At 61.9% G+C, this 54,895-nt stretch carries 57 protein-coding genes and 1 tRNA gene; 27 read left to right on the top strand and 31 right to left on the bottom strand.

Annotated elements, in window-relative coordinates; all coding sequences use genetic code 11:
* Positions 1-4: 4 nt before the first annotated feature.
* From ldtR to AC0L3H_RS26550, 3 genes are all read right to left on the bottom strand, one after another.
* Positions 5-520 (bottom strand): transcriptional regulator LdtR, encoded by a 516-nt coding sequence (gene ldtR / locus AC0L3H_RS26560; RefSeq protein ID WP_027154640.1) that lies wholly within the window; start codon positions 518-520, stop codon positions 5-7.
* 255 nt (positions 521-775) lie between these two features.
* On the bottom strand, positions 776-1,198 hold the full coding sequence (locus AC0L3H_RS26555) for a DUF6163 family protein (RefSeq protein ID WP_128175993.1): 423 nt from the start codon (positions 1,196-1,198) through the stop codon (positions 776-778).
* Positions 1,195-2,238 carry an enoyl-CoA hydratase/isomerase family protein gene (locus tag AC0L3H_RS26550; protein ID WP_473587428.1) on the bottom strand — a complete coding sequence of 348 codons (1,044 nt, stop codon included), beginning with the start codon at positions 2,236-2,238 and terminating at the stop codon, positions 1,195-1,197. The genes AC0L3H_RS26555 and AC0L3H_RS26550 overlap by 4 nt, the downstream gene beginning before the upstream one ends.
* A gap of 205 nt (positions 2,239-2,443) precedes the next feature.
* Between AC0L3H_RS26550 and hemB the strand changes: the two genes are divergently transcribed.
* The 4 genes from hemB to AC0L3H_RS26530 all read left to right on the top strand — a co-directional run bounded on the left by hemB (position 2,444) and on the right by AC0L3H_RS26530 (position 4,944).
* On the top strand, positions 2,444-3,475 hold the full coding sequence (gene hemB / locus AC0L3H_RS26545) for a porphobilinogen synthase (protein ID WP_473587427.1): 1,032 nt from the start codon (positions 2,444-2,446) through the stop codon (positions 3,473-3,475).
* 42 nt (positions 3,476-3,517) lie between these two features.
* Positions 3,518-3,814, top strand: a complete 297-nt coding sequence (locus AC0L3H_RS26540) for a nucleotidyltransferase family protein (protein ID WP_091591582.1) — start codon at positions 3,518-3,520, stop codon at positions 3,812-3,814.
* Positions 3,814-4,164, top strand: coding sequence for a HepT-like ribonuclease domain-containing protein (locus AC0L3H_RS26535; protein ID WP_091591583.1), 351 nt, complete (start codon positions 3,814-3,816; stop codon positions 4,162-4,164). The genes AC0L3H_RS26540 and AC0L3H_RS26535 overlap by 1 nt, the downstream gene beginning before the upstream one ends.
* 135 nt (positions 4,165-4,299) lie before the next feature.
* Positions 4,300-4,944, top strand: a complete 645-nt coding sequence (locus AC0L3H_RS26530) for a dihydrofolate reductase family protein (RefSeq protein WP_473493551.1) — start codon at positions 4,300-4,302, stop codon at positions 4,942-4,944.
* Between the two features lie 216 nt (positions 4,945-5,160).
* Here AC0L3H_RS26530 and ppk2 read toward each other — a convergent pair whose 3' ends face one another.
* Positions 5,161-6,081, bottom strand: a complete 921-nt coding sequence (ppk2, locus tag AC0L3H_RS26525) for a polyphosphate kinase 2 (protein ID WP_473587426.1) — start codon at positions 6,079-6,081, stop codon at positions 5,161-5,163.
* A gap of 256 nt (positions 6,082-6,337) precedes the next feature.
* On the opposite strand from ppk2, the gene AC0L3H_RS26520 reads away from it, so the two are divergent.
* A complete protein-coding gene (locus AC0L3H_RS26520) occupies positions 6,338-7,381 on the top strand; it encodes an aldo/keto reductase (RefSeq protein ID WP_473587425.1) in 1,044 nt (347 codons plus the stop codon).
* A 34-nt stretch (positions 7,382-7,415) separates the two neighbouring features.
* Here AC0L3H_RS26520 and AC0L3H_RS26515 read toward each other — a convergent pair whose 3' ends face one another.
* Entirely contained in the window at positions 7,416-8,387 is a 972-nt protein-coding gene (locus AC0L3H_RS26515; RefSeq protein WP_473493547.1) for a glycosyl transferase family 90, read from the bottom strand.
* Between the two features lie 202 nt (positions 8,388-8,589).
* Here AC0L3H_RS26515 and AC0L3H_RS26510 point away from each other — a divergent pair, with 202 nt between their 5' ends.
* Positions 8,590-8,748: a hypothetical protein gene (locus AC0L3H_RS26510; RefSeq protein ID WP_023798419.1), complete on the top strand. Its 159-nt coding sequence runs from the start codon at positions 8,590-8,592 to the stop codon at positions 8,746-8,748.
* A gap of 258 nt (positions 8,749-9,006) precedes the next feature.
* Here the strand turns inward: AC0L3H_RS26510 and AC0L3H_RS26505 are convergent, their stop codons facing one another.
* Positions 9,007-9,264 (bottom strand): DUF982 domain-containing protein, encoded by a 258-nt coding sequence (locus AC0L3H_RS26505; protein ID WP_023798420.1) that lies wholly within the window; start codon positions 9,262-9,264, stop codon positions 9,007-9,009.
* A gap of 148 nt (positions 9,265-9,412) precedes the next feature.
* On the opposite strand from AC0L3H_RS26505, the gene AC0L3H_RS26500 reads away from it, so the two are divergent.
* Complete coding sequence (locus AC0L3H_RS26500; protein WP_473493546.1) at positions 9,413-10,666, top strand: multidrug efflux MFS transporter; 1,254 nt, start codon at positions 9,413-9,415, stop codon at positions 10,664-10,666.
* A gap of 34 nt (positions 10,667-10,700) precedes the next feature.
* Positions 10,701-11,075, top strand: a complete 375-nt coding sequence (locus AC0L3H_RS26495; protein ID WP_473493545.1) for a DUF423 domain-containing protein — start codon at positions 10,701-10,703, stop codon at positions 11,073-11,075.
* 32 nt (positions 11,076-11,107) lie between these two features.
* Here AC0L3H_RS26495 and AC0L3H_RS26490 read toward each other — a convergent pair whose 3' ends face one another.
* On the bottom strand, positions 11,108-11,272 hold the full coding sequence (locus AC0L3H_RS26490) for a hypothetical protein (protein WP_473493544.1): 165 nt from the start codon (positions 11,270-11,272) through the stop codon (positions 11,108-11,110).
* Positions 11,273-11,340: 68 nt separating this feature from the next.
* Positions 11,341-11,484: a hypothetical protein gene (locus AC0L3H_RS26485; protein WP_473493543.1), complete on the bottom strand. Its 144-nt coding sequence runs from the start codon at positions 11,482-11,484 to the stop codon at positions 11,341-11,343.
* A 137-nt stretch (positions 11,485-11,621) separates the two neighbouring features.
* On the opposite strand from AC0L3H_RS26485, the gene AC0L3H_RS26480 reads away from it, so the two are divergent.
* A complete protein-coding gene (locus tag AC0L3H_RS26480) occupies positions 11,622-12,704 on the top strand; it encodes a LacI family DNA-binding transcriptional regulator (protein WP_473587424.1) in 1,083 nt (360 codons plus the stop codon).
* A gap of 319 nt (positions 12,705-13,023) precedes the next feature.
* Here AC0L3H_RS26480 and AC0L3H_RS26475 read toward each other — a convergent pair whose 3' ends face one another.
* Positions 13,024-14,238, bottom strand: a complete 1,215-nt coding sequence (locus tag AC0L3H_RS26475; RefSeq protein ID WP_473587423.1) for an OpgC family protein — start codon at positions 14,236-14,238, stop codon at positions 13,024-13,026.
* A gap of 203 nt (positions 14,239-14,441) precedes the next feature.
* On the opposite strand from AC0L3H_RS26475, the gene AC0L3H_RS26470 reads away from it, so the two are divergent.
* Positions 14,442-15,113 carry an alpha/beta hydrolase gene (locus AC0L3H_RS26470; protein WP_473493540.1) on the top strand — a complete coding sequence of 224 codons (672 nt, stop codon included), beginning with the start codon at positions 14,442-14,444 and terminating at the stop codon, positions 15,111-15,113.
* A gap of 13 nt (positions 15,114-15,126) precedes the next feature.
* Here the strand turns inward: AC0L3H_RS26470 and sthA are convergent, their stop codons facing one another.
* Positions 15,127-16,515: a Si-specific NAD(P)(+) transhydrogenase gene (sthA, locus tag AC0L3H_RS26465; protein WP_473493602.1), complete on the bottom strand. Its 1,389-nt coding sequence runs from the start codon at positions 16,513-16,515 to the stop codon at positions 15,127-15,129.
* Positions 16,516-16,737: 222 nt separating this feature from the next.
* Here sthA and AC0L3H_RS26460 point away from each other — a divergent pair, with 222 nt between their 5' ends.
* From AC0L3H_RS26460 to AC0L3H_RS26450, 3 genes are all read left to right on the top strand, one after another.
* Entirely contained in the window at positions 16,738-17,202 is a 465-nt protein-coding gene (locus AC0L3H_RS26460) for an RDD family protein (protein WP_023798430.1), read from the top strand.
* 137 nt (positions 17,203-17,339) lie between these two features.
* Positions 17,340-18,104 carry an arginyltransferase gene (locus AC0L3H_RS26455; RefSeq protein ID WP_027154654.1) on the top strand — a complete coding sequence of 255 codons (765 nt, stop codon included), beginning with the start codon at positions 17,340-17,342 and terminating at the stop codon, positions 18,102-18,104.
* Positions 18,105-18,231: 127 nt separating this feature from the next.
* Positions 18,232-19,128, top strand: a complete 897-nt coding sequence (locus tag AC0L3H_RS26450; RefSeq protein WP_473587422.1) for a DMT family transporter — start codon at positions 18,232-18,234, stop codon at positions 19,126-19,128.
* On the opposite strand, the gene AC0L3H_RS26445 is transcribed toward AC0L3H_RS26450, so the two are convergent.
* The gene (locus tag AC0L3H_RS26445) at positions 19,116-20,327 is read right to left on the bottom strand and encodes an AI-2E family transporter (protein WP_473587421.1); all 1,212 of its coding nucleotides are present in this window, start codon (positions 20,325-20,327) and stop codon (positions 19,116-19,118) included. The two genes, AC0L3H_RS26450 and AC0L3H_RS26445, sit on opposite strands and share 13 nt — an antisense overlap.
* A gap of 252 nt (positions 20,328-20,579) precedes the next feature.
* On the bottom strand, positions 20,580-22,832 hold the full coding sequence (gene parC / locus AC0L3H_RS26440) for a DNA topoisomerase IV subunit A (RefSeq protein WP_419696782.1): 2,253 nt from the start codon (positions 22,830-22,832) through the stop codon (positions 20,580-20,582).
* 251 nt (positions 22,833-23,083) lie between these two features.
* Between parC and AC0L3H_RS26435 the strand changes: the two genes are divergently transcribed.
* The gene (locus tag AC0L3H_RS26435) at positions 23,084-24,274 is read left to right on the top strand and encodes a hypothetical protein (protein WP_128170676.1); all 1,191 of its coding nucleotides are present in this window, start codon (positions 23,084-23,086) and stop codon (positions 24,272-24,274) included.
* Positions 24,275-24,507: 233 nt separating this feature from the next.
* Here the strand turns inward: AC0L3H_RS26435 and aspS are convergent, their stop codons facing one another.
* The gene (aspS, locus tag AC0L3H_RS26430) at positions 24,508-26,298 is read right to left on the bottom strand and encodes an aspartate--tRNA ligase (protein WP_167366367.1); all 1,791 of its coding nucleotides are present in this window, start codon (positions 26,296-26,298) and stop codon (positions 24,508-24,510) included.
* Between the two features lie 258 nt (positions 26,299-26,556).
* Here aspS and AC0L3H_RS26425 point away from each other — a divergent pair, with 258 nt between their 5' ends.
* The 3 genes from AC0L3H_RS26425 (at position 26,557) to rnd (ending at position 29,715) form a co-directional block, all read left to right on the top strand.
* The gene (locus AC0L3H_RS26425; RefSeq protein WP_419696780.1) at positions 26,557-27,060 is read left to right on the top strand and encodes a DUF3280 domain-containing protein; all 504 of its coding nucleotides are present in this window, start codon (positions 26,557-26,559) and stop codon (positions 27,058-27,060) included.
* A 161-nt stretch (positions 27,061-27,221) separates the two neighbouring features.
* Positions 27,222-28,466: an MFS transporter gene (locus AC0L3H_RS26420; RefSeq protein ID WP_023798438.1), complete on the top strand. Its 1,245-nt coding sequence runs from the start codon at positions 27,222-27,224 to the stop codon at positions 28,464-28,466.
* Positions 28,467-28,563: 97 nt separating this feature from the next.
* On the top strand, positions 28,564-29,715 hold the full coding sequence (gene rnd, locus AC0L3H_RS26415; protein ID WP_473587420.1) for a ribonuclease D: 1,152 nt from the start codon (positions 28,564-28,566) through the stop codon (positions 29,713-29,715).
* A gap of 38 nt (positions 29,716-29,753) precedes the next feature.
* Here rnd and AC0L3H_RS26410 read toward each other — a convergent pair whose 3' ends face one another.
* Both AC0L3H_RS26410 and guaB read right to left on the bottom strand, forming a co-directional pair.
* On the bottom strand, positions 29,754-30,293 hold the full coding sequence (locus AC0L3H_RS26410) for a hypothetical protein (RefSeq protein ID WP_473587419.1): 540 nt from the start codon (positions 30,291-30,293) through the stop codon (positions 29,754-29,756).
* A 25-nt stretch (positions 30,294-30,318) separates the two neighbouring features.
* Positions 30,319-31,821 (bottom strand): IMP dehydrogenase, encoded by a 1,503-nt coding sequence (gene guaB, locus AC0L3H_RS26405; protein WP_091591620.1) that lies wholly within the window; start codon positions 31,819-31,821, stop codon positions 30,319-30,321.
* A 633-nt stretch (positions 31,822-32,454) separates the two neighbouring features.
* On the opposite strand from guaB, the gene AC0L3H_RS26400 reads away from it, so the two are divergent.
* Entirely contained in the window at positions 32,455-33,876 is a 1,422-nt protein-coding gene (locus AC0L3H_RS26400) for an MFS transporter (protein ID WP_473587418.1), read from the top strand.
* Positions 33,877-34,097: 221 nt separating this feature from the next.
* On the opposite strand, the gene AC0L3H_RS26395 is transcribed toward AC0L3H_RS26400, so the two are convergent.
* Both AC0L3H_RS26395 and AC0L3H_RS26390 read right to left on the bottom strand, forming a co-directional pair.
* Positions 34,098-34,808, bottom strand: coding sequence for an RlmE family RNA methyltransferase (locus tag AC0L3H_RS26395; RefSeq protein WP_023798443.1), 711 nt, complete (start codon positions 34,806-34,808; stop codon positions 34,098-34,100).
* Positions 34,809-34,944: 136 nt separating this feature from the next.
* Positions 34,945-36,318 carry a Ppx/GppA phosphatase family protein gene (locus tag AC0L3H_RS26390; protein ID WP_473587417.1) on the bottom strand — a complete coding sequence of 458 codons (1,374 nt, stop codon included), beginning with the start codon at positions 36,316-36,318 and terminating at the stop codon, positions 34,945-34,947.
* Positions 36,319-36,668: 350 nt separating this feature from the next.
* On the opposite strand from AC0L3H_RS26390, the gene AC0L3H_RS26385 reads away from it, so the two are divergent.
* Entirely contained in the window at positions 36,669-37,601 is a 933-nt protein-coding gene (locus AC0L3H_RS26385; protein ID WP_473587416.1) for a lysylphosphatidylglycerol synthase domain-containing protein, read from the top strand.
* A gap of 141 nt (positions 37,602-37,742) precedes the next feature.
* Positions 37,743-37,816, top strand: a tRNA-Gln gene (locus AC0L3H_RS26380).
* Between the two features lie 590 nt (positions 37,817-38,406).
* Here the strand turns inward: AC0L3H_RS26380 and AC0L3H_RS26375 are convergent.
* Positions 38,407-38,640: a hypothetical protein gene (locus AC0L3H_RS26375; protein WP_473587415.1), complete on the bottom strand. Its 234-nt coding sequence runs from the start codon at positions 38,638-38,640 to the stop codon at positions 38,407-38,409.
* Positions 38,641-39,640: 1,000 nt separating this feature from the next.
* Here AC0L3H_RS26375 and AC0L3H_RS26370 point away from each other — a divergent pair.
* Entirely contained in the window at positions 39,641-40,015 is a 375-nt protein-coding gene (locus tag AC0L3H_RS26370; protein ID WP_473493527.1) for a hypothetical protein, read from the top strand.
* 146 nt (positions 40,016-40,161) lie between these two features.
* Here the strand turns inward: AC0L3H_RS26370 and AC0L3H_RS26365 are convergent, their stop codons facing one another.
* The 5 genes from AC0L3H_RS26365 to AC0L3H_RS26345 form a co-directional block, all read right to left on the bottom strand.
* Positions 40,162-40,356 (bottom strand): hypothetical protein, encoded by a 195-nt coding sequence (locus AC0L3H_RS26365; RefSeq protein WP_473587414.1) that lies wholly within the window; start codon positions 40,354-40,356, stop codon positions 40,162-40,164.
* Between the two features lie 457 nt (positions 40,357-40,813).
* Positions 40,814-40,993: a KTSC domain-containing protein gene (locus AC0L3H_RS26360; protein ID WP_473587413.1), complete on the bottom strand. Its 180-nt coding sequence runs from the start codon at positions 40,991-40,993 to the stop codon at positions 40,814-40,816.
* 231 nt (positions 40,994-41,224) lie between these two features.
* Positions 41,225-41,524 (bottom strand): DUF1236 domain-containing protein, encoded by a 300-nt coding sequence (locus AC0L3H_RS26355; RefSeq protein WP_473493525.1) that lies wholly within the window; start codon positions 41,522-41,524, stop codon positions 41,225-41,227.
* A 498-nt stretch (positions 41,525-42,022) separates the two neighbouring features.
* A complete protein-coding gene (locus tag AC0L3H_RS26350; RefSeq protein WP_473587412.1) occupies positions 42,023-42,307 on the bottom strand; it encodes a DUF982 domain-containing protein in 285 nt (94 codons plus the stop codon).
* A gap of 9 nt (positions 42,308-42,316) precedes the next feature.
* A complete protein-coding gene (locus tag AC0L3H_RS26345) occupies positions 42,317-43,207 on the bottom strand; it encodes a head morphogenesis protein (protein ID WP_473587411.1) in 891 nt (296 codons plus the stop codon).
* 162 nt (positions 43,208-43,369) lie between these two features.
* Between AC0L3H_RS26345 and AC0L3H_RS26340 the strand changes: the two genes are divergently transcribed.
* Positions 43,370-43,621, top strand: a complete 252-nt coding sequence (locus AC0L3H_RS26340; protein ID WP_091591642.1) for a hypothetical protein — start codon at positions 43,370-43,372, stop codon at positions 43,619-43,621.
* A 100-nt stretch (positions 43,622-43,721) separates the two neighbouring features.
* On the opposite strand, the gene AC0L3H_RS26335 is transcribed toward AC0L3H_RS26340, so the two are convergent.
* From AC0L3H_RS26335 to AC0L3H_RS26320, 4 genes are all read right to left on the bottom strand, one after another.
* Complete coding sequence (locus AC0L3H_RS26335) at positions 43,722-43,964, bottom strand: hypothetical protein (RefSeq protein ID WP_473587410.1); 243 nt, start codon at positions 43,962-43,964, stop codon at positions 43,722-43,724.
* A gap of 319 nt (positions 43,965-44,283) precedes the next feature.
* On the bottom strand, positions 44,284-44,649 hold the full coding sequence (locus tag AC0L3H_RS26330; RefSeq protein ID WP_473586184.1) for a low affinity iron permease family protein: 366 nt from the start codon (positions 44,647-44,649) through the stop codon (positions 44,284-44,286).
* Positions 44,646-45,029, bottom strand: coding sequence for a hypothetical protein (locus AC0L3H_RS26325; protein WP_473587409.1), 384 nt, complete (start codon positions 45,027-45,029; stop codon positions 44,646-44,648). Before AC0L3H_RS26325 ends, AC0L3H_RS26330 begins: the two co-directional genes overlap by 4 nt.
* A gap of 344 nt (positions 45,030-45,373) precedes the next feature.
* Positions 45,374-45,613 carry a hypothetical protein gene (locus AC0L3H_RS26320; RefSeq protein ID WP_023803165.1) on the bottom strand — a complete coding sequence of 80 codons (240 nt, stop codon included), beginning with the start codon at positions 45,611-45,613 and terminating at the stop codon, positions 45,374-45,376.
* Between the two features lie 875 nt (positions 45,614-46,488).
* Between AC0L3H_RS26320 and katE the strand changes: the two genes are divergently transcribed.
* From katE to AC0L3H_RS26295, 5 genes are all read left to right on the top strand, one after another.
* Positions 46,489-48,600 (top strand): catalase, encoded by a 2,112-nt coding sequence (gene katE / locus AC0L3H_RS26315; protein ID WP_473587408.1) that lies wholly within the window; start codon positions 46,489-46,491, stop codon positions 48,598-48,600.
* A gap of 20 nt (positions 48,601-48,620) precedes the next feature.
* Positions 48,621-48,851, top strand: a complete 231-nt coding sequence (locus AC0L3H_RS26310; protein ID WP_473587407.1) for a hypothetical protein — start codon at positions 48,621-48,623, stop codon at positions 48,849-48,851.
* The gene (locus AC0L3H_RS26305) at positions 48,838-49,131 is read left to right on the top strand and encodes a DUF6894 family protein (protein ID WP_473587406.1); all 294 of its coding nucleotides are present in this window, start codon (positions 48,838-48,840) and stop codon (positions 49,129-49,131) included. Before AC0L3H_RS26310 ends, AC0L3H_RS26305 begins: the two co-directional genes overlap by 14 nt.
* A 115-nt stretch (positions 49,132-49,246) precedes the next feature.
* Positions 49,247-49,855, top strand: coding sequence for a cysteine hydrolase family protein (locus tag AC0L3H_RS26300; RefSeq protein WP_473587405.1), 609 nt, complete (start codon positions 49,247-49,249; stop codon positions 49,853-49,855).
* Between the two features lie 26 nt (positions 49,856-49,881).
* Positions 49,882-50,520 carry a DUF6766 family protein gene (locus tag AC0L3H_RS26295; protein ID WP_095521282.1) on the top strand — a complete coding sequence of 213 codons (639 nt, stop codon included), beginning with the start codon at positions 49,882-49,884 and terminating at the stop codon, positions 50,518-50,520.
* 211 nt (positions 50,521-50,731) lie between these two features.
* On the opposite strand, the gene AC0L3H_RS26290 is transcribed toward AC0L3H_RS26295, so the two are convergent.
* The 4 genes from AC0L3H_RS26290 to AC0L3H_RS26275 all read right to left on the bottom strand — a co-directional run bounded on the left by AC0L3H_RS26290 (position 50,732) and on the right by AC0L3H_RS26275 (position 54,039).
* Positions 50,732-51,037, bottom strand: a complete 306-nt coding sequence (locus AC0L3H_RS26290; protein ID WP_473587404.1) for a hypothetical protein — start codon at positions 51,035-51,037, stop codon at positions 50,732-50,734.
* Between the two features lie 120 nt (positions 51,038-51,157).
* Entirely contained in the window at positions 51,158-52,303 is a 1,146-nt protein-coding gene (locus AC0L3H_RS26285; protein ID WP_473587403.1) for an extracellular catalytic domain type 1 short-chain-length polyhydroxyalkanoate depolymerase, read from the bottom strand.
* Between the two features lie 149 nt (positions 52,304-52,452).
* Entirely contained in the window at positions 52,453-53,379 is a 927-nt protein-coding gene (locus tag AC0L3H_RS26280; RefSeq protein WP_473587402.1) for a hypothetical protein, read from the bottom strand.
* Positions 53,380-53,541: 162 nt separating this feature from the next.
* Positions 53,542-54,039 carry a YciE/YciF ferroxidase family protein gene (locus AC0L3H_RS26275; RefSeq protein WP_473493506.1) on the bottom strand — a complete coding sequence of 166 codons (498 nt, stop codon included), beginning with the start codon at positions 54,037-54,039 and terminating at the stop codon, positions 53,542-53,544.
* Positions 54,040-54,895 lie beyond the last annotated feature (856 nt).

Raw genomic sequence — 54,895 nt, 5'->3', positions numbered from 1 at the left:
TGGTTTACATGCGATAGGCGATGGTGTCGTTCCAGAAACGGTCGAGGCGCTGCAGGGCGCGGTTCATTTGCTTGAATTCTTCCGTGTTGATGCCGCCGACCTGCTCGATCGAGCCGACATGGCGCTCGTAGAGGCCGGCGACGACTTCCGCCACCTCACTGCCCTTCGGCGTCAGCGAGACCCGCACCGAACGGCGGTCGATGCGCGAGCGCTGGTGGTTGATGAAGCCGAGATCGACCAGCTTCTTCAGATTGTAGGAGACGTTCGAGCCGAGATAATAGCCGCGCGAGCGCAGCTCGCCGGCGGTCAGTTCCGAATTGCCGATATTGAAGAGCAGCAGCGCCTGGATGGCGTTGATATCGGAACGGCCGTTGCGGTCGAATTCATCCTTGATCACGTCAAGCAGGCGGCGGTGCAGCCGTTCCACCAGCTGCAGCGATTCCATGTACAGTGAACGGATCGCCTCGCGGCGGTCATCGGATACGTTGGCGGTCTTCGCCGCCGGACGAGAATTGATCATTGTCTTTGCCTCTCGTTTGTCGCCTGGTGATTTTTTGTTTTTCACCTTGATCGCGACACTATCGAATACTCATAAAATTCGACTTAAACGCTAGGGCTAACAAGAGCTTACCGGTAATAGGTTTCGAAAGAGGCTTAACGAAGAGTCACCCCAACAAGGACGATTAACCTAAAGATTTAGCCAATGAATCCGGGCGGTAATTTGCCCGTCCAACCGGACGCGTGGGTTATTCTTGTTGAGCATCGATCCGATGCTCTATTGCCGGCTCCGGCGCTTCTGCATCCAGATCACCACGCGAAAGACGATGTAGAGCAGCGCCACCGCCGCATGCGAGGCGAGGATCAGCGGCCGGTGGCCGAAGAGCTCGGGAAAGCCGGCATGCATGACGGTCTCGGTCGCCGCGCAGATGAACCAGATCACCGGCCCCCAGGAGGCCAGCATCCACAGACCGGCTGCGGCGAAGGGAAAGAACACGGCGAGCGTCACCGCCGCCACCTGCCAATGCACCGGCATCAAGTCGAAGCGCCACAACGAGCCGGGATAGAAGCCGATCAGCCGGATCCAGTACAAAATCCCGAACAACAGACAGTAGGCTGAGATGACGCGCTGAAACCAGGCGAAGATGACCTCGACCGTCGAGGGCTGGAGCACGACGCGTCTCGACGTGACCTCGCTCACAGCTTGAGTTCCCGTTCGCCGATCGGAGCGAAATAGGCATCGACGTCGGCAGCACCGACGTCGTCGATGCCTGCCGGCCGCCATTGCGGCGACGAGCCCTTGTCGATGATGGCGGCGCGGATGCCTTCGTAGAAATCGTGGCCGGCAAGCATGCGGTTGAGGATGCGGAACTCCATCCGCATGCACTCGTCCATCGACAGCGTCAGCCCGGCGCTGATCTCGCGCCAGGCAACATGCAGGCTGGTCGGCGAGCGGGTGCGGATCGTCGCCAGCGTCCTTGCCGCGAACGCGTCTGCGGGTGCGGCGCGCTCCAGGCTGCCGATGATGTCGCTCAGCGACGGCTGCGCGAAATGGCGAGCGATGGCTTCCAGTGTCGGACTGTCCGTTTCGCGCCGGGCCGGGACGGAAAAGCCGCGCAGCGCCGCTTCCGTGTCGCCTGTCGCAACCAGCCGGTCGAGAAAGCCGGCCTGGTCCTGCGCCTTGATCGCGTGCGTCGCCAGGCCCGACCACAAAGCGTCGCCATAGCGGATGCGGTTTCCGGTCAGGGCCAGATACATGCCGAAGCTGCCGCCGAGGCCCGGCAGCAGATGACTGGCGCCGACATCCGGGAAGAAGCCGATGCCGACTTCCGGCATGGCGAACTGGGCGTTCTCGGTCAGCAGCCGATACGAGCCATGGAAGGAGATGCCGACACCGCCGCCCATGACGATGCCATCGATCAGCGCGACATAGGGTTTTTCGAACCGCGCGATGCGGGCGTTCAGCCGGTATTCGTCGGCGAAGAAATCGACCGGCGGCTTTCCCGCCCGGCCGGCCTCGTAGATGTGGAGGATGTCGCCGCCGGCCGAAAACGCCCTGCCCTCGGCCTTGACGACGACAACATCGACGCCGTCGTCGCGCTCCCAGGCGCGCAGCGCCTTGTCGAGCGCCTTGACCATGCGATGGGTGACGGCATTGAGCGCCTGCGGCCGCGTCAGCGTGACGACGCCGGCGCTGCCCAGTCGTTCGAAGCGGATCTCGTTGCCGCCGCCAAAATCCATCGCCTGAAGAATCCCTCGCCCAATGCCGCCGGGACTGAAGTGCTAAAGCGTGGCGCATGGCTGCGTCAATGCCAAGGCGCAATCCTGTCGGGCAACAACGGTCGGGAACTCGTATACCGGTATCCAGCTTGTGCCTGGCACTATCGTGCCGCATTGGTCAGCGGCGGAGGCTCGTGTTAAAAGCCGCCAATCCGGAGTTTTGGCGATGAACAAATTCACCCCAGCAAAGCCTGCCGGCGCGCGCAGCGTCGACGAGATCACCGGCAGTCGCCGTTTGCGCCGCATGCGCAAGGCCGACTGGTCGCGCCGCCTCGTGCAGGAGAACCGGCTCTCCGTCGACGATCTGATCTGGCCGATCTTCGTCGTCGATGGGAACAATATCCGCGAACCGATCGCCGCCATGCCTGGTGTCTTCCGCCTGTCGCTCGACCTTGCCGTCAAGGAGGCCGAGCGCGCGGCAAAGCTCGGCATTCCGGCGATCGCCACCTTCCCCAATGTCGAGCTCGGCCTGCGCGACCAGACCGGCTCGCACATCCTCGATCCGGAAAACGTCATCAACCGCGCCACGCGCGCCATCAAGCGCGCAGTGCCCGAGATCGGCATCATCACCGATGCGGCGCTCGATCCCTTCACCTCGCACGGCCACGACGGCATCTTGCGTGACGGCATCATCGTCAACGACCAGACCGTGGAGCAGGTGACGGCGGCTGCCGTCATCCAGGCTTCTGCCGGCGCCGATATCATTGCCCCTTCCGACATGATGGACGGCCGCATCGGCGCGATCCGCGATGCGCTCGACGCCAATGGTTTTCAGGATGTGGCGATCATGTCCTACGCGACGAAATTCGCCTCCGCCTTCTACGGACCCTATCGCGAGGCGGTCGGCACCGCCGGCCTGCTCAAGGGCGATAAGAAGACCTACTATCTCGACCATGCCAATTCCGACGAGGCCGTGCGCGAGGCCGAGCAGGACCTCGCCGAGGGCGCCGACATGCTGATGGTCAAGCCCGGCCTGCCCTATCTCGACATCATCCGCAGGCTGAAGGACGAATTCCGGATGCCGACCTTCGCCTATCAGGTGTCGGGCGAATATTCGATGATCAAGGCGGCCGCCGCCAATGGCTGGATGGACGGCGACAAGGCGATGCTGGAATCGCTGCTCGCCTTCAAGCGCGCCGGCTGCGACGGCATTCTCACCTATTTCGCGCCTGAAGTGGCGGCGATGCTGAAGGGGTAAGCATCGTTTTGGGATTCTGCTGCAATCCGCTAGAATGGACCCATGAGCAGGAACGAGGTCATCGAACGGTTGCAGAGAAACGCAGATGCCATCAAAGGCATGGGCGCGACTTCGCTGTATCTGTTCGGGTCGGCAGCGCGGGACGATGCCCAGCCGGACAGCGATCTTGATCTGTTCATCGACTATGACCCGGCGCGGCGCTTTTCTCTGATCGACCTGGTCGGGATCAAGCAATTTCTGGAAGAGAAGATGTCAACGGAAATCGACATCACCACGCGTGACAGCCTTCATCCCATGTTGAAGGCCGAGATCGAACGATCGGCCGTGCGCGTATTCTGATGGCCGTCCGCCGGATCGAGCCTATCCTGGCCGAGATCATGGCGGCTTTGGATGGCATCAGCACTGCCACCGCCGGCAAGACTCTGGACGACTTTCGTGACGACTGGCTGCTTCGTCATGGCGTGGAGCGCGGCATCGAGATTATCTCCGAAGCCACCCGACACATCCCGGACGACTTGCTCGCTCTTGCTCCAGAAATTCCCTGGAAACAGATTCGTGGAATTGGCAACGTTTTGCGTCACGAATACCACAAGACTTCCGACGCCATCGTCTGGACCGTAGTGACAGACAGTCTGTCGCCGCTCCGCCTAGCTGTTGAGCGCATACTCGAGGCGTCGCGGCGCAAGTAGCTGCTGCAACTACCCCTTCTTTGCGAGCCAAACGAGCCGCTTTCTGCTCGGCAGCGAAATACTGCTTGCAAAACGCAATCGGTCTAGATAGAAACAACTGCTTGCATTTCACAACTGGATTAGAGGGAGGTCCTCATGTCAAAGCTTCGCGTCAACGCTTTCACCGTATCTATCGACGGCTTCGGCGCCGGTCCCGACCAGGACCTGAAAGAGCCGCTGGGCGTCGGCGGGGAAGCCCTGCACACATGGATGTTCGGCACCCGAAGCTTCCGCAACATGTCCGGCGAAGATGGCGGGACCACGGATACCGACGACGCGTTCGTAACGCGCAGCTTCGAAAACACCGGCGCGTGGATCATGGGCCGCAACATGTTCGGACCGATCCGCGGCGCTTGGCCCGATGACACCTGGAAGGGCTGGTGGGGAGACAATCCGCCCTACCATGTGCCGGTTTTCGTACTCACCCACCATCCGCAGGAACCTATCGTCATGGAGGGCGGCACGACTTTCCATTTCGTGACCAACGGCATTCACTCGGCGCTGGAAAAGGCAAAAGCCGCGGCTGACGGCAAGGATGTCCGGCTCGGCGGCGGCGTCGCCACGATCCGGCAATATCTGAGGGAAAAGCTCATCGACGACATGCATCTGGCGATATCGCCGATGCTGCTCGGCTCAGGCGAGAACCTTTTTGCCGGCATCGACATGGTCAAACTCGGCTACCGCTGCAGCGAGCAGGTGGGCACGCCGAATGCCATGCATGTCACCATCGAGCGGGCGTGAGCCTGGTTAAGTTCCCCCTTCTCCCCTTGTGGGAGAAGGGGGCCGAGCGAAGCTCGGTCGGATGAGGGTGTTCCAGCTTGGCGCACACCTACGTTCAAATCGGGCGCACAGCGCCAGGATCACCAGCGCCTCATTTCTTCCAACACCCCTCTTCCGTCTCGGCGCTGCGCGCCGATCCACCTTCTCCCACAAGGGGAGAAGGAAGAGGCGCGCTCCTCAATACTTCTCCGGAACATACAGCTCGCGCGGTAGCACCTGGCGCTCGTATTCTGGATTGAAGACGCGATCGGGCAGCGTGATCTCTTCGTGCGGCACTTCCTCATAAGGCATTTGCTTGAGGAGATGATCGATGCAGTTCAGCCGCGCCCGCTTCTTGTCGTTGCCCTCGACGATGAACCAGGGGGCTTCGGGAATGTTGGTGCGGGCGAAGGTCTCTTCCTTGGCCTTGGTATACTGTTCCCAGCGCACGCGCGACTGCAGGTCCATCGGCGACAGCTTCCACTGCTTCATCGGATCATGGATGCGCATCTGAAAGCGCATCTGCTGCTCCTCGTCGGTGATGGAGAACCAGTATTTGACCAGGGTGATGCCGGAGCGGACCAGCATGCGCTCGAACTCCGGCACGTCGCGAAAAAACTCCTCGACCTGGTCCGGCTCGGCGAAGCCCATCACACGTTCGACGCCGGAGCGGTTATACCAGGAGCGGTCGAACAGCACGATCTCGCCGCCTGCCGGCAGATGCGGCACGTAGCGCTGAAAATACCATTGCGATTTCTCGCGCTCGGTCGGCGCAGGAAGTGCGACGACGCGGCAGATGCGCGGATTGAGCCGCTGGGTGATGCGCTTGATGACGCCCCCCTTGCCGGCCGAATCGCGGCCCTCGAAAACCACCACCAGCTTCTTCCTGGTGTAAGCCACCCAGGACTGCAGCTTGATCAATTCGGATTGCAGCGTGATCAGGTCGCGAAAATATTGCGGGCGATCCATCGAGGGCGGATGCGCGTTCTTGTAGATCCTGGCGATTTCCAGCGACAGCGACGGTTCCGACATCTCCAGCTCGTAGTCCTCGTCGAGCGTGTCGGCGAGTTCCGCTTCCAGCCAGTCCCTGGCGGGAGAATTCTGTTTTGCTTCGGTCATTTATGCTGCTCCGCGTGCACGCCCGCGTCGGCCTCGGCCTGCCGGCCGAGATCGGACACCTTGAGCCGACTTGCATATAGGCCGGCAATGACGGTTTTATTGCAGCCGGCCCGCACGCCGGTCGCCCAACTCCGCGAGATGTGATCGATCAGCCTGCCTGGCACGCACGACAAGCGGCTCGAATTGTCCTACAAATGCCAGGTTTCCCCGAGCAACCTTCAAAGCACCCTTTTCAACGCAATCGCGAGGATCTGACATGGAATACCGCACACTCGGCCGTTCCGGGCTGAAGGTTTCGACGCTGACCATGGGCACCATGACTTTTGGCGGCGCTGGCGCATTTTCGGCGGTCGGCAAGACCGATCTCGACGAGGCACGCCGGATGATCGACCTCTGCATCGATGCCGGCATCAATCTCATCGACACCGCCAATGTCTATTCGAACGGGCTTTCGGAAGAGATCATCGGCGAAGCGCTCGGCGGCAAACGCAAGGGCGATGTGCTGATCGCCTCCAAGGCGCGCATGCGGATCGGCGACGGTCCCAACGATGAGGGCCTGTCGCGCTATCATCTGATCCGCGAGTGCGAGAAGAGCCTGAAGCGCCTCAGGACCCACGTCATCGACATCTATTTCCTGCACGAATGGGACGGCACGACGCCGCTCGAAGAGACCATCGCCGCGCTCGACACGCTCGTCAGCCAGGGCAAGATCCGCTATGTCGGCTGCTCCAACTATTCCGGCTGGCAAGTGATGAAGGCGCTGGGGATCAGCGACCGCCAGCACCAGCCGCGCTTCGTCACCCAGCAAATCCACTACACGCTGGAAGCGCGCGAAGCCGAATATGAACTGCTGCCGATCTCGGTCGACCAGGGGCTTGGCGTGCTGGTATGGAGCCCGCTCGCCGGTGGACTGCTGTCCGGCAAATACCACCGCGACCAGGCCACCGCCCGCCAGATCAGCGGCTGGACCGAACCGCCGATCCGCGACGAGGACCGGCTGTGGCGGATCGTAGACGTGCTTTCCCATATTGGCGAGAACCATGGCGTTTCGGCGGCGCAGGTGGCGCTTGCCTGGCTGCTCGGCCGGCCCGCGGTCAGTTCGCTGGTGATCGGCGGACGGACCGAAGTGCAGTTCAAGGACAATATCGCCGCAGCCGGCCTGGTGCTGAACAGCGATGAGCGCGCACGCCTCGACGCTGTGAGCCGCCCGCCCGTTCTCTACCCCTATTGGCACCAGCAATTCACGGCAAAAGACCGGTTTGGTCCGGCCGATCTGGTTCTTGACCGGGAGGACATCTGACAACGATCCGGATCAGCTCGAAGTCGCCGCGGGCTTAGCCTGAAATAAAACGCCAGACCTCGGGATCAGGCTCGATCTGGCCGCTGAGCACGAAATATTTGTAGAGCACGAGCAAGCAGATCGCCTGCTCGGCCCGCTCGTCGGCGAACTTGCGGCAATAGGCGTTGGCGGCGGCAACGATGCGTTCGGCCTCAGTCGGATGCCGTTCGAGATATTGCACCCGCTCGGCAAGATCCGTGAAATCGGGTTCGAGCGGCACATAGTGAACACCAGCCACGAGTTCGCTTTCGGCGAACCATGTCTCATATGTCGGCGGTGGCATCAGGCACAGCGAATTCGAACTCATGACCCATTTCAAGTTGGTCGCCACGTCGTTGCCTTCGAGCGAAATGATGTAGCGACAGCGCCGCTGCTGGTCGATGCTCAGATAAGACTTGCGATATTCCGGCGCTGCCGTCGGTTTGGGCGTTCCGACATCGCAAAAGGGCAGATCGCGCGCAACCTCCAGAAGCAAGGTCCTTATCGGGTTGTTGAGCTCGCCGCGCCACACCGCAACCGGAAGCTTGTCCGCGAAGGCTACATCGTCGGCGGGCATGTGAAAGTGGCGGAACTTGTTGAGCTTGAACAGCACCCCGTTGCTGTTGTCGCCGGCGATCGGCCGATCCTTGACGATCGACGGTATCGCAGGCACGTCGACGACGTCGCCGAATTCGAGATCGATGCGCAAATCGGGATCGAAGTAGCGGGTAAATTCCTTCAGATCGTAGTAATACATGCTCCGGCCTCTCGGTAGCCGGCTGACCGGCACGGCCCCGCCGCTCGGCGCGAAAGCGTCCTGCAATCTGTTGTAGCAGTTGAGACGCGCCCGGACCGATCCGTCCGAAAGCCTGGCCTGATCGAGCAACCCGGCGAGCCTGCGGCGGAACAGCGCCTGCGGTGCGATATCGCGCACGGCATTGCGCGCATAGTAGAATAGCTTCTGTGCGTTTCTTTGAAGGGTGGCCATCGGTCACTTGGTGAAAAATCGGCTTGTGATTTGCCCCCGGTCCCTCCTACACCATTGTGCCGGCTATCTTGCAAGCCACGGAACCGTGTTCAGCCGGCCTGCCTGGCTGTCCATGGAGCCGATCGCTCTTTGCGGTGTTGTGTTTGTAGCCCAATGCTCCTAGGCAGGGCTAAGAACCTTTGGGATTGTGAAAGGAAGAGATATGGCGCGAGCACCGAATTACGGCCAGGAACGCAAGGAACGCGACCGGCAGAAGGCTGCCAAGAAGGCGGAAAAGCAAGCGGCCAAGGTTGCAGCCAAGGAACGTTCGAAGCCGGAAGACGAGACCACGTCCGAGACCGAAACGGAAACCGCAGAGTAAACTGCAGGGCAATCGCTTCATAGTGACGGCGAGAAGGGAACTGGCCGCAACTTTGGCGCGCTTTCTGCAACGCCGGAGATTGGCGAAACCCTTGGTGCAGGCCGCTTTCTCCCGTCCGGTGAGAAATGCCCGGTCCACCCTCCGCAGCTGCTGCGGAGGACGGGCAGGGCAAGAGGGGCAGCGCAAGCTGAAGCGATTGCCCCTTAGTAAAAGCGCACCCGGCCCGCGAGGCGGATCAGATCAGATTTCGCTGCGTCTTCAGACCGGCGCCTTGTCGCTGACGAAAACGTTCACTTCGCGGGCGGCGGCGATGAAGGCACGCCTTGCGATCATTGCCGGTTTGTCGCCGGCCAGCGCATCATGGCAGGCCTGCAGCGCTTCGCGATGCTTTGGACTGCGCTTGCCGGGCCAGTTGTTGAGGAGGTAGTCGGAAGCCTCGCGGGCTGTGCGCAAGAGCTGAGTGGTTCCCGCCGCGCCCTTGACGGTCACGGGTGTTTCAAATCGGTTGTTTTCCATCGCCGCTCTTACGCCATCGCCGCTCGCGAAGCGAGCGCGAAAGTGGTTGCCACCGCAATCACGCCGCGAAGCTGCTAATCCCCTGGCAGGCAGGCCGCGCCAGTTCTTGTGCAATGATGCCGTCGAGAGGCTGCCGGACAGGACAGACATGCCGCAAGACCCTGCCACCCAAGGCGCCCACAATATCCATTGGCGCCGCAATCTCGCCGTGTGCTTTGCCGGCTCGTTCAGCACGCTTGTCGCCATGACTCTGCTGTTGCCCTTCCTGCCGCTTTACGTCGAGCAGCTGGGCGCCGAGGGCCACGCGGCTGTTGTGCAGTGGTCCGGCATCGCCTATGGCGCGACCTTCTTCGCCGCCGCGCTGGTCGCGCCGCTGTGGGGACGGCTTGGCGACCGCTACGGCCGCAAGCTGATGCTGGTGCGCGCCAGTTTCGGCATGGCCGTCTGCATGTCGCTGACCGGCATGGTGGAAACCGTCTGGCAATTGGTGCTGCTACGCCTGCTGATTGGTTTCGCCGGTGGCTATTCCTCGGGCTCGACCATTCTCGTCGCCATGCATACGCCGAAGGAACGGTCGGGCTGGGCGCTCGGCGTGCTGTCGGCCGGCATCACCGGCGGCGCTCTCGTCGGTCCCTTGCTCGGCGGCGCGCTGCCGCCCTTGATCGGCATCCGCGCCACCTTCCTGCTCGCCGGCGGCGTCATTTTCCTGGCGTTCCTGGCAACTACTTTTCTCATCAAGGAGGACCCTCGCCCGGCAGCCGACAAATCGGCATCGACTGAGAATCTGAAAGGCGGATGGTCGCAAATCCCGGACAAGCGCCCGGTCGTCGCGATGCTGGTGACCGGCATGCTGCTGAGCTTCGCCACCATGTCGATCGAGCCGATCATCGCGGTCTATGTGCAGCAGATCATCGAGGACCAAAGCCGGGTCACGCTGATGTCCGGCGTGGTCATGTCGGCGGCGGCACTTGGGGCCATCCTGTCGGCCTCGCGTCTCGGCAAGCTCGCCGACCGCGTTGGCCACTGGAACGTCATCGTTGCGGCGCTGGCCGTTTCGGCGCTGCTGCTGATCCCGCAGGCTTTCGTCACCCAGGGCTGGCAGCTCGTCGGCCTGCGTTTCCTGATGGGACTGGCGCTTGGCGGCCTCCTGCCATGCATCACCAGCGTCATCCGCCATAATGTTCCGGACGGCGTCGGCGGCAATGTGCTCGGTCTGTCGATCTCGGCGCAGTATGTCGGACAGGTTGCCGGGCCGCTGCTCGGCGGCTTCGTCGGCGGTCATTTCGGCATGCGCGCGGTGTTTCTCGGCACATCCGCGCTGATGGCGGGTGGAGCGGCGTATAATTGGCTGGTCCAGTCGCGCCGCGCACGCGACATGCTGGTGCAGGCGGGCAAATCCTGACACCGTTTGCGGGCCACTTCACGGAGTCCAAGAAATGAGCACAACCGACCACCCAGCAAGCGGCATCGGCCGCATCCTCGTTTTCGCCGGCGGCCTGTGCGGCGCGGCCGGTGTGGCGCTTTCTGCCGCGGCGGCACATCTGGGCGGCGCTTTCGTCGGCACGGTCGCGTCCTTCCTGCTCATGCATGCACCGGTCTTCCTTGCCGTCGGCCTCGTCGGCGCAAACCGGATCATGCGAACCGCAAGCCTTATTCTTCTCGTCGGGCTCGTCTTGTTCTGCGGCGATCTGCTTGCCCGCGACTTCCTCGGCTCGCGGCTTTTTTCGATGTCGGCGCCGATCGGCGGCACCTTGCTCATCGCCGGCTGGCTGGCGGTTGCGGCCTCGGCGCTGAAGCGCCCGCGCTCCTGAGGCGGCCGGATTCGGCTTCCGCCAAACGACGGTCAGTCAGACGATGGCCACTTTTGCCGGCGCTTTGGCCGGACCGGCAGGTCGCGATTGCGTGCCGCCGGCTTGGCCAGTCGCCGCCGCTCCGGCCTGTCGATGGCCGGCGAGATGCCCCAATAGTTGCGATAGATCTCTTCGAACAGATGATTGATCGGGTGCATGGCTTGGTTTCCTTTTCGATTTGAGATTTGAATCGATCCAATCGACTGGCATGAAAAAGTGCTGCCGATCAGTTCCGCCTGCGCTCCACAAGAAAGCGAAGATCGCGGATCCACGGGCCGGCGCTGCCGCGGCCTGTCCGGGTCGCCGGCTTCGAATTTATGCTCCAGTCGTTGCGATAGACGTCTTCGAACAGATAATTGACGGGGTGCATGGCTCGCTCCTTGCTGAATCGATCCAATGACGACACTCAATTGGATCGATTCAAAACTAGGCTTGGACCGCGCCGATGTCAAGCAAAATTTGAATCGATCCAACAAAGGTGCTAGATAGCAGGCTGGAGGCAGAAAAATGGCATCATCCAGCGAAAGCAATACCAGACCCATCCGGCTGGCCGACATCGCCAAGGCCGCCAGGGTGTCGCACGGCACCGCCTCCAACGTCTTCAGCCGTCCCGAGATCGTGCGCGAGGAAGTCCGCGAACGGGTCAAGGCGGCGGCCGAGGCGATGGGCTATGCCGGTCCCGACCCCAAGGGCCGGCTGCTGCGCGCCGGCAAGGTCAACGCGATCGGCGTCGCCACGACCGAGCCGCTGTCCTATTTCTTCGATGATCCCTTTGCCCGCGCGATGATGGCCGGCATTTCCGACGCCTGTGACGCCACCGGCGCGGGAATAGCGCTGGTATCGGCCGGCAACCAGGAAAAACTTGCCTGGAACATCCAGAGCGCGCTGGTCGACGGCTTCATCCTGTTCTGCATCGAGGGCGGCTCACGGCTTGTCGAACTGACGCGCGAACGCAAACTCCCCTTTGTCGCGCTTGAGCTCGGCTTCGACGACGACACCGTTTCGGCAATCGGCGTCGACAATGTCGCCGGCGCCCGCCTGGCGGCGCAGCATCTCGCCGAGCTTGGCCATCGGCGCTTTGCCGTGCTGGCGCTGCCCTTCGCCGACGGCAGCACCGGCCTTGTCTCGCCGGAGAAGGTCCGGACGGCCCTTTACACCGGCACGCGCGATCGCCTCGTCGGCTATTTCGAGGCGTTTTCCCGATATGGTGTCGATACCGCCGGGATACCGGTATACGAGACCGAAAACGACGAAGCCAGCACAAGGGCCGGCCTCGAAACGATCTTCGCCTCGGCAGCGCAGCCGACCGCCATCCTGGCGATGTCGGACCGGATCGCCATGGTCGCGATCGAATGGTTGGCCGCGCGTGGCATTGCGGTTCCCGGCGACGTCTCCGTAGTCGGCTTCGACGGCGTGCCTGACGCCGCACTTTGCGATCCTCCGCTGACCACGGTCGCGCAGCCAATCGCCGAGATCGGCCGCCGGGCAGCGCGAACGATCCTCGATTTCGACGGCACGGTGCGGCGCGAGACGCTTGGCGTCGAGCTTGTCGTCAGGGCATCTTCGGGACCGCCGCCCAAGGCAGCCTGAGCCCGGTCGTCAAATTAATTTAATACGTGGCGCGGTTTCCTGCGCCTGGCCAGTGTTCTTGCCCCGCCCGCAGGGAGCGCGAGGTGACCCCCCGCGTGTACAAGCCTCGGTCAGGGCCCGGACCTTTGGGCTCGTCACCCACAGCCAGCGCGACCGTAGCGCGACCGATCCGGCACCGCTGCCTCCCCGCCCTTTTTGTCCCGATTACTATCCGGACTAGGGCGGGATGCATTCGAATTGAACTTGGGATCCCGCTCTATCTATTTGTTTTAGCCGCATTTCTGAGACGCCAAGTGATTCCACTCGGCTGCAAAAATCTCTAGGGGTTGCTAGTTGCCATGCCGCCCACGCCGAAGGACGCATGGATCGGCGGCGCCTGGCTGCGGACCGGCTTGCTGTTGCCGCCAATAGAAGACAGCCATTCGAGATAATAGGCGAGCGCGAACTGCATGGCGATGCCGGCGGCGATCAGCAGGCTGTCATAGGCAAATCCGCCCGGGTTGATCAGCTTCATCACCTGCGCCGCCATGGCGATCAGCGTGCCGGCGATGAAAATCGGCAGCGATCGCTTGCCCAATATGGCGAGCGGATGATCGCGGCTGGTGCGGAAGAGGTTGGAGACAGAAGGAAACGCCACGATCAGATAGCTCACCGCCAGGATGTGCAGCAGCCTCGGCAGCGACAAGAAGGTCTTGTCGAAGCCGGTCAGCACTACGGGCAGGTTCAGCCCCGACACGTGCCCCCATAGCGGGCTGTGCACCCAGACCAACGCCGTCGCGACATAGGCCGCCGACGCGCCGACCAGCCAGCGATTGACCGGAATGACGCCGCCGCGCCTGATGTGCAGCATGCTCGCCAGGCCGATGTTGAAGAGGAACTGCCACGACAGCGGATTGAGGAACCAGAAGCCGGGCTCCGGATAATTTGGCGGGGCGATTTGGTAAATCCCGGCAACCAGCCACAGAGTTCCGGACAGGGCGAGCGCCGTGAAAGGCCGGTAGCTGATGAACAGCAGGAAGGTTGGCGCCATCAGCAGCAGCACCGCATAGACCGGCAGGATATTGTTGTAGCCAAGCTGATGGCCAAGCATGACGATGCCGACCAGCACATGTTGCGGGTCCCTGATCAATGGCTCGATGTTGATCAGGGTCAGCATGTCCGGCCGCTTCGCGAACATCGCCGCCGCGCAGAAGATGGCCAGCACCGCCATCGTCGTGACGATGTGGGCGACATAGAGCACTCCGGCGCGGCGCCACAATTTCAGTGTCGCCAGGAGCCGGTCTCCGGACTGGAATTTTGCGCCGTAGGCGAGCGCGACGGACATGCCGGAGATCAGCACGAAGGCCTCGGCGGCATCCGAAAAACCGAAATTCTTGTAGGTCAGGGTTTCGAAAACCGTGCCCGGGACATGATCGACGAATATGATCAGCAGAGCGAGAGCGCGGAACACATCGATGCGCGTATCGCGCTCCGGGATACGCGGCCCGCGATCCGGGATACGCGGCCCGCGATCCGGTGAAATTGGCATGGTCATCGATAAAAGGCCTCAAAGCTGGTTGTTCATGCCGCGATCGATGCGACCGCCGGACGCACCGCTTCGATTCCTCCCGCAGGAGCGTATCGGCAAACAAACGGACTGAAATGCGCCCGGTTCAATCAACTTTGAAGGAGCTCGAAAATATTCCGTTTTGAAGCCGGCAAATGAATAAAAACCACACGAAATCAAAAGGATGCAATATGGCCGAAAAACCTCCGGAAGACGGCTTTTTGCGGCGCGAGCTGCCGTTTTTCTACCGACTTTACCGGCCCGTGGATGCAAGCGGCGAATGCCTTTTCCTGCTGCACGGATCCGGCGTCGACGAGACGACGCTGGTGGCGCTGGCGCGGCAAACCGCACCGCGCGCCGTGCTGGTGACGGTGCGTGGCCGTATCGCCCAGGAGGACGGTTTCCGCTGGTTCGCGCGGATCACGCCGACGCGCTTCGAACAGGACAGTATCCGCACCGAGGCCGACGCTTTCGCCGGCTTCATCACCGCGGCCGCGAAGCGCCATGGTCTCGATCTCGCTCGGACGAGTTTCCTCGGCTATTCAAACGGCGCCAATCTGGTTTCGAGCGTGATGCTTTTGCATTCCGGCCGCATCGAACGGGCAGCGTTGCTGCGCCCGATGGCGGTGCTCGACGACGTGCCCCCGGCCGATCTGTCCAAAGCGCGCGTGCTGATCATCGCCGGCGCAGATGACCTGACCTACGCGCCCTTCGCGCCGGCGTTGGTCGCATTGTTCGAATCGCATGGCGCCGCGGTCGAGGCCCACACCATCGGCTCCGGCCATGAAATCGGCGACCGGGATGCTGAAATCGTCAGGCAGTGGCTGGCGGGCCCGGCAGCCGCCATCGCGCAGGCGAATTGATGAGTCCGTCGCCCTATGCCCGCCCCATCCGGTTCCAGGCATCCAGCCCGGCGATCTTGTAGGCTTCGGCCAGCGTCGGATAGTTGAAGGTGTTGTTGACGAAGAAATCGACGGTGCCACCGAGATTGATCACCGCCTGGCCGATATGGATCAGTTCGGTTGCGCCCTCGCCGACGATATGCGCGCCGAGCAACCGGCGTGTTTCGATCGAGAACAGAAGCTTCAGGAAGCCGGTGTTGACGCCCATAATATGGCCGCGCGAGGTTTCGCGGAAGCGCGCCACGCCGACCTCATAGGCGCCGCCGCCCTCGCGCACCTGCTCCTCGGACTTGCCGACGGTCGAGATTTCCGGCACGGCGTAGATGCCGTAGGGAAAGGTTTCCGGCGGCGGTGGCAACGGCACGCCGAAGGCATGGCAGGCGGCCACCCTGCCCTGCTCCATCGAGGTCGAGGCGAGGCTCGGAAAGCCGATGACGTCACCGGCGGCATAGATGTTCGGCGCACTGGTCCGGAAGCTCTGCGGGTCGACCTTGATGCGGCCCCGGGAGTCGGCCTCGATGCCGACCACATCGAGGCCGAGCGCGCCGACATTGCCGGTGCGCCCCGCCGCATAAAGCACCATCTCCGAGCGTATGCTGCGGCCGTCGGCAAGCGTCACCTCGGCATAGTCGGGTTTCGAGGCGATCTCCTTGATCGCACTGCCGAGCCGGATCGTCATGCCGCGGTCGCGCATCTGATGGATGAAATCGTCGACGATCTCACGGTCGACGAAATCGAGGATGCTGTCGCGCGGCTCGACCAGCGTCACCGGCACGTCGAGCGCCGAAAAGATCGTCGCGTATTCGACGCCGATGACGCCGGCGCCGATCACCGTCAGCGTCCGCGGCAGGCGCTCGAGTTCCAGCATTTCGTCGCTGTCGAAGACACGGATCTTGTCGAAGGGCACGTCGCGCGGCCGGTGCGGGCGGGTGCCGACCGCGATCAGCGCATGCGCAAAACCGACCTCGCTGTAGTCGCCGGTATCCGTCGTCAGGCTGGCTCTGTTGGGACCGAGAAACTTGACTGTGGCGCGCGCGCTCTTGACCGTGTTGCGCATGAACTGGTGTTGCAGCACCTCGACCTCGTGATCGAGCGTCTTGTGCAGGCGTTCGATCAGGTCGCCGACCGATATATCCTGCTTGACCCGGTAGCCGCGCCCGTAGAAGCCGCGCTCGCGCCAGCCCGAGAGGTTGAGCACGGTTTCCCGCAGGGTCTTCGACGGGATGGTGCCGGTATGCACGGACACGCCGCCAAGGCGCCGGCCCCTGTCGGCCACCAGCACGGATTTGCCGAGCTTGGCCGACTGCACCGCGGCGCGGCGCCCTGAGGGCCCGCTGCCGATGACCAGCATGTCGTAGTCCATATTGGCCCTGTCCCTCGCCCCTTGGCGCATTTTGCCGTATTTGTTGCGCTGCAGCAAACTAACGTCATCCGTGCTGTGAATTCAACCGACCCAGGCTACATTCGGCGTTGCCTCAGGTAGCAGGGCCGAAAAAAGGCTCGATCTTGATTCCGCCGCCGGACTTCACCATTTCAACACCAGGCGGTCCGCACCCTATGCCGGGCCTGATTGCGAGGAAATGACATGAACGCGCGCGTTCTCGACGGCGAAATCAGCAGGCTCGATGATGTCAGGGCCTATGATGGCGTGCGCACGCGGCGTGTCCTCGCCTTCATCATCGATTATTGCATCGTCGCGCTGCTCACCATTCCGTTCGCGATCCTGGTGTTCTTCCTCGGAATTTTGACGCTTGGCCTTGGCTGGATGCTGTTTTCCATCCTCGTGCCGGCCGTCGCCATCCTCTACATCTGGAACACGCTCGGCAGCGCCGACCAGGCCACGACAGGCATGAAGATGATGGGGATCCGGCTCGACCGTCTGGACGGCACCCGCATCGACGGGCTGACGGCGGTGGTGCATTCGGTTCTGTTCTGGGCCGGCAACGTCATCCTGACGCCGCTGGTCCTTCTGGTGTCGCTGTTTGCCGACCGCAAGCGCACGCTGCACGACCTGCTGCTCGGCACGGTGGTCAGCCGCAGTGACCGCTGAAACAGCTTTTCACCAGTCCCAGCGAGCATTTATGTGCAAAGTGAAGGCGTCCGGTAGCCACGCTTTCACAATCCTGTTGAATTTTTCGCCGTGCGCGCCAAAGGTATGATGATTCGCAGGAGTGTTTCCAAGGGTCGATGACGCAGCATCCAACCCAGTCGCCGCAGTTCTTCCTGACAGCGCCGTCGCCATGCCCGTATCTTGAGGGCCAGTTCGAGCGCAAGGTGTTCACGCATCTGGTCGGCGACAAGGCATCGGAGATGAACGACCTGTTGACGCAAGGCGGCTTCCGGCGATCGCAGAACATCGCTTACCGGCCGGCCTGCGAGACCTGCCGCGCCTGCGTTTCGGTGCGCATCCTGGCGCAGGAATTCACTGCCAGCCGCAATATGAAGCGGGTGATACAGCACAATTCAGACCTCATCGGCGCGATGCACGACGCGCAACCGTCGACCGAGCAGTATTCGCTGTTCCGCAGCTATCTCGATGCCCGCCATCGCCGCGGCGGCATGTCCGACATGACGGTGCTCGACTACGCCATGATGGTCGAGGACACGCATGTCGACACCAAGGTCATCGAATACCGGCGCCGCGGCCCCGACAGCTTTATCACCGGCAAGGGCCAGGGCGAGCTGATCGCAGTCGCCCTCACCGACAAGATGGCCGATGGCCTGTCGATGGTCTATTCCTACTTCAACCCGGACTTCGAGGACCGCTCGCTCGGCACCTTCATGATCCTCGACCACATCGCTCGCGCCAGGGCGATGGGCTTGCCCCATGTCTATCTTGGCTACTGGGTCAACGGCTCGCGCAAGATGAACTATAAGATGCGCTTCATGCCGCAGGAGCATCTCGGCCCGAAAGGCTGGGAACGCTACGACCACGAAGCGGTTTCGCGCTGATCCGCTCTTTCGCCAACCATCCTTAAACTGCTTCAAGGAGGATGCTTCTGGTTTTCGGCTGCCTGGCTGAAACGCCAGACGCTGGGCCAATTTTGCGCCTGCCTCCAAATTCATTGCGGGAACTGCCATGTCGTCCCACAACGATCATCAAAAAGGCCTTCTCATCACCGCCATCGGCGGGCTGACGCTGACCATCGACATTCCATTGATCCGGCTCGCCGACGGCGGCGCATGGACGATCCTCCTGCTGCGCACCGGCACCACCCTGGTCGCGGCGCTGATCATCTGGGCTGTGTGGCGCTCGCTGAGCCGTAACGCGCCCCAGCTCATCCCCGGCTGGTCAGGGCTCGTCGTCGCCCTGTGCTACGGCCTGACCTCGGTTACCTTCGTCATCAGTATCTATCACACCACGACCGCCAATCTGGTCTTCATCCTGGCCTTCAACGCCGTGTTCGCGGCGCTGCTGTCCTGGCTGTTCCTGAAGGAGCAGCCGCGACTGGTCACCGTGATCGCGATGCTGGTGATGATCGTCGGCGTCGCGATCATCGTCGGCGATTCGATCGGCACCGGCCACCTGTTCGGTGATCTCATGGCGTTGTGCTCGGCTTTCTTCATTGCGCTGGCCATCACTATCTCGCGCGCCAGCGGCAAGGACATGGGGTTCACTTCGCTGATCGGCGTGATCCTGCCCCTGGCCGTCGCGGTGTTCATGGTTTCGGGCGAAGGGTTCCAGGTGAACGCGCCGTGGTGGATCATCTTCAACGGCGCCGTCATCATGCCGATCTCGTTCTTCTGCCTCGCCAACGGACCGAAATATATTTCGGGACCGGAAGTGGCGATGTTCTATCTGCTCGAAACCGTGCTGGCGCCGGTCTGGATGTGGATGATCTTTGCCGAGATGCCGTCGCGCAACAGCCTGATCGGCGGTGCGATCCTGATCGTCACGCTGGTCGCCCATTCGCTATGGCAGCTGCATGAGGGGCGAAAACGCCGCGCCAGTCTTGCCGTCCGTCATCCGGCCTGAGACTTCTTCTCGGCAACGATTTCGATCTGCGGCGGCGGCGCCCCTTCGAGTTCCGCCGGCACTGCGGGGGCAAGCTCGTCGGCCAATTCCACCTCGCGCAGCCATTCGCGCCAGATCGCGACCAGCAACGCCATCAGCACCGGACCGATGAACAGGCCAAGAAAGCCCATCGTCTTGACGCCGCCGACCAGGCCGAAAAAGGTCGGCAGGAACGGCAGCTTTATCGGGCCGCCGACCAGCTTCGGGCGCAATGTCTTGTCGACGATGAACAGTTCGACGCTTCCCCAGATGAACAGCGCCAACCCGGCCACCGGCGAGCCGCTGGCGGCGAGATAGATCGAAACGAGCGTGAAGGACAGCGGTGCGCCGCCGGGGATCAGCGCCATGACGCCGGTCAGCGCGCCCAGCGTCACCGGCGAAGGCACGCCGGCCAGCCAGTAGGCCACGCCGAGCACCACCCCCTCGCCGATGGCGATAATGGTCATGCCGGTCACCGTCGAGGAAATCGTCGCCGGCACGACGCGTGAAATCCGCTCCCACCTGGTCGGCAGGATGCGTTCGCCGAGACGGTCGACCTGCCCGGCGAAATGCTCGCCGTCGCGATAGGCAAAGAACAGCGCGATCATCATGAACAGCAGCGCCAGCAGAAGGCCGAAGGCGCTGCCGCCGGCGGCCAGCACGCCGCGGTAGATGCTGCCGATGTTGGCGCCGCTGATCAGCTGGATCAGCTCGCCGATGCCGCCGGGATGGCCGAGATTGCGCGTCCACTGCTCGTTCAGCCAGTCGCCGACCACCGGCAGCGTGGCGATCCAGTGCGGCGTCACCGCGCCATGGCGGTTGGTCTCGATCGCCCAGCCAACCCATTCGCGGACCTCGTTGCTGGCATAGGCGCCGGCGAGCGCGATCGGCACCACCAGGAAGGTCAGGATGAACAGGATCGCCAATGTCGCGGCGACCGTGCGGTTGCCGCCGACGGCAGCAAGCAACCGCCGATAGAGCGGCCAGCTGGCAAAGGCGATGACCAGAGCAGCCAGCACCGGGACCAGGAAACCATGAAAGAAATAGACCCCGGCGGCAACGATCAGCACCAGCAGCCACCGCGCCGCCGACAGCGGCGGAATGACCGCGGATCTGACCGGCGTCGACAGGCCGAACAGGCGCTGCTGCCCTTCCGGCTTCCGAACCCTCGTTTCCTTCAAGTGCCCATTTCTCCCAAACGCGTGTGTCCGCGCTCTATGTAGCGATGCTTATGCACCATGATAGTGCAGCAATCGTGACGACATTCCAAATGCTGCTAATCTCCCCCCTCGAGGGGAGACGTCGCCGAAGGCGACAGAGGGGGTCGGAACGTTCAGACGCGACCCCTTACCATGAACCGAGGAGGCTGGCGCTTCATGCGCGGGGACCCCCTCTGGCCTGCCGGCCATCTCCCCCTCAAGGGGGGAGATTACCTACCCGAATTTCCCCGTCCTCGGGAATCCCTTCGGCACCATGCGTCCAGCCGAGGCTCGGGCGCCGATCCATTCGACCAGCTCTTCACGTGATTTGATGAAGGTGCGGTCGGCAGAATCCTGCCAGGATAGACCGCTTGCGAGCGTGAAGGTCTTGAGGTCGAGGACGCCGCCATCCTTGTATTTCTGCAGGCGAACGCCCTTGCCGCGCCCCATCTCGGGGATTTCGGCGAGCGGGAAGACCAGCATCTTGCGGTTCTCGCCGACGATGGCGAGATGGTCGCCGGCGACCGGCATGCAGCGCTGGGCCTCGTCGGGCGCCTTGACGTTCATCACCTGCTTGCCCTTGCGGGTGTTGGCGACGACTTCCTCTTCCGGCACGATGAAGCCGTTACCGTCGTGCGACACCAGCAGCAGCTTGCGCTTGGGATCATGGACAAAGGCGGTGACGATGTCCTGGTCGTTGTCCATGTCGACGATGATGCGGATCGGTTCGCCATGGCCGCGCCCGCCCGGCAGCCGGTCGGCGCCGATCGTGTAGAACTTGCCGCCGGTGGTGAAGACCAGCACCTTATCGGTGGTCTGGGCGTGGAAGGCCAGCTTGAGGCTGTCGCCCTCCTTGAAGGTCAGCAACGAATGGTCGGTCAAATGACCTTTCATCGCCCTGAGCCAGCCCTTTTCCGAAACGACCACGGTGACCGGCTCGCGCTCGATCATGGCATGTGCGATGTCGGTCAGGTCATGTTCGGGTGCGTCGGCAAACTGGGTGCGGCGCTTGCCGAGCGCGGTTTCCGGTCCGAATTTCTCCCGGATGCTGGAGACCTCCCACTTGATCATCGACCACTGCCGGGCGTCGGACGCGAGCAGCGCCTCGATCTGCTTCTTCTCGGTGGTGAGACCGTCGAATTCCTTGCGGATCTCGAATTCCTCGAGCTTGCGCAGGGCACGCAGCCGCATGTTGAGGATGGCTTCGGCCTGGTTGTCGGTGAGCGACCAGCGCGCCATCATCACTTGCTTGGGCTCGTCCTCCTCGCGGATGATCCTGATCACCTCGTCGATGTTGAGATAGGCGATCAGATAGCCGGCGAGGATCTCCAGCCGCCTTTCGATCTCGCCGAGGCGATGCCTGGAGCGGCGGATCAGCACCTCGCGGCGGTGCTCCAGCCATTCCTTGAGCACGCCTTTCAGCGACAGCACGTTGGGTATCTTGCCGCGCGACAGGACGTTCATGTTGAGCGGAAAGCGGCTTTCGAGCTCGGTCAGCTTGAACAGCGATTCCATCAGGATGCCGGGATCGACCGAACGGCTCTTCGGCACCAGCACGACGCGGACGTCTTCGGCGCTCTCGTCGCGGATGTCCTCGAGCAGCGGCAATTTGCGCGCCATCAGCAGCTCGGCGATCTTTTCGATCAGCCGCGCCTTCTGGACTCCATAGGGGATTTCGGTGACGACGATGCTCCAGGTGCCCCTGCCCTGGTCCTCCTGGCTCCATTTCGCCCTGACGCGGAAACCACCGCGACCGGTCTCGTAGGCTTCGAGGATCGAGGCGCGGCTGTCGACGATGATGCCGCCGGTCGGGAAATCCGGGCCTTGGACGAAATCCATCAACGTCGTCACCGGCGCATCGGGTTGCTCGATCAGATGCAGGGCGGCGTCGCAGAGCTCGGCGGCATTGTGCGGCGGGATCGAGGTCGCCATGCCGACGGCAATGCCGGACGAGCCGTTGGCGAGCAGGTTGGGGAAGGCGCCGGGCAGCACGACCGGCTCCTCGTCCTCCTCATTGTAGGTCGGCCGGTAGTCGACCGCATTCTCGGTGATGCCGGACAGTAGCTCGGTCGCCACGTCGGTCATGCGCGCTTCGGTGTAGCGCATGGCGGCAGCGTTATCGCCATCGATATTGCCGAAATTGCCCTGGCCGTCGACCAGGGGATAGCGCATCGAAAAATCCTGCGCCAGCCGCACCAGCGCGTCGTAGATCGACTGGTCGCCATGCGGATGGAACTTGCCCATCACCTCGCCGACGATGCGGGCGCATTTGGCGAAGCCCTGGTCGGGGTTGAGCCTGAGCAACCGCATGGCATGCATGATGCGGCGATGGACCGGCTTCAGCCCGTCGCGCACATCCGGCAGCGCCCGGTGCATGATGGTCGACAGCGCATAGGCGAGATAGCGCTCTTCCAGCGCTTTCTTCAGATCGACCGGCTCGATGTTGTCGCCACCGCCATCGCCAGGCGGCAAAAGCCTTTTTCCCATAGGTTGGGACTAGCCGAGCGGGTGATTCGCGGCAAGAGGCGCCTGAATGGGGCAGCCTCTTGCGCAATACGAACTGGATGCCAGCAACATCACTCGGTTACATCCCGCTTCTATGGCAATGGATCGGATTTGCCTTTCGCCGTGGTTTTCGACCATTGTGCGGCGGAACGCCTTTTTCCCGTCCAGTTCGTCACGGAAGGGTGACGGCGCAACAAATTGAAAAATCTTCAGCACACTCTCAGGGAACCGCGATGACGATCAGACGCTCGACACTCAACAAACTCGCTTTTTCGACCTTGCTGCTGACGCTGCCGCTGAATGCGGCCCTCGCGCAAGATGCGGCGGTCGCCGACCGGCTGAAGGCGGCTCTCGCCGCGCAGGGCGTCGACATCTCCTGGACCGGGGTGACGGGCGATGCCTCCAGCATGGTGCTGCAGGGCGTGGCCCTCAAACCGGCGGCCGAAAAGGAAGCGCTCAAGATCGGCGACATCAAGCTCGAAGGCGTGACCGAAGCCAATGGCGGTTATGAAATCGAAACCGTCTCGACTTCGGCATTCCAGCACAGCGAAAACGGCGTCACGCTCGACCTCAGCCCCTTCATCATCCACGACATGACGGTTCCGGCCGACGGCGCCACAGGCCCGCTCGGTTCAATGATGATGTATGAATCGGCCGAGCTCGACAACATGACGGTCAAGGTCGCCGACAAGACCGCCTTCTCGATGGACGGGCTCGCCATCGAAATTACCCCGCCAGCCGACGGCAAGGCGATGGCGTTTTCCGGCACCACGGAAAAGTTCAATGCCGACCTGACGCTGGTCGAGGACCCAAAGTCCAAGGACGTGATCAACGCGCTCGGCTACCAGAACATCACCGGAAACCTTGCCATGGAGGGCACCTGGCAGCCTGCGGACGGCAAGATGGAGCTGTCGAAATACGACATCTCCGTCGACAATGCCGGAACGCTCGGCATGACCTTCGGTTTCGGCGGCTACACGCTCGACGTCATCAAGTCGCTGCAGGAGATGCAGAAGAAGATGGCGGCGCAGCCCGAAGGCGCCGACAATTCGGCGCAAGGCATGGCCATGCTTGGCGTTTTGCAGCAGCTTTCGTTCAACAGCGCTTCGATCCGCTTTGACGACGATTCTCTGACCAACAAGGTGCTGGACTATGTCGGCAAGCAGCAAGGCATGTCCGGCAAGGACGTCGCCAACCAGGCCAAGGCGGTCGTGCCTTTCGGCATGGCGCAGCTCAACAATCCGGAATTGACGGCGCAGGTGTCGGCTGCGGTCGGCAAATATCTCGACGATCCGCAGAGCATTGAGATCCTGGCCGAGCCACCGGCAGCGGTGCCGTTCGCGCTGATCATGGCAGGCGCCATGTCCAACCCGGCGGACCTGACGAAGACGCTTGGCGTGACGGTCAAGGCGAACGAAGACTGATTGGGGCGGGGCGTCAGCGCCGCCCCTCATCCGCCTGCCGGCACCTTCTCCCCGTATAGTGACGGGGAGAAGGGAAATGGCCGCGACGTTGGCGCCCATCTTGCAACGCTGGCAGTTGGCGAAATCATTTGTGACAGTGTCTTTCTCCCCGTCACTATACCGGGAGAAATGCCCTGCAAGGCAATGAGGGGCAGCGCAAAACGACAGCGTTTAGAGTCGGTTGCGGGAGGTTTTTAACCCTCTTTCTTGGTCACTGCGACGCGCAGCGACAATTCCCGAAGCTGCTGCGGGCTGGCTTCCGACGGCGCGCTCATCAACAGATCATAGGCCTGCTGGTTCATCGGGAACATCGTCACTTCACGAAGGTTCCTGGCACCGACCAGCAGCATGACGACGCGATCGATGCCGGCCGCCATGCCGCCATGCGGCGGTGCGCCGTACTGGAAGGCGCGGTAGAGGCCGCCGAAGCGCTCCTCGACCGTCTCGCGGTTGAGCCCGACAGTCTCGAATGCCTTGACCATGGTTTCCGGCAGATGGTTGCGGATGCCTCCGCTAGCGATCTCGAAACCATTGCAGACCATGTCATACTGGAACGCTTTGATGCCGAGCAGATCCTCACCGTTGAGCGCATCGATGCCGCCCTGCGGCATCGAGAACGGGTTGTGGGCGAAATCGATTTTTTTCTCGTCCTCGTTCCATTCGAAGAAGGGAAAGTCGACGATCCAGCACAGTTCGAAACGGTCGCGATCGACCAGGTTCAGTTCCTCGCCGGCGCGGGTGCGCGCCGCGCCCGCGAAAGAGACGAACTTTTTCGGGTCGCCGGCGACGAAGAAGGCGGCGTCGCCATCGGCAAGCCCGAGTTGGAGGCGGATTGCCTCGGTGCGCTCCTCGCCGATGTTCTTGGCGAGCGGACCGGCGCCTTCGAGCTTCTCGCCCTCCTTGCGCCAGAAGATGTAGCCGAGGCCCGGCTGGCCCTCGCCTTGCGCCCAGGAATTCATCCGGTCGCAGAAAGCGCGGGAACCACCGGTCCTGGCCGGAATGGCCCAGACCTCGGCTTTCGGGTCGTTTGCAAGGATGTTGGCGAACACCTTGAAGCCGGACTCGCGGAAATGTTCAGAGACTGCCTGCATCTCGATCGGGTTGCGCAGGTCCGGCTTGTCAGTGCCGTATTTGCGCATGGCGACGTCATAGGCGATGCGCGGAAACTCCTGCGTCACCGGCTTGCCGGCGGCAAAGGTCTCGAACACGCCCCGCATCACCGGCTCCATTGTCGCCAGAACGTCGTCCTGCTCGACGAAGCTCATCTCCAGGTCGAGCTGGTAGAATTCACCCGGCAGCCGGTCGGCGCGTGGGTCCTCGTCGCGGAAGCAAGGCGCTATCTGGAAGTAACGGTCGAAGCCCGACACCATGATCAATTGCTTGTATATTTGCGGCGCCTGCGGCAGCGCGTAGAAGGTGCCGGGATGGATACGTGACGGCACCAGGAAATCACGCGCCCCTTCGGGCGACGAAGCGGTCAGGATCGGCGTCGAGAATTCGGTGAAGCCGACCTCGCCCATGCGCTTGCGCATCTCGGCGATGATCTTCGTGCGCGCCACGATGTTCTTGTGCAGCGTGTCGCGGCGCAAATCGAGGAAGCGGTATTTGAGACGGATGTCCTCGGGATAGTCCGGCTCGCCGAACACCGGCAGCGGCAGTTCCTTGGCCGCCGACAGCACTTCGATCTCGCGCGCGAAAACCTCGATTTCGCCGGTCGGCAAATTGGCGTTCGCGGTCTCGGCCAGACGGGCCTTGACCTCGCCGTCGACGCGGACGACCCATTCGCCGCGCACGGTCTCGGCAATCCTGAAAGCCGGCGAATCCGGGTCGGCGACGATCTGCGTCAGGCCATAGTGGTCGCGCAAATCGATGAACAGCAGGCCGCCATGATCGCGTACGCGATGCACCCAGCCCGAAAGGCGAACGGAAGAGCCGACGTCGCTTTTCCTCAACTGGGCACAGGTATGGCTGCGGTAACGATGCATTGTCATGGGTAAGTCCGGATGTCTGATTGCGGCCAAGGCATGATGGCCCGGCCCGAAAATTTGCGCGAAAAGCACATGAGAGGCCGCCTTTGTCAAGGCAGGCGTCGCCCGGGCAGCATCTTGATTCGAACTTCGGCATTCGTCCGTGGCTGTGTGAAAACTCCGCACCACAGTCAAAGTGTAGAATTTCCTCCGCCTGATCGTGATCAGCGTGGCCGAGCCGTGTACAATGGCCGTCACATTGGCGGGAGGACTACCATGCGCATTCGCACATTGACTGTCCTGGTGATGCTGCTTGTCGGCACCTGCGCATTTGCACACGCACAGACAAAGCCGATGTCCATCGAGGTGTTTCCTTTCGAATTGGAAGACAAGAGCGCTGGCGCAGGCATAATTCCGCCGGATGAACATGATAGGCGCTATCTGTCCGAGTCGGCACAAATGGCGAAGGACATGCTCTCCCAGTCAGGGCGTTTTACAGTGCTTGATGTGCCAGCCGGGGATGAGCAGGCGGTGGCGCCGCACGGATTGCGCAATTGCGGCGGCTGTGAAAGCAAGATCGCCAAAGAGCACGGCGCGTCTCTTGCCTTGCTGGGCGTCGTAACGCGCGTCAGCCGAACAGAGCATACGATGTTCATTCGCATCCTCGACGCTGATACCGGGCAACCTGTTTCGCAGGGTTTTACCGATCTGCGGATGGGTGCGAATTACGCGTGGCCCCGCTCCGTCAAATGGCTGATGACAAACAGAATTCTTCGGTAGGGCGGCAAGCCACCCGAGTGCGCCATCGGCAGCGCGAAGGATTCCCAGCTAAAATCAAACTGATACGTTGATAGTCGGCGCTGGCCTGCTAACCGCCGGCAATTGCCGCTGGCATTGACGTGGGCGATGGTTCAAGAAGGATCAACGACAGGCCCTCCTTCATGTCCTCCATGCGCCCGCTGATCCCGCTCCTTATTGCCGCCGGCATCCTGCTCGGCGGCAATGGCCTGCAGAGCACCTTGATCGCATTGCGCGGGGCGCAGGAGGGGTTTTCGGCCTCGACCATCGGCCTGATGGGGACGTTCTATTTCGCCGGCTTCCTGCTCGGCTGCCTCGCCGTCACCCACATCATGAAGGCCGTCGGCCATGTCCGCGCGTTTTCCGCGCTGGCAGCGATCGCTTCGGCCGGGACATTGCTTTTGGTGCTGGTCGTCGACCCGGTCATGTGGTGCGCGTTGCGTCTCGCCGGCGGCTTCTGCTTCGCCGGCCTGTTCACCATCATGGAAGCCTGGCTCAATTCCGGGGCCGCCAACAAGGACCGCGCGCGGGTGCTGGCCATCTACCGGATGGTCGACATCGGTTCGGTCACCGGCGCACAGTTCCTGATCCCGATCGTCGGCGCCGGCGGTTTCGCCATCTTCGCCGTCATGTCGATCATGATCACGCTCTCGCTGGTGCCGGTGTCGCTCGGCGATCGCTCCAACCCGACCCCGCCCGAAGACGTCAAGCTCGACCTCGCCCGCGTCTGGCGGATCTCGCCGCTCGGCTGCTTCGGCTGCATTGCCGTCGGCGTCACCAACAGCGCTTTTCGCACCTTGTCGCCGGTCTATGCCGAACAGATCGGCATGTCGGTCACCGACGTCGTCACCTTCGTCAGCGTCGGCATATTCGGCGGCGCCATCATCCAATATCCGCTCGGCTACCTGTCCGACCGCTGGGACCGGCGTTCGGTGCTGCTGATAACGACGTGCTGCGCGTTGCTGGCGTCGCTGGCACTGGTGTTCTGGGCGCGCAGCGACCCGTCCCTCAACTTCGTGATCGTCTTCATCTTCGGCTGCTTCGCCATGCCGCTCTATTCGTTGTCGGCGGCGCACTCCAACGACCGCGCCGACAAGGGCGAGTTCGTGCTGATCAACGCGGCGCTGATGCTGTTCTATTCCTTCGGCGCCATTGGCGGCCCGTTCGCCGCCTCGACGGCGATGCAGTATTTCGGGCCAAGCGCGCTGTTCGTGTTCACCGCCACAGTCTATGCCATCTTCGTCGTCGTCATCCTGTACCGGATGCAGGTGCGATCGGGCGTGCCGGCCGGCCATCGCAGTCGTTTCATCGGCCTTTTGCGCACATCGACGGTGTTCGCCCGGCTGGCCAAGCGCAACGATGATTCCGACGGGCCTGCCAGGCAATGATGACGGCCCGTCAGGTCTTGAAACCCCGACAGCGGCTTGACGAAAGCCCGCGCGGCTGAAATTGAAGGAGACCTTACACTTTGCCAAAAGCGATTTGATGCACGTCATCACCACCCAAAAAGAACTCGAGACCGCTCTCGCCACGTTCGAAAAGTCGGATTTCGTCACCGTCGACACCGAATTCATTCGCGAGACGACCTTTTGGCCGATTCTCTGCCTGATCCAGATGGCAGCACCCGGGGTGACAGCGCTGATCGATCCGCTGTCACCCGATATCAACCTGAAGCCGTTCTTCAGGCTGATGGCCAACGAGGCGGTCGTCAAAGTCTTCCATGCGGCACGCCAGGACATCGAAATCATCGTTCATCTCGGCGATCTGGTGCCGCATCCGGTGTTCGACACCCAGGTGGCGGCGATGGTTTGCGGCTTCGGCGACAGCGTCTCCTATGACCAACTCGTCCAGAAGGTCACCGGCGCCCGGCTCGACAAGTCCTCACGTTTCACCGACTGGCGCCACCGGCCGCTTTCCGAAAAACAGCTCGACTACGCGCTTGCCGACGTCACCCATCTGATCGAGGTCTACCAGCACCTCAGCGCCGAGTTGGTGCGGGAAAACCGCGCCCACTGGCTGAACGAGGAGATGGACGTGCTGACCGCCCGCGAAACCTATGATCCGCATCCGGAGGACGCCTGGAAGCGGCTGAAGATGCGGCTGCGCAAGCCGCAGGAGCTGGCGATCGTGCAAGCGGTGGCGGCGTGGCGCGAGCGTGAGGCGCGCGAACGCGACGTGCCGCGCGGCCGAGTGCTCAAGGACGACGCCATCTACGAGGTGGCGCAGCAGGCGCCGCGCGATGCGGCAGCACTCGGCAAGCTGCGCACCACGCCGAAAGGCTGGGAACGCTCGGCGACGGCAACGGCGCTGCTTGGCGCGGTCAACAGCGCGCTTGCCTTGCCCAGGGAAGAGATGCCGAAGCTGCCGAAGAGTTTTCAGCCGCCCGAAGGCTCCAATGCCGCCGCCGAACTGCTGAAAGTGCTGTTGCGGATCGTCGCAGAAAAGGAGGGCGTCGCTTCGAAGGTGCTGGCCTCAAGCGACGACATCGACCGCATCGCCGCCGAGGGCGAGGACGCCGAGGTGCCGGCCTTGCAAGGCTGGCGACGCGCCGTGTTCGGCGAGGCGGCGCTCAAACTGGTGCGCGGCGAGCTCGCCATCAAGTTCGACAAGCGCAAGATCGCGCTGTTCGATTTGTAGCATTCGCCAGACTTTCTCCCCTTGTGGGAGAAGGGCAGTCAGCGCTGTTTCTGAGCGGCCAGGTGGAAAACCGCGATGACGATCACCGGTATCGCCAGAAGCGCGAATTTGATGACGATCAGCGCCGAGGCGAAGGACAGCGAGTCCGGATTGGCCGACAGGAAATCGGAGAGCATGCGGGCCACCGCGATGTTCTGCGCATAATCGGCAAGCGTGTAGGGCAGCACCAGGACGAGCGCGAACAGCGACTGGAGCTGGGCGGACAGAGCCCGGAAGTTCTTCAGCCGTCGCCCGGCGGCAAGGATCAGGCTGACCAATGTCAGCGACAGCAGCGCCGGGAACAGCAGGTCGAAGGTCAGGTAGTGCCAGACCAGGATGATCTCGCTGCCGCGCCGGCCGAGCGCCGTCAGCCAGGCCATGCCCTCGTCCGGGGTGAACCCGGCAACGCGCAAATCGAGTGACGGCAGGCCGCCGCTCAGCTGGCGGAAATAGAGGAACTCCATCGCCGTCATGGCGACGAAAACCGCCACGCAGACAAAGCAAAGCGCGGCAGCGTGGCGCGACAGCCGCAGCATCATTGCCGCAAGGCTTCGTGCGAACTGGTTAGGCTCCGCCGGGGTAATTCGGGCTTTCGCGGGTGATCGTGACGTCATGGGCGTGGCTTTCACGAAGTCCGGCGTTGGATATGCGTACAAAAGTGGCGCGGTCGCGGAAATCGGCAAGGTCGCGTCCGCCGACATAACCCATAGCGGCTTTCAGGCCGCCGGCAAGCTGGTGCAGCACGCCGGACACAGGTCCTTTGTAAGGCACCTGGCCTTCGATGCCTTCCGGCACCAGTTTCAGCGTGTCGCGAACCTCGGCCTGGAAATAGCGGTCGGCGGAGCCACGCGCCATGGCGCCGACCGAGCCCATGCCGCGATAGGCTTTGAACGAGCGGCCCTGGTGCAGATAGACTTCGCCCGGGCTCTCGTCGGTGCCGGCCAGCAGCGACCCGATCATGGCGGCACTGGCGCCGGCGGCGAGCGCCTTGGCGAGATCGCCGGAATATTTGATGCCGCCATCGGCGATGACCGAGACGCCCGATTTCTGCGCTGTCTCGACCGCCGACATGATCGCCGAAAGCTGCGGCATGCCGACGCCGGCGACAATGCGGGTGGTGCAGATGGAACCCGGCCCGATGCCGACCTTGACGGCATCGGCGCCGGCATCGATCAGCGCCAGCGTGCCTTCCGATGTGGCGACGTTACCGGCCAGGATGCGGACCGAATTGGACAGTTTCTTGGCCCGCGTCACCGCATCGAGCACGCGTTGCGAGTGACCATGCGCGGTGTCGATCACCAAAAGGTCGACGCCGGCATCGATGAGCCGCTCGGCGCGCTCAAAACCGTCATCGCCGACGCTGGTGGCGGCCGCCGCGCGCAAGCGCCCCTGCACGTCCTTGGTGGCGTGCGGGTTGAGCTGCGACTTCTCGATGTCCTTGACGGTGATCAATCCGACGCAATTGCCGCCGCTATCGACCACGACCAGCTTTTCGATGCGGTGCTGGTGCAGGAGCCGCTTGGCCTCGTCCTGATCGACGTTCTCCTTGACCGTGATCAGGTTCTCACGGGTCATCAGCTCGTAGACTTTCTGGCCCGGGTCGGAAGCGAAGCGCACGTCCCGGTTGGTCAGGATGCCGACCAGCCGGCCGACCGTGTGCCCGCCCGCGCCGCCATTCTCGACCACCGGAATGCCCGAGATGCTGTAGGTGCGCATCAGCCCCAACGCGTCGGCGAGCGTCGCATCGGGGCCAATGGTGACGGGGTTCACCACCATGCCGGATTCGAATTTCTTGACTTGCCGCACCTGCTCGGCCTGTTCGGCCGGCGAGAAATTGCGGTGGATGACGCCGATGCCGCCGGCCTGGGCCATGGCGATGGCGAGACGCGCCTCGGTGACGGTATCCATGGCGGCGGACAGGATCGGCACGTTAAGGTCGATGTCGCCGGCAATGCGGGTGCGGATATCGGTTTCGCCGGGCATGACCTCGGAATGTCCCGGCTGCAGCAGCACATCGTCAAAGGTCAGCGCCAATGCGCCCGTGGACGTTTCGATAATCTTTGCCATGGCCAGCCCTCGGAATGCATGAAAAGCGCTGGACCGGATGGACAGCGCCGACTCGTCTTCTTCCCTTTCAGGATTGGCGCTGGCTCGTAACACGTCCCGTCGCCGTTGAAAAGCCGATTGCTTATGCACGACAGCGCTGCAAACTCAGCTTAATGCCTTTCGCGGTGACGGATGGCGACCGGCATTCACCGCTGCTCTGCTCTGATTGACTGTTGCCTGGGCAGGCCGGCGGGCAATCGCTTCAGGTTTGCGCCGCCCCTCACCTGCCTGCCGGTGTCCTCTCCCCGTATAGTGACGGGGAGAGGGACGCCTTCGCAAAGGATTTCGCCAATCTTCAGCGTCGCAGAAAGAACGCCGAGGTTCCGGACAGCCCCTTCTCCCCGTCACTATACGGGGAGAAGTGCCCGGCAGGGCGATGAGGGGCGGTGCCGACGTCGAGAATGGCTGATTTGCGCCAGCGACCCGCCGCCGAGGCGTTTTTATTTGGGCGCCATTCTTTGCCGGCTTCGAGCATGCCCGCTGCCAGGTCGCACAAATGTGACAGCAAGTAAGGCGACATCCGACGCAACCCGTGGTAACCGCCCTGCCTGTCGGCTTGCCCCGGTCGGCAACAATCGAATCCGGACGCGCTCCATGAACCGCACCATTCCGCTTATCCTGGCGGTCGCCCTTTTCATGGAAAACATGGATTCGACCGTTATCGCAACGTCGCTGCCGGCGATCGCCGTCGACCTCCAGACCAGCCCGGTGGCGCTCAAGCTGGCGCTGACCGCCTATCTGGTATCGCTGGCGGTGTTCATTCCGATCAGCGGCTGGATGGCCGACCATTTTGGCGCCAAGACCGTGTTTCGCGCCGCGATTGCCGTGTTCATCGTCGGATCGGTCGCTTGCGCGGTGTCGAATTCGCTGCCGGCCTTCGTGGTCTCACGCTTCCTGCAAGGCATTGGCGGCGCCATGATGACGCCAGTGGGACGCTTGGTGCTGGTGCGCGCCACGCCGAAGAGCGAGCTCGTCGCCGCGATGTCGTGGCTGACCGTTCCGGCATTGGTCGGGCCGCTCGTCGGGCCGCCGGTCGGCGGTTTCATCACCACCTATTTCAGCTGGCACTGGATCTTCCTGATCAACGTGCCGATCGGGCTGATCGGCATCTGGCTGGCCACGCGCTTCCTGCCGGAGACCGAAGCGGCGCCGACGCCGCCGCTCGATTTCATCGGCTTCGTGCTGAGCGGGCTGGCGGCATCGGGCATCGTTTTCGGCCTGTCGGTGGTCAGCCTGCCGGCCTTGCCGCCGATTGCCGGCTTCCTCACCGTGGCTGTCGGGCTGGTTTCTGCCGTGCTTTACCTCCTGCATGCGCGCCGCGCCAAAAATCCGCTGCTGGCGCTCGAACTGTTCCGCAACCAGGTGTTCCGCGCCTCGGTCCTCGGCGGCGGGCTGTTCCGCATCGGCATCGGCGCCGTACCCTTCCTTTTGCCGCTGATGTTCCAGATCGGCTTCGGGCTGACGCCGTTCCAGTCGGGAATGATCACCTTCGTGGCGGCGATCGGCGCCATCGGCATGAAATTCGTCACCGCGCTGATCTTCCGGGTCGCCGGCTTCCGCCGCGTGCTGATCTTCGGCTCGCTGATCGCGGCGGCGTCGATTGCCATCAACGGCCTGCTGACGCCCGAGACGCCGTATCTGCTGATCCTCGCCGCCTTGCTCGCCGGCGGGTTCATCCGCTCGATGTTCTTCACCGGCATCAACGCGCTAGCCTATGCCGAGATTTCGACCGCCGACACCAGCAGGGCAACGCCGATCGCCGCAGTGTTCCAGCAACTGTCGATCGCGCTCGGCGTGGCGCTGGCCGGCGGCATTCTGGAAGTGTCGACGACAATCCATGGCGGGGCGCTGACGCTGAGCGACTTCCACATCGCGTTCTTCATTGTCGCAGCGGTGTCGGCCGCTGCATCGCTGTCATTCATGCGGCTAGCGCCCGATGCCGGCAACGCCGTATCGGGACATGGCGGGCTGACGGCGCCGAAGACGCTGGGGGTGTCTGGTCCGCAGGGCGGTTGAGGGCGGGCGGTGCAGAACCTTTTGGTGCCGGCGGGACAGCGCCCCCCTCTGTCCTGCCGGACATCTCCCCCACTTGGGGGGAGATCGGCCCGTCATCCCGGCTTTCGCCAATCGCCTACGCTGAGGAAGAAGGTGCGGCCGACGAAGCTGCCAATCTCCCCCCTCGTGGGGGAGATGTCCGGCAGGACAGAGGGGGGGCAAAGGATCGCTACAGAGCGGCTTTACCCTGCCCCGCTTCCGCCTTTAAAATCCTTCGCCAGCAGATAAAGCTCCACCGACTCATCGCGCGAGGCCGGCGGTTTGACGTGGTGGACCGAGCGGAAATTCTGCTTGAGCCTGGCGAGCAATTCGTTCTCGGCGCCGCCCTGGAAAGTCTTGGCGAGGAAATGGCCGCCCGGCTTCAGCACCGACAGGGCGAAATCGGCGGCCACCTCGCACAGATACATGGTGCGGATGTGATCGGTCCGGCGATGGCCGGTGGTGGGTGCGGCCATGTCGGACAAAACGATGTCCGGTTGGCCACCGAGCGTTTCGGCGAGCTTTTGCGGCGCCTGCGGGTCGAGAAAATCCATCAACAGCACCGGCGCGCCGGGCACCGCGTCCATTTCCAGATAGTCGATGCCGACGACATGCGGGTGTTCGGCCGTCGATTTCGTGCGCGCGGCGGCGACCTGGCACCAGCCGCCGGGTGCCGCGCCAAGGTCGATGACTTTCATGCCGGGCTTGAGCAGATGGTGCTTGTCGTCGATCTCGATCAGCTTGTAGGCCGCGCGCGAGCGGTAGCCGTCGGCCTTGGAGCGTTGGACATAAGGGTCGTTGATGTGGCGCTGCAGCCAGCGGCGCGACGATTCCTTCAGGCCGCTTTTCTTCTTGATCCGCGTTTTCAGCACGCGAATGCCGGCAGAGCCTGGTTTTTCCGGTTTCCTAGTCATTGCCTGACTTCTTGTTTGAGCATGATATTTTCCGAAAACCGGCTACCACTTTTCGCTGACGCGGTCCTGCGGTTCGGGATCATGCATTCTGGTCTGAGCATGATCTTTTCCGAAAACCGGTTGCTACTTTTCGGGATCATGCTCGGCCCCGCCCATTGTTGCGCCAGACGCCGTCGTCGGCCATCAATTCACTCAATATACCCTCGCGCAGGCCGCGGTCGGCGACGCGCAGCCGCTCCGACGGCCACACCGCGCGGATCGCTTCCAGGATGGCGCAGCCGGCCAGCACCAAATCGGCGCGATCGGCGCCGATGCAGGGATTGGCGACGCGCTGCTGAAAATCCCAGCCGACCAGTTTTTCGACCATGCGGTCGACGCTGTCGCGGTCCATCCACAGCCCGTCGACACGGCGGCGGTCGTAGCGATCCAGGTCGAGGTGGACGCCGGCCAGCGTCGTCACCGTGCCCGAGGTGCCGAGCAGGTGGAATTTCGGGCTGGCGAGCACATGGCTCAGCCGGTCGCGCCCGTCGAAGGCGTGCAGGCGCACAGCCACATCCTCGACCATGGCGGCAAAGATCTCACGGGTGACGGCGCGGCCGCCGAAGCGCTCGGCCAGCGAGACGACGCCGACCGGCAGCGACGTCCAGGAGACGATGTGGTTGGCGAGCCTCGGCGAGCGGTGGCCGGTGAGATCGATCAGCGCGATTTCCGAGGAGCCGCCGCCGATATCGAACAGGACGACGCCTTGCGTGTCGCGGTCGACCAGCGAGCCGCAGCCCGACACCGCCAGCCGCGCCTCGGTCTGGCGGTCGATGATCTCGAGTTTCAACCCCGCCTCGCGCTCGACGCGGTCGAGGAACTCGGCGCCGTTGGCGGCCGTGCGGCAGGCTTCGGTGGCGATCAGCCGGGCCTTCCTGATCTTGCGGTTGCGCAATTTGTCACCGCAGATCTTCAGCGCCTCGACCGCACGGTCCATCGCCGGCTGCCCGAGCCGGCCATTGGCGGTGAGGCCCTCGCCCAGCCTGACGATGCGCGAGAAAGCGTCGATGACGCGGAACTGGCCGTGGCGCGTCGGCACCGCCACCAGCAGCCGGCAATTGTTGGTGCCGAGATCGAGTGCCGCAAACACCGGCAGTTCCTGCAGCGGCGGGCGGCGAGCAGCCGGCTCCGGCCGGCCTGGCGCAACCGAAGGCAAGGCCGCGACGATCGCCGCGGGCGGGCGGCTGGCTGGAGCGCTGACAGCAGCCACCGCCACTCCGGCCGCAGCGAGGCGAGCGTCGTCGCGCGCGAAAACCTTGCGGCCGCGCCGACGTTTGCGCCGCTTCCTGGTCTTGGCCTTCTGGCCATTCTGATGCTGGGACGCGTCGCCTGCCTGTCCGTGAGCGGACCAAGGCTGCACCGGGCGGCCATTGTGCCGGCCGGCGGATGGGCTTGCCTGGCCCGAAGGCGGCGGCGAAGCCCTGGACACGCCCACTTCCGGCGCGCAGGCGCCGGTGTCGTGGTCTTCCACTTCAGTTCCTTCCGGCGCCGCGCGAACCGGAGACCGGACGCAGCAGGCGCTTTCATGTGTTCCAAGTTGCCACCAGACTAGCAGCGCCGGGCCGGATCACCAAGAGCGCAGGGGTCGAATTTGTCGGCGGCATTGTCTCGCCGCTCCGCCCGGCCCGATGATGGCGGGACAGAGGGGGGGCGCGAAGGATCGCCAGCCTTTCCTTCTCCCGCAGCAGCGCCTTGCCGGTTGAATAGCCGGCTTCGATAAGGCATTTCTGAAATGGCGGGTATGAAACATTCGAAATCGCGGGCAGTTTTCCTGACGCGAACCGAAAGGGCAACGGGGCTGCAACGCATGATCGTCACGCCATGAACTGGAGGCGTTATTTCTGGCCGGTCGTCGGCGTTGCGGCGGTCGTCTTCTCGTTATGGCTGCTGCTGCACGAGCTGCGCGGCATCTCGCTCGACGACGTCTGGGATGGCATCGTCGCCATCCCTGCCCGCGGCTGGGTGCTCGCCGCGTTGAGCTCGGTCATCGCCTATGCGTCGCTGGCCGGCTACGATCACATCGCGCTCCTGCATATCGGCAAGAAAGTGTCGTGGCTGTTCGTCACCCTGTGCTCCTTCACCACCTACGCGCTGTCGCACAATATCGGCGGTTCGGTAGTTTCAGGCGCGGTGATCCGCTACCGCGCTTACGGAACCAGGGGGCTGACCGGACAGGACGTCGGCATTCTGGTGGCGATCTGCTGGATTACTTTCGTGCTGTCGACGATCCTCGTCTCCGGCCTCGTGCTGGTCTTCGAGCCCAAAATCATCGACCGGTTCTCCGGCATACCGCACCATGGCCCGACCATGGCCGCGGGCGTCGCAATGCTGCTCGTGGTGGCGGCCTATGTCTTCGGCAGCTGGCTGCATCTCAGGCCATTGAAGATCGGAAGGTTCCAGGTCCATTATCCGGCGCTGCCGATCGTCGCTCGGCAATTGCTGATCGGCCCGATCGAGCTGCTGGCGGCGGCGGCGATCATCTTCTTCGCCCTGCCCGAGGCTGGCAATCCCGGATACTTCGTCGTGCTCGGCGTCTTCCTGATGTCGTTCTCGGTCGCCCAGATCTCGCATGCGCCGGGCGGGCTCGGCGTGTTCGAGGTCGTCTTCCTGGCCGGCCTGTCGCATATGGACCCGGTCGGCGTGCTGGCAGCACTGCTGGTGTTCCGGCTGTTCTACCTGATCATCCCGCTGGTGATGGCGCTCGGCGTCGTGCTGTATTTCGAGCACTCGCAGCTCGGGCGAAGGGAGAATTGAGGGGCGGCTTTGAACCACGCCCTTATGAAACGTGCCGATTGAAATGCCTTCGGCAGGCTTGACTATTTTCCGACGGCGGCTACAAGGCACGCGCGGCGCCATCGTCGCCCTGCCCGCGCGGTTTTCTTCAACCGCGCCTGCTGGGGAATAGGTTAACGGTAGACCCACGGACTCTGACTCCGTTAGTCCTGGTTCGAATCCAGGTTCCCCAGCCAACAGTTTCGGTAACTAAATCAGTCCCTTATGCAGAACAAATCGCGACCGAAACCTGTTGCATGGGTTTTCCTGCCCTGTGGCGCGCAAACCCTTGCATTCCGGGCATGTCCCGCCCCGTCCCTTTCTGTCCGTGCAACACGATTGCAACACGGATCAGCCAATTTGTTCCCGCCATGTTCCTATAGAGAGCGCGCCTTCGCCGGTGCCATTGCGGTGCCGAGCCTATTCCAGTCCGGGATACATCATCCCGATGAACTCACGTCCAAAATGAATACTGGCTACGAGGATTGGCTAGGCGAGATCGGCGCTACCGGTCCTTTCATACCGCCCAAACTATCGTCCGAGGACCGTCTAGTAGGTGACAATATCTTGCCAGGATCGGACCGCAGAGGCAGGCCAGCGGTCGGCATCACGGCTTAGATGACTTCGCCATCAGACAGATGATCTGTTTTGCGTCTAGGAGGTGCGTCGGGTCCGCTGTCGACGGCTCCAAAAGCGCGAACGTTGCGCAACTGGACACTTCCGGGAGACAGCGGACTCAAACTGGGGCCAAGAGGGAACAAGGCCCTTTATGATCCCTATGCGGGGATCATTGTGATAACACCGGGCGGGTAACAAACGACCCGCACCTTATCGCCGATACTCTCTCGGCCAGCGCCTTTGCCTTGTCCTTGGTGGTCAGCACCGTGCGCCAATGCGGTTTTCGAACACGCTTACGATGTAGGAGGTTGTCGTCGCCGGCATCTGCGGCGGAACTTTCCTTTTGATGGATGCGGCGCAAAAGATTTTGGGATCGAGCGAGAATGCGCCGGCTCTCCTCCATGACGGATCGCATCTCCGCAATCGTGGCCCGCGTGGCATCAACCTGCAAACCGCGACCTCTCTACGTACACGTTATCGATTTGCCACGGGTTCATTGCCGTAACTCACTGCGACTAGCGTTTTCGAGTTAGAAATCGGGCTTCCCGCATAAGTGACGGCCAGTCGGACCCGAGAAGAGCGATAAGCTCGCGAGCCTGCTCTTCGGTTATATTCGCCTCTTTAACCAAGCGCTGAACGATAGAGTCGTCAGGGGTCCCGCTGGGTGTTCTGTCCCTATCGTCAGCCATCGGAAAAAATCCTTAGGTAGCATAACGCGACCATTTGGACTGAGTTCCTCCACAATGACTTCCGCGATCACGGGATTACTCGGATCTCCCCAAGCTCGGTAGTATCAAGGCGGCGGACCCCAATCCGCTAGGCCGGCGCCCGACAAGGCAATCTACCCCAAAGCCCCCCAAGTGGCGCCGGCCACTTTCAGCCCCCTCGTTCGAAAGTTGACTTCCAGTCGCGATTGCGCGCCCGATGCTGGCCTTCGTAGTCAGGAATGCATGTGATGTACACCTGCCGTCGATCACGACCGGCAGCCTCGCAGTTTGAGCAGACAAAGAGCCCGACCAGGTCGTCATGCATCGAACCGTGGTCACGGCCGAGCCTGTCAATCAGCGCCTGGATGTCGAGCTTCGTCGATTTGCAGCACATCGGGTGCGCACAATTGACATAGATGGTCTCGCGGGCGGCCAGGGTGTCGGCGGGGGTCTTTTTGGGCGTGGCGATCTCCGTTGAGGCTCGCCGCAACGGGGGAGGAATATAATCCTGAAAACGAGGGCGTCGGCAATAGGGGACGCCCACTCTTTGACATTGGGTTGATATTAGCTCAGGGGCCCCATTTCTTTCGGCCGGACTCTTTGCAACCTTCTCGCTATCGAGTGCGGCAACGGCGCGGCGTCTTGAAGCATCCGCTTCATCGGCTCGTTGCGTTTTTCGTCAGTGTGAGCACGATAATGGAACGTCCAAAATCCGTATCGGAGATGATCGAGCGCTACGACAGCGATTTTTACGAGCCGATCGGGCGCTTGATAATGCAGTTTGGATTTCTGGAATTCCAGCTGTCCGCGCTTCGCGCCGACCAACCGAAGCAGCGGAAAGCGAACAACTTGAATAACAAAATCACTCTGTATGGTCAGATCATCGACCAACACACCACCGAACCGAATGACCTTGCCGAGCGCGGTCGCCTCGTCCAGCAGATGCGCGAACTCAACACGTTCGCAATCGTGTCGTTCACGGTCCGTGGAGCGTATACCTCGGAGAAAAGAAGGCTTGGCAGAAACTCTCAGTCAACCGGCAAAATGCAACACACCAATTCTTTGAGGTGACTGCCGATGTAATTCGGGGCGGCTGCTAGCGACCTCGCGAAAATCCAGGTAGAGGCGTCTCACTTTGCCTTTGGCTTTCTAGTACCGAAAAAGGCATAGCAACGAGCGTGGCAGGCGACAAAAGACTAACGGCTGGGTAGCTCTGGCTACTTGCGCACGATCCATTCCAGCAAGTCAGGATCGACGTCATCGCTCCCGGTAAAGTCGCTGATCAAAAGCGCGGCAACCGACCGCCATTTGTCTTCAGGGATATTCTCTTCGATCACGGTTTTTATGAAGGCGCTGCGCAGGATATCGCAGTCAAAAACCGATAGCTGGGCGTCTGCCTGGGCTTTCGCCATCTCAGCCCTCCTGCCTCTAGGGCGGAAGCACTGCCAGCTCCCAAGCGTCCGCGATGCCTCTATTCGGTACGGACGACGTTGGGATTGTACGCTTTATTGCCTCGCTCAATCTGGCGCGGCCTTCAATCCTCTTCCCGGAAATCCGGAGGACACGCCCACACCCCGCCGGTTGGGCCCGACGGTCGGTTGCCTACTCCGCAGCGGCTGTCGGGCCGCCCCTGTCACAGTTCGGGCAATCAACGTGGGCCGAGAGAGAACCAACAACCCCGCAACCGGGATCAAGGCAAGCGCCACGGGCCGCCTGCGAAGGACGAAGCAGAGCATTTCGAGTTCTGGCCCGTGTGTGGCCAAACGTTCGACAAGCGAAACCTTGGCGAGGTGCTGCATCATTATCTTCCCGACCATGAGCCGTTGAAGCTCGATGGATAGGTGAGTTGGCTTTCGCATACGGCTGGGGTCATCCAGAATTGTTGGCGGTCCCGACCAGGCGGTGCCGGAATCGATTGCGGATGCGCTCGTTGAAGAAGCGGCCCTTGGCGAATGCGGCTCGGCACTCGGCGAAGGTCTCCGGCGGCACATCCTCAAACAGGTAGCATTTGCCGCTCAGCATATCGCCCTGCAATTCGGTCGGGTTCATAAGAGCACCCTCAATAATGGCCTGCTGGCTTAGTCTTATCTAAAGGTGTCTTCTCTGCGTCGTAGCGCTGGGGCAATCGGACCAACAACGAAGGCACGGGCTTGTCCTCATCCGGCGATACGGCGCCTTGTTGGCAACCCGAACCATTGTCCCCAGATCGCGTTCCTCCAGAAAAGAGAAAAGCCCGCCGCACCCTTTCGGCACGGCGGGCTGTCCTCCCAGTCGCTTACGTCATTCGATGATCTTGATGATCTTGCGTGTGCCTGGGTCAACGAGAACGGTCCGGTTGTCGACGACAACGGTGCGGTATTTGGTGTTGGGGACTTCATGAAGTTCGACCGTCTCGGGCAGGGTTGAGCCGATATTGAGCTCCACTCCAGGGATTTTCACCGATGCGAGCGGCTGCTTTTTCACGTATTCCCTGATGACCGTCTCCTGTTCAGGCTCGATGACTACGTCCTGAGCGGCAGCAGCACCGAGGCCCGCCAGCAGCAGAAATCCCGCGGCTGCAGTGGAAAGATGCATTCTCATAAGTGCCTCCTTTGTGTAGCTCTGTTCCGCTGAACGCGTCTTCGCGCCAGACTTAACAAACCCCAGCCAGCTGCATTTGTTCCCCAAAAGTCCCTCAAGGCTGATGCGCGACAGGACCTAGGTCTCGCCTGTTTTGGCATAATAGGCCGGACATAGCGCCACCCGGAGCCGCCGCTGCGCATAGCCGTTGATCCCTGCAAGTTCACGGGAAGGAGCCCATGGAAAATAGTGTCCACCAAGCTCGCTGGTTACTCGCTCCGGTCTTCGCAGTTTCGACCACATTCCTTGCGATTGGAATAATCGTTAGTTAGGGATCGTTCTAGGAACGATTGGACTTGACGATTGGACGGAGCGACGAACTGAGATCTGCGCAGCTAAGTCCCTTCCTGCGCTGATAAAGGAGCACCCGCCACTCCTCGATTCGGCGGGTGGTCCGTGCGGCTGACCAAGTCCGCTCAGGAGGCCTGTCAGCGGTTTAGGTCGCGAGGCAGCATCACCTCACAGCAGGTCTTCGGCAACCCCGTCGAATTTCCTGAGGCCTATGCTTGGAGGCTTTCGCTTAAGAAGCCCCTGTTCACTTGCGGCCGCCTTGAAGGCATCGAACGCGGCTTGTTGGGTGCAGTGTCCAGCCAGGCATTCCTCAATCATTCGAATTGCTTCAAGTCGGGATGGCTTGTCCATGAATGGCCATGGTTGCTGAAGCGCCGTCTCAGCATCGGGGATCGACGCAACCAGCATCGATCTGTCATTCAGGTAGATTGTAATCGGAATAAACGCCGGCATCTTTGTCGCTCACCAGGATTGAAGGCGGCTAAACGCGAAGACAAGGCAGTGGTTGCATCGTTGTGAATTCAGAGCGCCGCTTTCCGATACGGGGGGACGATGGCGGACGAAGACGATGACTATGAACCGGTCCAAGCGAGAATTATCGGCATCGACCACCCTCTGAACGCGACGATGATCCTGCGGCGTGTGTTTCCAGCCCTTCGTGATGGCTTCCGCCCTCACCGCGCCCTTGGCGATCGCCTGCTGAAATGCGATGTCTTTCGAAGCTCCAAGCGCGGCAAACGTCTCGCGCAGTCCAATCGTGTCGGCGCGGAGCTTCAAAAGGCTGTCGAAATATCGGCTAATGATCCGCGCCACCAGGTTGGTAGGGATTGGTTTACCATCTCGAATCGCAGCTGTGATCGTGCGGTCGAAACGTTTGTCGCGTCGCTTCCGATTCAGATAGGCCCGCAACTGGTCGGGCTCGCCGGAAAGCAGTTCATCGCGGGCTCGGGCAACATAGTCGCTCTGAACTGTGGTGAGCCCGATCACCCTACCTTCTCCGCGGCCAGTTACCCTGTTGACGCGGCCTACTACCTCCAATGCGGCCCTCGTTGGATTGGCGCCACGGGCAAGGCCCTTAGAAAAAGCGGCACGGATCGCAACTTGTTGATCAGCAACAATGTTGGTGACCAGTTGCGCCGAGTGCTCGCGCAACCAGGTCTCAGCCATAAGATTGCGCGCATCCCAACGAAGAACGACCTGAAGGCCGCTCGGATCGCGCAGCGCCGGCATCTGTTCGACCGTGGCGACACCGCCGCCGTTGTAGGCCTGCCGGATGGCTTCTTCCAGCGGCCGAAACGCGGCCTCGTCGAGGTTCATGGCTACAATGGCGCCGTTGACGTCGCCGCGCTCCAAGCGCTCCACCACACGGCGCAGAACGATGTTGGAGCGGATGTCGTCGACGCCTCGATAAACGCGGTCCGCAGCATCGGCTCATAGGTCGAGACAAGCTGTTCGAAACGATCACGGGGGGATAGGCGTTTGAGCATTCGTTCCGGACCTTAAAAGGAGACTGGTATGGATGTCTTGGCCCATCATTCGACGGAGCTTGTGGTGCTTCGCATCGCACTCATGGCAATTGCATCAATGGTTGCTGAGCAATCGGATGACCCAGATCGGGCATTGGCTGACATGGAAGAGCAGGCACTGTCCACGTTCGATCATATGGAGATCGATTTTTCCGGTTTCGAAGGGGACATCGCTGTTGCCAAGTCTCACATGCGGTCGTCGCTGGCGTCGCTCTTTTCTGGGATATCGCTCGGCGGCTAACCCGCCACGAAAGCGATATACGCGACCGACGTCCCGGCCGGCGGGACCGGCCGTAGGTCCTTCATGACCAACTCGACGCCGTCGATGACGAGTGTGTCGGTCATGGCGGGGACGATCGAGGGTACTGCGAAAGTGATCTGTTGTCGGTCGCCACAGTGAGGGTGCCGTCGACGTATTTCTGAGACACGCGGCGCATCACCGCATCGGGTGGATAGACCGTCGTCACTGGCTCGCCCGGTATCCATGGCGTCGACGGATCTGGCGGCGCTGTGACCGTGCGGGTTAGCATGACAACGCCCTGCTTGAACTCGCCGAGCATCTCGCTCGCGAACTCCTGATGCATCTCGTCATAAAAACCGGGCCATCAGACGACCAGAATATCGGGCAGGCCATACATCGCGCCGATCAGCGGCGCCAACAGCCCGTCTATGATGGTCGAGACGCATCCGGGGCAAAAATGTTGCCGCTGTCGCCGGGGTCAAAGAACTCCCGCTCGATGCCCTCAATACCTTCAGAGCCGAAGCGGTGTGCTTGCGGACTCTGACGCGCTAAGGCTTTCGTACTCCAGCAGCCATTCTACTTCAGCTTTGATCTCAGCTCGGGTCATGCGGCCTTCCGCTTCTGCGCTTCCCGCGGCCAGTGCTTGGCAGCCGCTGGCGTAATTAGGCGCCACGGACTCCCTCGTGCTTAGCTTCTTGATCAGCCGCCGCTGCTTCCAATTCAAGCCGCGCCAAATGGGCTTTGATCTCCTCAGGCTCGGCGTGCTCCAGCCCGACGACATTGTTCCTCGTTTCCTTCAATGCAACGATGATCTCGTCGAGCTTCGCATGGATGGCAGCGGTGTCGCGGGAACCCTGGATCAGTACGACCCCGGTAATCACTATCGCAGCTACAGAAAGCGCATAGGTGATTACGTTTGTGAGCCCGAAAGGAACCATCGCAGTGCAGGCTATCATCGCGGCGAGCAGCACATAGAAGCCGGGCGGACGGGACAGAAAGTCGGCGATCACAAAGAGAAATCGGTTCATGCGAATCCCCAATAAGCCACATAATCCCGATTGGGGCGGCATTTCGGGTGCTCGTCAATGGCGCAAATCACACAGCTTGATTGCGCCGCCTCGCCTCTTTGCTGGCATCGGCGCTCATTGCGCTTGGCAGCCCAAGAGAAGTCGTCATGTTCCGATGAAAGGATCTTGGCGAACGCGCCGTCGGCGATCCACGAATTCCGGCGGTCCCGTTCCCCCGCATCTTCCGTGATCGTAGCCGAAACACCCCTGATTTCATGATGCAACAGCCTGATTTCGGCGCTTTCCCTATTCTGCGAGGCCCTGCGGGCGAGAATGATCGCGATTTGCTGCAAAGCCCGGTTTTTTCTATCCCGTCCGGTGTTCGGGTGGATGCCCTCCACCTTGAATCACCGGCTGCGGAATGACTTGTCGCCGACCTTGGATCTGGCCCGGGCGAGGACGCTCGGCGTTCCTTCTCGTTGCCAACGGCGAGCAGCCATTCGTTGCAGCGCCTCGAGCTCGCTGATCTCTTGTCCCGACGGCAGGGTGCCGATCCGGTTCCAGAACGCCCTTCGCTCCTACGCTAGCGGGTCTGCCTTGGGGTCGAGCTTGTCGCCCACTTCTTTGCACCACCCGCGCTTCTCGGTGTATGTGTGAACATAGGGCAGCTGCTGGGCCGGCCGGCCCGACATGTTCATGGCTGGCGCGCTCGATCTCGGCCGCGCGGATGAAGCGCTCCGCGATTTCACCGATGTTCATGGCGCGCCTCTTTTTCCTGGCTGTTCTGCTCCTCGCCGCCGTCCGTCCGGTTGATTGTCACCGTGCACGTAATCAGGGTGTTCCAGTCCGGGCCGTGTTCAATGACGTTATGGAGCTCGGAAATTTCTTCCAAAAAGTGCTCGATCGTGATGGGGCCGTTCTGGTGGTCGTAGACGAGAACAGCTTTCCAGCGCTTGTCGCCATGAAGTGATACGACGTTACTCATGCCGAATTTCTCCTGCGGTCATCGAACAAATCCGGCTGGATTGAACAGCAACCCTATCTGCCTAGGCAAGCTCGCCTTCAGCACCATCACGGCGCACATGGCCGCGTCTCGCGTTGCCACGATACTATACTGACGCGACGGTCCTCTCATCTCGGCATACGTGCAGCCGTGCATGGCATACGTGCAGCCGTGCATGCGGGGCCACGAGGTCGATGACATGCCGAGCCGTCACCAGCTTGACCACCGTTGCAAATCTCAGGCGTGGCCCCTGGAGCGGGTTCTGGCTTCGGCGGCTTGGGAAACGGCGCAGACCTTCATGCCCGCACCTTCCTGCGCTCGATCCACCTGCTTACCTTTGACAATGTCGGAGAACGCTTAAAAAGGACGCACACAACGGAACACGAAATCCGCCGCAACCCGGGTGCGTAATTAGTTGTTGCCTTGTCGGTTTTTCTTCGGTTTCGCTACCAATGCAGCAGGAGGAGCGGTTTCAGCCTTAAGTCGTTGCTCTCGCAGCCGAGCAGTCTTTGCATCTCGTGCTGCGCGCTCAATGTCTGTTAATGCCCTTGCAGCATCCGACGTGCGCTCCTGCCTATCGTATTTTTCTTGATGGGTTAAGCCTAGTCTTTCCCGCATTTCCTGTCCTCGATCTGACGGTATGGCGCTCTGTTGGCGACCCGAACGATCGTCGCGAGATCGTGTTCCCCCAGACAACGAAAAAGCCCGCGCCTCTGGCGGAGCGCGGGCCCGATGTTCCGGCAGCCGAGTGCTATTCTTCGAAATGCGGGCCACGTGACACCCACCAGGAACTTAAGTGGGTGTCCCAGCATTGAGGGAGACCTGAAGCCGCCCCCTCCTTTTCAAGGAATTCAAGCATGGCCAAGACAACCAGACAGTCGTCGGGCAAGCCCGCGACGATCCATGATCAAAAGCTCGTGCGGGGGAACGGAGGCGAGCTTCATCAGATCGCCGAAGGCGACAGCGAGATCCTGACGACCGCCCAAGGCGGCCCAGTGGCCGATGACCAGAATACTTTAAGGATTGGCCAGCGCGGACCGTCACTGATCGAAGACTTCCACTTCCGTGAGAAGATTTTTCATTTCGATCACGAGCGCATTCCCGAGCGCGTCGTGCATGCACGCGGCTATGGCGCGCACGGCTTCTTCGAGACCTATGAATCGCTAGCGGCTTACACCCGCGCGGATATCTTCCAGCGTGCCGGCGAGAAGACGCCGGCCTTCGTGCGGTTCTCCACGGTGGCCGGTTCGAAAGGCTCGTTCGACCTGGCGCGGGACGTGCGTGGGTTCGCCGTCAAATTCTACACCAACGAAGGCAATTGGGATCTCGTCGGCAACAACATCCCAGTTTTCTTTATTCAGGACGCAATCAAGTTTCCCGACGTCATTCATTCAGTGAAGCCGGAGCCTGATCGTGCCTTCCCGCAGGCGCAATCGGCACACGACAATTTCTGGGACTTCATCAGCCTGACGCCCGAATCGATGCATATGGTCATGTGGGTCATGTCGGATCGGGCGATACCTCGGTCCTTCCGGTTCATGCAGGGATTCGGCGTTCACACGTTCCGGCTGGTCAATGCGAAGGACGAATCCACCTTCGTCAAATTCATCTGGAAGCCGAAGCTCGGCATGCAGTCGGTCGTTTGGAACGAAGCGGTCAAGATCAACGGCGCTGACCCCGATTTTCATCGACGCGACCTCTGGAATGCCATCCAGTCTGGTGATTTCCCGGAATGGGAGCTCAACCTCCAGCTCTTCGATCAGGACTTCGCGGACAGTTTTGACTTCGACGTTCTGGATCCGACCAAGATCATTCCGGAAGAACTCCTCGCGCCGGTCCCGGTCGGCCGCTTGGTGCTCGATCGTATGCCCGACAATTTCTTCGCCGAGACCGAGCAGGTCGCGTTCATGACGCAGAACGTACCGCCCGGCGTCGACTTTTCCAACGATCCCCTGCTGCAGGGTCGAAACTTCTCCTACCTGGACACGCAACTGAAGCGTCTCGGCAGCCCCAATTTCACCCATATCCCGATCAATGCACCCAAATGCCCGTTCCACCACTTCCAGCAGGATGGCCACATGGCGATGCGCAATCCGGTCGGCCGCGTGAACTACCAGCCGAATTCATTCGGCGAAGGCCCGCGGGAATCGCCGCAGCACGGTTTCCGGTCGTTCGCCGAGGCGGAGGAAGGCCAGAAAGTCCGTTTGCGCGCAGAGAGCTTCGCCGACCATTACAGCCAGGCGCGACAATTCTTCAACAGTCAGACCGCGCCTGAGCAGAAGCATATCGCCATGGCGCTGTCCTTCGAGCTCTCCAAGGTCGAGACAACGGTTATCCGCGAGCGCATGGTGTCGCATCTCCTCAACATTGATGAAGGCTTGGCAGAAACTGTCGCTGACAAGCTTGGCATGAAGCAATTGCCCAAGCCCGCGGATGCGGCGGTCGCGCCGAGGGACGATCTCGAACCATCGCCGGCGCTCAGCATCATCCGGAACGGGCCTGACAGTTTTGCTGGCCGCAAGGTCGGTGTGCTTGTCAGTCCCGGCGCCGATGCAGCGCTGCTGAAGAACCTCCAGGCAGCGATCGAGAAGGAAGGCGCAGTGATGGAGGTCATAGCGCCCAAGGTGGGCGGCGTCGAGGCGGCGGATGGAAGTCTCATCGCTGCAAAGCACATGATCGACGGCGGGCCATCGGTCCTGTTCGACGCAGTAGCGCTGATTCTCTCCGAGGAAGGAGCGGAGCGCCTGACGGGCGAGGCCGCCGCGCGCGATTTCGTTGCCGACGCTTTTGCTCATTGCAAATTCATCGGCTTCACGTCGGGCGCCGTCCCACTGCTGCAGAAGGTCGGCGTCGATCCGGAAGCCGATGAAGGCATGATTGGTCTCGATGATCCCAAGGCGCTTATCGGTTTTATCGAGGGCTGCCGCAAGCTGCGTCTCTGGAGCCGGGAAATGGCCGTCAAATTGTAGCGATGGTGACGGAGTTTCTCATGCAGATCCTTCGAACCGAAGTTACCCAGGCAACCGCCCCGACCGGACAGCCCATCCTGCGCGTGATCTTCTGCGGCGAAGGCGGTGACTGCGTTACCGGCGACCTGGCACGCATTGACGGCGGAAACAACGAGGCCGCTATCAATCGAGCGAAGGCGGTCCTGGTCCAGATCGCGACCTTCGATTTGGCTGTGAACGACTATGGTGCCCGAAGCAATGGGCAATTTTGACGAAGTCGCCGTCACAGCGGAGAATGACGAAAACGGCGGGCTCTACATCTTCGAGTATCGCGACGGCGGACGCGGCCGTCAGGTTCCTCCGTCCAGGATGCCAAGATTAGAGGCTGCGCGGGAGGAAGCAGTTCGATGCGCTATCGATCTTCTGGTCGACCTTCAGCCGGGCACGGACGATCTTTCAGGTTGGCTCGTGCGCCTGCGCGACGAGAACGGCGAACTGCTGTACGCCATCGACGTGCAGGAGGCGCAAGCGGCCCGCCTGACAAGACCATGAACCGGCAACGGCTAAAGGCGGATTGGCAGAGATGCGAGGCTACGGCGCGGCCTCCCGGGCTATGCCCGCGTTCAGATAGTGGCTATGCATCACCCGACCGCGGCCGCGGCTGATCATGGCTGCCCTAGGCCTGGTACACGGTCCGCTTGGTGAGAATTCCCTACATCTTTGCGTTGACATGCAGCGCCTGTTCGCGCCGGGCGGCCCTTGGGCCGTGCCGTGGGCGCAAAACGTGCTGCCGGTCATCGAGGAATTGACCGCAAGACATCCGCAGCAAACGCTGTTCACACGTTTTGTTCCGGCCGCTCGGCCCGGCGAAGGACCGGGCATGTGGGCGCGGTATTATCGGCGTTGGGCCGAGGTCACCCTTGCCAACATCGATGCCGGCCTCGTCGATCTGATGCCTTCTCTGGCGCGGTTCGTGCCGCCGGCAAGAACGCTCGACAAGCATGTCTATTCGCCGTGGACTGAAGGCCGGCTCGACGCGATGCTCAATGGGTCAGGGATCGACACTCTGGTCATTACCGGCGGCGAAACCGATGTCTGCGTGCTTGCCACGGTCCTCGGCGCCATCGACCGTGGTTTTCGCGTCGTCCTTGCGACCGATGCCATCTGCAGTTCGGTCGACCAGACGCATGACGCACTGTTGGAGCTCTACCGCTCTCGCTTCAGCGAGCAAGTCGAGGCGGTGAGGATTGAAGAGGTTCTGGAGAACTGGCGCTAGCCGAAGGCTCCGTGGGAGACAAGATCATGAGAACCATATTTCGGGACAACGGGCTTACGATCGCCCTGGTGGCGATGTTCCTGTTCAGCGCACTCGGTATGATCTGGTCGGGGCATTCTGCCTACAATGAAGAACTTCGCGAGCATGGCTCGGCAGCGATCGGACTGTTGGCTTATTTGAAAAGCGGCGACTTCCTCTCGGCGCTCTTCGAAAACTGGGAAAGCGAATTCCTGCAGATGTCGGCCTATGTGATGCTGACTGCAATGCTGTTCCAGCGCGGTTCTGCCGAGTCTCGTGATCCCGATGATCCCAACCGGCCCGAGGACGAACTTCCGACCGCCACCCGCAGGCGCAACCCGATCCTGTCGTGGCTCTATTCATACTCACTGGGCTTAGCGCTGGCCCTGCTGTTCATCATCTCATTTGCCTTGCATTGGTGGGCGAGCCTGGCGGCCGCGAACGAGGAGGCGCTTCGGCACGGCGGCGAGGTTCAATCCCTGGGAGACTATCTTCTCGATGCCCAGTTATGGTTCGAGTCCTTTCAGAACTGGCAGTCGGAATTCATGTCGACGGCCGTCCTGGTCCTGCTGTCGATTTTCCTACGCCACAAGGGCTCCCCGGAATCAAAGCCAGCCGGCGCGTCAAACTCCGAAACCGGCGCATGAGTCTCCGCGTGCAGGAAACGATCGCTATGCTTCGGCAATCGGGCGGTGCCGGCAACGGTCGCGAAAGTGGTCGTTGAAGAACCGGCCCTTTTACGAAGGCAGCCTCGTAGTCATAACGCGTGCCGCTCGCGACGAACCACACCGAGAGACCCCTTGTCTCCGGATCGTACTCGGTCTTGCGGATTGACGTTGATGGCATGATATCGGCGCTCTATACTAGCGCCATTGGCATGTAGCGGATGATCACCGTGTCCTGCCGGAACCGCCGTTCTAGCTCCGCGCGCCGTTTGCGCCAGTCCGGCAGATCGACATCATCCACCGTCACTTCGAAGATGACGATATCATCTTTGCTGGACTGCTCGCCATCCTGCCACTGACCTTCCGCGGGCGCCTGCAGGTAGGCTGTGACGCCGTCGAAACGGCTGGCCAGGTCTTCCTTCACACGGTCGAAATCTTCCCGGCCAAATGGGCCACCGGTGTTGTCCGCGCGGGGAAGCAGGATCTGGACGAGGTGCATGGCGACTGCTCGCCGAAAGCGGTCACCGATTCCAAAGAACGACTCGTTCCCTTGCCTGGTCGGAGCCGCTTGATCTTCGCGGGCCGGCGAGACAGTCGGCGAGCGATTTGCGCCGCCCGCCTAGCGCATCAGGCCCGCTGCCCGCAGGGCATCCTCGATGATCTTCTTCACGCCGGGCTGGCCCGATTGATGGATGGCAGTCGGCTGCGAGGGCTTCATCTTCGCGTTTTGTATACCTGGCGCCGGTGACTGGGGTAGTTGCCGTTGGCTGGCGGGCACTTGCGGCCTCGATCTCCGGGAGGCGCTTTCCTCCGATGCCGCGATCCCCCAGAACTGCGCGATCTCGCGTGTGGAGGAGATGCCGACATCAAGCATATAAGGTCCCGGAGCACCCACGCCGTTGCCGAGCGGCGTGCCATGGCCCATCCCGGCGATCATGTTGATTTCGATCAAGGCCTCTCCCGCGCCGTTACGCCAAACCTGCTTTGCGTGCGGTCCGGCAACTTCGCGATGCGTCGGCTCTTTCTCAAGCCGGTGGACCCCCCGCCATTGGCCTGCGATCGCTTCCGCGTTGGAAGGCGAAACCGTGTGGTCAGCGGCACCGTGCCAAATCGAAATCCTCGGCCACGGTCCCTGATGATCCGATGCGCCGCGGAGGGCCCGTTGCAGATCCTGTTCCGAAGGACCACCGTGACCGCGCATGCGATCGAAGGCCTCCGGGATTGTCGTTGCGCTGCCGTAGGGCAGGCCGGCAATAAACACACCGCCGGCAAACACTTCCGGATAGGTCGCCAGCATGGCCGCCGCCATTGCGCCTCCGGCCGAGAGGCCGGTGATGAAGATTCGCCTTCGGTCGAGACCGTGGGTGACGACCATCGTCTCGATCATCTGGCGAATCGACAGCGCCTCGCCCGAACCACGCTTGGTGTCGCCAGGCTGGAACCAGTTGAAACAGAGGTTCGGATTGTTGCCGCGTTGCTGTTCGGGAAAGAGCAGCGCGAGGCCAGCCTCGTCGGCGAGTTGGGACCAGCCGGAATGATGGTTATAGCCGGCCGCGTTCTGTGTGCAGCCATGCAGCACGACGACGAGCGGGGCGCGCCTGGATAGGTCATTGGGAATGTAGAACTTCACTCCCAACCCGCCGGGATTGGTACCGAAGTCGGCCAGCGTCCGGAGATGGACTGACGCACCGAAGTCGGCGGGATGTGCGGCATGTCGCGCCCGCAGCGCGGCGAGGCGGGCGATGGTATCGGAGATTTTTCGCAATGGAGCCGTCCCTGTTGTGACGCCCGGAATGGACGGCCATCTGTGCAACGCACGTGCAGCAATATCGTTGCTGCGTTGCACAAAAACAAAGGAGCGCGGCGGGAGATGAAGTCCGGCCGATCCTCTCGGTCGGCCGGGAGTAGACGTCTTCAGCTTCGACTGGCTGTGAGATGGAGCGCGTCTTCTTCGTCGTCGCGCTGCTTGCCGCCTAACGCTGCCGCTGCGCTGGCGATGAACGCGCCGATCATGAGAGAAAGCGCGCCAACCAGCGCGAAGCTGGCGCCGGCTTTTCTAGCTGTGTCGGCTGCTTCCTGTGCTTGGACTTTGGCCGCCTCGACCTGAGCAAGCACCGCATCAACCCGGGCAGTAGCATCCGCTTGCGACAAGCCAGCGCGAGCGGCCACGAGTTGGCCCAGATAAGTCTTGTCGTCGGCCGAGAGTTCGCCGGCCGCCGCACTCGTAATGAGGATGCGGGAGGCTTGTGCGGCTGCTGTCGCATCGCCCTCCGCGCCCGGCGCCGCCAGCCTGGAAGGATCGTTCGGGCGGAACAGCGCATCGACGAAATACGACGCCGCGCCACTGCCTCCGTCGTTCCCGGCGTTTGCGGTCGCCCCTGCCGAGGCACCCATTGCTGCTCCCGAGGCCACTGTCGAGGCCGCCTTGACGCCGGTGCCGATTGCCGCGGACAGCGCCGAACCGAGCACGAACACGACCAGAAGCGTCGCCAGCGCCCAGGCCATGAATCCGTGCGCGGTATCCCGGAAGAACGTCTCGTCCGTGTGAATGCCGACCCATTTGGTGCGAAGGCGCCCGGTCAGGTAACCCCCGAACCCGGATGACAACCATTGCACGATGACCAGCCAGATTGCAGTGGACACAGCGAAGGTGGTGACGCTGGCGCTTTCGTTGGACCATGGAGACACCATCGTGAGCCCGAGGCCGGACCCGAGAAGCATCAGGATGAACGTCAGGGTCGAGGCAGCGAAGGCGCCGGCGATGATCGGTCCCCAGTTGACTGCGGATGACGAGGACTCGACCGGCGCGGCGACGTCGGTCGCCAGGATGGTTGATGCCATGGATTCCTCCTACCGCATGAACAGCGCGAGAAGGATGATGATCGGAATAGGAACTCCGAGCAGCCAGAGTAGAATGCCACGACCCATGATTGCCTCCTATCGAATGACGGATGTTGGAAGTAAAACAGCCACCCCAACACAGCTGGGGTGGCTGGTGTGTGATCAGGCGGCCTTGGCCATTTCGTTGGCCGAGGCGTCCGCCAATCCGGTGAGCGCCTCGTCTGTCATAGACTCTTCGCCGAGCGTCTGTTCGAGCAGCTTGGCGGCGTCGCTCATGCCCAAAACCTCGGCCCAGCGCTTCAGCGTGCCATAGCGGGTGATCTCGTAGTGCTCGACAGCCTGGGCAGCGGAGATCAGACCGGCGTCCAGTGCGGGAGTTCCCTTGAACTCCTCCATAATCTCCTCGCCCTCCTCGACGATGCCGTCGATCGCGGGACACGTCTTGCCCTGTGCCCGCTTGCCAAGGAGCTCGAAAACCTGCTGCAGGCGCTCGACATGACCGTCGGTTTCGTCCTTGTGCTTCTCGAAGGCTGCCTTCAGATCGGCCGATGAGGCGGCGCGCGCCATCTTGGGAAGCGCCTTCAGGATCTTCTTTTCCGCGTAATAGATATCCTTGAGCGTATCGAGGAAGAGATCATCCAATGTCTTTTCTTTCGCCATGGTGGATTTCCTTTTGGTTCCAGCGTTTTTTTGTTGTCGTTCACGGGGTTGTGAAACGCATGCTCAACAAGCGCGCAACGCCGGAAAGGTTCCTTTGAGACGTCTCGCTGCACGTCACTCTGACTCGTGGGATCAACCCCTGGTTTAGTTCACTTCCCGCTCCGCCAGGCATTTCGCTATCGAGGGATGCATGATGCTCTGATACTTGGCGTCTCTATCGGTCGAGCTTCTTGAGAATATTTTGTCGGCGCAGCCATGAACGAGCGCGCCTGACCTTGGGGATGCTGCTCGCCAAAGTCGCCGGCGGCGAGACCAGTCCTTCCACCTAAAAGAATTCTCTGCGAGAACGATGTCTCCCGGCAATCGTGACGCCGCCTGGCCTCCGATCCGGTTGCTCCAGGCGGCCAACAATGCCCCCGGCGAAATAGACGTCCGGTCGTTTTTCGAATTGGCGCGCTGGGGAAGACCAAGGAACACCGACCAGCGGTGATGCCTGCGGGTCAACCGCGCGGTGGGCGCTCGCCGTCGCTTTCGCACAGGTAGTTGTGAATGTCGGTTGCAGCGACCGCTGCGTGCCCGAATGCGATCGCGATCTGGTTGAAAGACACAGGAGGCGAATGGTGCTTCGCTTTGGATAGTGAGGGCGCATCGCCTGGCTGGATCCGGCGACGCCAGTCCTCGTGGCGAGGGATATCTATGAGGAAGCCTGGATGATCAGACCGCCAAGACGACAGGGCGAATACGCGGATCGGGAGAGCCCGGCTTTCAGGCTATCGTCGGTTGCATGCTGGAGCGGCTGGACGCCAAGAGGCACCAGCTCCCAACCGCCCACGCCCAGAATCCCCGCCGGCCGGCC

The sequence above is a fragment of the Mesorhizobium sp. WSM4816 genome (assembly GCF_055811535.1).
This window is presented reverse-complemented; position numbering and strand designations above follow the sequence as displayed.

Bases quoted from the DNA above. Each gene is read 5' to 3' on its own strand.
- AC0L3H_RS26295 (WP_095521282.1), top strand. From the start codon at position 49,882: ATGAGAACCATATTTCGGGACAACGGGCTTACGATCGCCCTGGTGGCG.
- sthA (WP_473493602.1), bottom strand. From the start codon at position 16,515: ATGGACTACGACATGCTGGTCATCGGCAGCGGGCCCTCAGGGCGCCGC.
- AC0L3H_RS26340 (WP_091591642.1), top strand. From the start codon at position 43,370: ATGGATGTCTTGGCCCATCATTCGACGGAGCTTGTGGTGCTTCGCATC.
- rnd (WP_473587420.1), top strand. From the start codon at position 28,564: ATGCACGTCATCACCACCCAAAAAGAACTCGAGACCGCTCTCGCCACG.
- AC0L3H_RS26280 (WP_473587402.1), bottom strand. From the start codon at position 53,379: ATGGCATCAACCATCCTGGCGACCGACGTCGCCGCGCCGGTCGAGTCC.
- AC0L3H_RS26500 (WP_473493546.1), top strand. From the start codon at position 9,413: ATGCCGCAAGACCCTGCCACCCAAGGCGCCCACAATATCCATTGGCGC.
- AC0L3H_RS26385 (WP_473587416.1), top strand. From the start codon at position 36,669: ATGAACTGGAGGCGTTATTTCTGGCCGGTCGTCGGCGTTGCGGCGGTC.
- AC0L3H_RS26290 (WP_473587404.1), bottom strand. From the start codon at position 51,037: ATGCACCTCGTCCAGATCCTGCTTCCCCGCGCGGACAACACCGGTGGC.
- AC0L3H_RS26530 (WP_473493551.1), top strand. From the start codon at position 4,300: ATGTCAAAGCTTCGCGTCAACGCTTTCACCGTATCTATCGACGGCTTC.
- AC0L3H_RS26475 (WP_473587423.1), bottom strand. From the start codon at position 14,238: ATGACCATGCCAATTTCACCGGATCGCGGGCCGCGTATCCCGGATCGC.
- AC0L3H_RS26490 (WP_473493544.1), bottom strand. From the start codon at position 11,272: ATGCACCCGATCAATCATCTGTTCGAAGAGATCTATCGCAACTATTGG.
- AC0L3H_RS26310 (WP_473587407.1), top strand. From the start codon at position 48,621: ATGCAGATCCTTCGAACCGAAGTTACCCAGGCAACCGCCCCGACCGGA.
- guaB (WP_091591620.1), bottom strand. From the start codon at position 31,821: ATGGCAAAGATTATCGAAACGTCCACGGGCGCATTGGCGCTGACCTTT.
- ldtR (WP_027154640.1), bottom strand. From the start codon at position 520: ATGATCAATTCTCGTCCGGCGGCGAAGACCGCCAACGTATCCGATGAC.
- AC0L3H_RS26505 (WP_023798420.1), bottom strand. From the start codon at position 9,264: ATGGAAAACAACCGATTTGAAACACCCGTGACCGTCAAGGGCGCGGCG.
- AC0L3H_RS26275 (WP_473493506.1), bottom strand. From the start codon at position 54,039: ATGGCGAAAGAAAAGACATTGGATGATCTCTTCCTCGATACGCTCAAG.
- AC0L3H_RS26375 (WP_473587415.1), bottom strand. From the start codon at position 38,640: ATGGAGGAGAGCCGGCGCATTCTCGCTCGATCCCAAAATCTTTTGCGC.
- AC0L3H_RS26480 (WP_473587424.1), top strand. From the start codon at position 11,622: ATGGCATCATCCAGCGAAAGCAATACCAGACCCATCCGGCTGGCCGAC.
- AC0L3H_RS26495 (WP_473493545.1), top strand. From the start codon at position 10,701: ATGAGCACAACCGACCACCCAGCAAGCGGCATCGGCCGCATCCTCGTT.
- katE (WP_473587408.1), top strand. From the start codon at position 46,489: ATGGCCAAGACAACCAGACAGTCGTCGGGCAAGCCCGCGACGATCCAT.
- AC0L3H_RS26360 (WP_473587413.1), bottom strand. From the start codon at position 40,993: ATGAACCCGACCGAATTGCAGGGCGATATGCTGAGCGGCAAATGCTAC.
- AC0L3H_RS26410 (WP_473587419.1), bottom strand. From the start codon at position 30,293: ATGATGCTGCGGCTGTCGCGCCACGCTGCCGCGCTTTGCTTTGTCTGC.
- AC0L3H_RS26320 (WP_023803165.1), bottom strand. From the start codon at position 45,613: ATGAGTAACGTCGTATCACTTCATGGCGACAAGCGCTGGAAAGCTGTT.
- AC0L3H_RS26450 (WP_473587422.1), top strand. From the start codon at position 18,232: ATGTCGTCCCACAACGATCATCAAAAAGGCCTTCTCATCACCGCCATC.
- AC0L3H_RS26365 (WP_473587414.1), bottom strand. From the start codon at position 40,356: ATGGCGAAAGCCCAGGCAGACGCCCAGCTATCGGTTTTTGACTGCGAT.
- AC0L3H_RS26350 (WP_473587412.1), bottom strand. From the start codon at position 42,307: ATGCCGGCGTTTATTCCGATTACAATCTACCTGAATGACAGATCGATG.
- AC0L3H_RS26455 (WP_027154654.1), top strand. From the start codon at position 17,340: ATGACGCAGCATCCAACCCAGTCGCCGCAGTTCTTCCTGACAGCGCCG.
- AC0L3H_RS26485 (WP_473493543.1), bottom strand. From the start codon at position 11,484: ATGCACCCCGTCAATTATCTGTTCGAAGACGTCTATCGCAACGACTGG.
- AC0L3H_RS26400 (WP_473587418.1), top strand. From the start codon at position 32,455: ATGAACCGCACCATTCCGCTTATCCTGGCGGTCGCCCTTTTCATGGAA.
- AC0L3H_RS26550 (WP_473587428.1), bottom strand. From the start codon at position 2,238: ATGGATTTTGGCGGCGGCAACGAGATCCGCTTCGAACGACTGGGCAGC.
- AC0L3H_RS26470 (WP_473493540.1), top strand. From the start codon at position 14,442: ATGGCCGAAAAACCTCCGGAAGACGGCTTTTTGCGGCGCGAGCTGCCG.
- aspS (WP_167366367.1), bottom strand. From the start codon at position 26,298: ATGCATCGTTACCGCAGCCATACCTGTGCCCAGTTGAGGAAAAGCGAC.
- AC0L3H_RS26460 (WP_023798430.1), top strand. From the start codon at position 16,738: ATGAACGCGCGCGTTCTCGACGGCGAAATCAGCAGGCTCGATGATGTC.
- AC0L3H_RS26435 (WP_128170676.1), top strand. From the start codon at position 23,084: ATGACGATCAGACGCTCGACACTCAACAAACTCGCTTTTTCGACCTTG.
- AC0L3H_RS26510 (WP_023798419.1), top strand. From the start codon at position 8,590: ATGGCGCGAGCACCGAATTACGGCCAGGAACGCAAGGAACGCGACCGG.
- AC0L3H_RS26515 (WP_473493547.1), bottom strand. From the start codon at position 8,387: ATGGCCACCCTTCAAAGAAACGCACAGAAGCTATTCTACTATGCGCGC.
- AC0L3H_RS26420 (WP_023798438.1), top strand. From the start codon at position 27,222: ATGTCCTCCATGCGCCCGCTGATCCCGCTCCTTATTGCCGCCGGCATC.
- parC (WP_419696782.1), bottom strand. From the start codon at position 22,832: ATGGGAAAAAGGCTTTTGCCGCCTGGCGATGGCGGTGGCGACAACATC.
- ppk2 (WP_473587426.1), bottom strand. From the start codon at position 6,081: ATGACCGAAGCAAAACAGAATTCTCCCGCCAGGGACTGGCTGGAAGCG.
- AC0L3H_RS26355 (WP_473493525.1), bottom strand. From the start codon at position 41,524: ATGAGAATGCATCTTTCCACTGCAGCCGCGGGATTTCTGCTGCTGGCG.
- AC0L3H_RS26330 (WP_473586184.1), bottom strand. From the start codon at position 44,649: ATGAACCGATTTCTCTTTGTGATCGCCGACTTTCTGTCCCGTCCGCCC.
- AC0L3H_RS26395 (WP_023798443.1), bottom strand. From the start codon at position 34,808: ATGACTAGGAAACCGGAAAAACCAGGCTCTGCCGGCATTCGCGTGCTG.
- AC0L3H_RS26300 (WP_473587405.1), top strand. From the start codon at position 49,247: ATGGCTGCCCTAGGCCTGGTACACGGTCCGCTTGGTGAGAATTCCCTA.
- AC0L3H_RS26520 (WP_473587425.1), top strand. From the start codon at position 6,338: ATGGAATACCGCACACTCGGCCGTTCCGGGCTGAAGGTTTCGACGCTG.
- AC0L3H_RS26540 (WP_091591582.1), top strand. From the start codon at position 3,518: ATGAGCAGGAACGAGGTCATCGAACGGTTGCAGAGAAACGCAGATGCC.
- AC0L3H_RS26305 (WP_473587406.1), top strand. From the start codon at position 48,838: ATGGGCAATTTTGACGAAGTCGCCGTCACAGCGGAGAATGACGAAAAC.
- AC0L3H_RS26425 (WP_419696780.1), top strand. From the start codon at position 26,557: ATGCGCATTCGCACATTGACTGTCCTGGTGATGCTGCTTGTCGGCACC.
- hemB (WP_473587427.1), top strand. From the start codon at position 2,444: ATGAACAAATTCACCCCAGCAAAGCCTGCCGGCGCGCGCAGCGTCGAC.
- AC0L3H_RS26370 (WP_473493527.1), top strand. From the start codon at position 39,641: ATGGAACGTCCAAAATCCGTATCGGAGATGATCGAGCGCTACGACAGC.
- AC0L3H_RS26535 (WP_091591583.1), top strand. From the start codon at position 3,814: ATGGCCGTCCGCCGGATCGAGCCTATCCTGGCCGAGATCATGGCGGCT.
- AC0L3H_RS26335 (WP_473587410.1), bottom strand. From the start codon at position 43,964: ATGCATCAGGAGTTCGCGAGCGAGATGCTCGGCGAGTTCAAGCAGGGC.